This is a genomic window from Paraburkholderia sp. (genome assembly GCF_049581445.1).
Classification (GTDB): Bacteria; Pseudomonadota; Gammaproteobacteria; order Burkholderiales; family Burkholderiaceae; genus Paraburkholderia.
On record NZ_JBAURZ010000083.1, the window covers coordinates 1 to 57,671 of the forward strand.

Annotated in this window: 50 protein-coding genes and 2 pseudogenes; 22 read left to right on the top strand and 30 right to left on the bottom strand. The window is 58.9% G+C overall.

All coding sequences use genetic code 11. The features are described from left to right. Positions 1 to 161: 161 nt before the first annotated feature. The 4 genes from WCA85_RS06800 to WCA85_RS06815 form a co-directional block, all read right to left on the bottom strand. Positions 162 to 1,193 carry a CobW family GTP-binding protein gene (locus WCA85_RS06800; protein WP_424062404.1) on the bottom strand — a complete coding sequence of 344 codons (1,032 nt, stop codon included), beginning with the start codon at positions 1,191 to 1,193 and terminating at the stop codon, positions 162 to 164. Next, positions 1,190 to 1,507, bottom strand: a complete 318-nt coding sequence (locus WCA85_RS06805) for a hypothetical protein (protein ID WP_424062405.1) — start codon at positions 1,505 to 1,507, stop codon at positions 1,190 to 1,192. The genes WCA85_RS06800 and WCA85_RS06805 overlap by 4 nt, the downstream gene beginning before the upstream one ends. 36 nt (positions 1,508 to 1,543) lie before the next feature. Further along, positions 1,544 to 2,587: an NAD(P)-dependent alcohol dehydrogenase gene (locus WCA85_RS06810; RefSeq protein ID WP_424062406.1), complete on the bottom strand. Its 1,044-nt coding sequence runs from the start codon at positions 2,585 to 2,587 to the stop codon at positions 1,544 to 1,546. Between the two features lie 342 nt (positions 2,588 to 2,929). Then, a complete protein-coding gene (locus WCA85_RS06815) occupies positions 2,930 to 3,820 on the bottom strand; it encodes a LysR substrate-binding domain-containing protein (RefSeq protein ID WP_424062407.1) in 891 nt (296 codons plus the stop codon). Between the two features lie 129 nt (positions 3,821 to 3,949). On the opposite strand from WCA85_RS06815, the gene WCA85_RS06820 reads away from it, so the two are divergent. Further along, on the top strand, positions 3,950 to 4,693 hold the full coding sequence (locus tag WCA85_RS06820) for an SDR family oxidoreductase (RefSeq protein ID WP_424062408.1): 744 nt from the start codon (positions 3,950 to 3,952) through the stop codon (positions 4,691 to 4,693). Between the two features lie 88 nt (positions 4,694 to 4,781). On the opposite strand, the gene WCA85_RS06825 is transcribed toward WCA85_RS06820, so the two are convergent. Next, a complete protein-coding gene (locus tag WCA85_RS06825) occupies positions 4,782 to 5,570 on the bottom strand; it encodes an alpha/beta fold hydrolase (protein ID WP_424062409.1) in 789 nt (262 codons plus the stop codon). Positions 5,571 to 5,633: 63 nt separating this feature from the next. After that, entirely contained in the window at positions 5,634 to 6,614 is a 981-nt protein-coding gene (locus tag WCA85_RS06830; protein ID WP_424062410.1) for an amidohydrolase family protein, read from the bottom strand. A gap of 149 nt (positions 6,615 to 6,763) precedes the next feature. Here WCA85_RS06830 and WCA85_RS06835 point away from each other — a divergent pair, with 149 nt between their 5' ends. Then, complete coding sequence (locus WCA85_RS06835) at positions 6,764 to 7,711, top strand: LysR family transcriptional regulator (RefSeq protein ID WP_424062411.1); 948 nt, start codon at positions 6,764 to 6,766, stop codon at positions 7,709 to 7,711. Between the two features lie 408 nt (positions 7,712 to 8,119). Beyond that, positions 8,120 to 9,145, top strand: coding sequence for a porin (locus WCA85_RS06840; RefSeq protein WP_424062412.1), 1,026 nt, complete (start codon positions 8,120 to 8,122; stop codon positions 9,143 to 9,145). A gap of 181 nt (positions 9,146 to 9,326) precedes the next feature. On the opposite strand, the gene WCA85_RS06845 is transcribed toward WCA85_RS06840, so the two are convergent. Continuing rightward, the gene (locus WCA85_RS06845; RefSeq protein WP_424062413.1) at positions 9,327 to 10,814 is read right to left on the bottom strand and encodes a DUF1254 domain-containing protein; all 1,488 of its coding nucleotides are present in this window, start codon (positions 10,812 to 10,814) and stop codon (positions 9,327 to 9,329) included. Between the two features lie 211 nt (positions 10,815 to 11,025). Here WCA85_RS06845 and WCA85_RS06850 point away from each other — a divergent pair, with 211 nt between their 5' ends. Continuing rightward, positions 11,026 to 11,814 (top strand): hypothetical protein, encoded by a 789-nt coding sequence (locus tag WCA85_RS06850; RefSeq protein WP_424062414.1) that lies wholly within the window; start codon positions 11,026 to 11,028, stop codon positions 11,812 to 11,814. A 23-nt stretch (positions 11,815 to 11,837) separates the two neighbouring features. On the opposite strand, the gene WCA85_RS06855 is transcribed toward WCA85_RS06850, so the two are convergent. The 6 genes from WCA85_RS06855 to WCA85_RS06880 form a co-directional block, all read right to left on the bottom strand. Further along, positions 11,838 to 13,760, bottom strand: coding sequence for a hybrid sensor histidine kinase/response regulator (locus WCA85_RS06855; protein ID WP_424062415.1), 1,923 nt, complete (start codon positions 13,758 to 13,760; stop codon positions 11,838 to 11,840). Further along, a complete protein-coding gene (locus WCA85_RS06860; protein ID WP_424062416.1) occupies positions 13,757 to 15,586 on the bottom strand; it encodes an ATP-binding protein in 1,830 nt (609 codons plus the stop codon). The genes WCA85_RS06855 and WCA85_RS06860 overlap by 4 nt, the downstream gene beginning before the upstream one ends. Then, complete coding sequence (locus tag WCA85_RS06865; protein WP_424062417.1) at positions 15,586 to 16,674, bottom strand: ATP-binding protein; 1,089 nt, start codon at positions 16,672 to 16,674, stop codon at positions 15,586 to 15,588. Before WCA85_RS06865 ends, WCA85_RS06860 begins: the two co-directional genes overlap by 1 nt. Continuing rightward, positions 16,659 to 17,045: an anti-sigma regulatory factor gene (locus WCA85_RS06870; protein WP_424062468.1), complete on the bottom strand. Its 387-nt coding sequence runs from the start codon at positions 17,043 to 17,045 to the stop codon at positions 16,659 to 16,661. Before WCA85_RS06870 ends, WCA85_RS06865 begins: the two co-directional genes overlap by 16 nt. A gap of 74 nt (positions 17,046 to 17,119) precedes the next feature. Continuing rightward, the gene (locus WCA85_RS06875) at positions 17,120 to 17,479 is read right to left on the bottom strand and encodes an STAS domain-containing protein (protein WP_424062418.1); all 360 of its coding nucleotides are present in this window, start codon (positions 17,477 to 17,479) and stop codon (positions 17,120 to 17,122) included. 34 nt (positions 17,480 to 17,513) lie between these two features. Further along, positions 17,514 to 18,431 carry an STAS domain-containing protein gene (locus WCA85_RS06880; protein ID WP_424062419.1) on the bottom strand — a complete coding sequence of 306 codons (918 nt, stop codon included), beginning with the start codon at positions 18,429 to 18,431 and terminating at the stop codon, positions 17,514 to 17,516. 787 nt (positions 18,432 to 19,218) lie between these two features. Here WCA85_RS06880 and WCA85_RS06885 point away from each other — a divergent pair. Together WCA85_RS06885 and WCA85_RS06890 are read left to right on the top strand one after the other, a co-directional pair. After that, entirely contained in the window at positions 19,219 to 20,154 is a 936-nt protein-coding gene (locus WCA85_RS06885; protein WP_424062420.1) for a hypothetical protein, read from the top strand. Positions 20,155 to 20,674: 520 nt separating this feature from the next. Then, positions 20,675 to 21,532 (top strand): GNAT family N-acetyltransferase, encoded by an 858-nt coding sequence (locus WCA85_RS06890; protein WP_424062421.1) that lies wholly within the window; start codon positions 20,675 to 20,677, stop codon positions 21,530 to 21,532. A gap of 207 nt (positions 21,533 to 21,739) precedes the next feature. Here WCA85_RS06890 and WCA85_RS06895 read toward each other — a convergent pair whose 3' ends face one another. Continuing rightward, the gene (locus WCA85_RS06895; protein WP_424062422.1) at positions 21,740 to 22,030 is read right to left on the bottom strand and encodes a hypothetical protein; all 291 of its coding nucleotides are present in this window, start codon (positions 22,028 to 22,030) and stop codon (positions 21,740 to 21,742) included. Positions 22,031 to 22,427: 397 nt separating this feature from the next. Here WCA85_RS06895 and WCA85_RS06900 point away from each other — a divergent pair, with 397 nt between their 5' ends. Continuing rightward, positions 22,428 to 22,601, top strand: a complete 174-nt coding sequence (locus WCA85_RS06900) for a hypothetical protein (RefSeq protein ID WP_424062423.1) — start codon at positions 22,428 to 22,430, stop codon at positions 22,599 to 22,601. Positions 22,602 to 23,656: 1,055 nt separating this feature from the next. Then, positions 23,657 to 24,052 (top strand): hypothetical protein, encoded by a 396-nt coding sequence (locus WCA85_RS06905; RefSeq protein ID WP_424062424.1) that lies wholly within the window; start codon positions 23,657 to 23,659, stop codon positions 24,050 to 24,052. A gap of 581 nt (positions 24,053 to 24,633) precedes the next feature. On the opposite strand, the gene WCA85_RS06910 is transcribed toward WCA85_RS06905, so the two are convergent. Further along, on the bottom strand, positions 24,634 to 25,218 hold the full coding sequence (locus WCA85_RS06910; protein WP_424062425.1) for a pyridoxamine 5'-phosphate oxidase family protein: 585 nt from the start codon (positions 25,216 to 25,218) through the stop codon (positions 24,634 to 24,636). Between the two features lie 83 nt (positions 25,219 to 25,301). On the opposite strand from WCA85_RS06910, the pseudogene WCA85_RS06915 reads away from it, so the two are divergent. Further along, positions 25,302 to 25,670, top strand: a pseudogene (locus tag WCA85_RS06915) (AraC family transcriptional regulator); the annotation flags it as partial. A 95-nt stretch (positions 25,671 to 25,765) separates the two neighbouring features. Here the strand turns inward: WCA85_RS06915 and WCA85_RS06920 are convergent. Continuing rightward, on the bottom strand, positions 25,766 to 26,620 hold the full coding sequence (locus WCA85_RS06920) for a class I SAM-dependent methyltransferase (RefSeq protein ID WP_424062426.1): 855 nt from the start codon (positions 26,618 to 26,620) through the stop codon (positions 25,766 to 25,768). Between the two features lie 282 nt (positions 26,621 to 26,902). On the opposite strand from WCA85_RS06920, the gene WCA85_RS06925 reads away from it, so the two are divergent. The 4 genes from WCA85_RS06925 to WCA85_RS06940 all read left to right on the top strand — a co-directional run bounded on the left by WCA85_RS06925 (position 26,903) and on the right by WCA85_RS06940 (position 32,632). After that, a complete protein-coding gene (locus WCA85_RS06925; RefSeq protein ID WP_424062427.1) occupies positions 26,903 to 27,406 on the top strand; it encodes a lipocalin-like domain-containing protein in 504 nt (167 codons plus the stop codon). A gap of 193 nt (positions 27,407 to 27,599) precedes the next feature. After that, a complete protein-coding gene (locus WCA85_RS06930) occupies positions 27,600 to 28,838 on the top strand; it encodes a GNAT family N-acetyltransferase (protein ID WP_424062428.1) in 1,239 nt (412 codons plus the stop codon). 369 nt (positions 28,839 to 29,207) lie between these two features. Further along, a complete protein-coding gene (locus WCA85_RS06935) occupies positions 29,208 to 31,607 on the top strand; it encodes a glucose/quinate/shikimate family membrane-bound PQQ-dependent dehydrogenase (protein WP_424062429.1) in 2,400 nt (799 codons plus the stop codon). Positions 31,608 to 31,612: 5 nt separating this feature from the next. Continuing rightward, entirely contained in the window at positions 31,613 to 32,632 is a 1,020-nt protein-coding gene (locus WCA85_RS06940; RefSeq protein WP_424062430.1) for a porin, read from the top strand. Between the two features lie 37 nt (positions 32,633 to 32,669). On the opposite strand, the gene WCA85_RS06945 is transcribed toward WCA85_RS06940, so the two are convergent. Continuing rightward, the gene (locus tag WCA85_RS06945) at positions 32,670 to 33,701 is read right to left on the bottom strand and encodes an NAD(P)H-quinone oxidoreductase (RefSeq protein ID WP_424062431.1); all 1,032 of its coding nucleotides are present in this window, start codon (positions 33,699 to 33,701) and stop codon (positions 32,670 to 32,672) included. Between the two features lie 162 nt (positions 33,702 to 33,863). Between WCA85_RS06945 and WCA85_RS06950 the strand changes: the two genes are divergently transcribed. Further along, positions 33,864 to 34,748, top strand: coding sequence for a LysR family transcriptional regulator (locus tag WCA85_RS06950; protein ID WP_424062469.1), 885 nt, complete (start codon positions 33,864 to 33,866; stop codon positions 34,746 to 34,748). A gap of 304 nt (positions 34,749 to 35,052) precedes the next feature. Continuing rightward, a complete protein-coding gene (locus tag WCA85_RS06955) occupies positions 35,053 to 37,257 on the top strand; it encodes an OsmC domain/YcaO domain-containing protein (RefSeq protein ID WP_424062432.1) in 2,205 nt (734 codons plus the stop codon). 49 nt (positions 37,258 to 37,306) lie between these two features. On the opposite strand, the gene WCA85_RS06960 is transcribed toward WCA85_RS06955, so the two are convergent. From WCA85_RS06960 to WCA85_RS06980, 5 genes are all read right to left on the bottom strand, one after another. After that, the gene (locus WCA85_RS06960) at positions 37,307 to 37,948 is read right to left on the bottom strand and encodes a DUF1109 domain-containing protein (protein ID WP_424062433.1); all 642 of its coding nucleotides are present in this window, start codon (positions 37,946 to 37,948) and stop codon (positions 37,307 to 37,309) included. Continuing rightward, positions 37,948 to 38,520, bottom strand: a complete 573-nt coding sequence (locus WCA85_RS06965) for a sigma-70 family RNA polymerase sigma factor (protein WP_424062434.1) — start codon at positions 38,518 to 38,520, stop codon at positions 37,948 to 37,950. Before WCA85_RS06965 ends, WCA85_RS06960 begins: the two co-directional genes overlap by 1 nt. Further along, a complete protein-coding gene (locus WCA85_RS06970; protein WP_424062435.1) occupies positions 38,517 to 39,038 on the bottom strand; it encodes an RNA polymerase sigma factor in 522 nt (173 codons plus the stop codon). The genes WCA85_RS06965 and WCA85_RS06970 overlap by 4 nt, the downstream gene beginning before the upstream one ends. Before the next feature lie 9 nt (positions 39,039 to 39,047). Continuing rightward, positions 39,048 to 39,548 carry a DoxX family protein gene (locus WCA85_RS06975; RefSeq protein WP_424062436.1) on the bottom strand — a complete coding sequence of 167 codons (501 nt, stop codon included), beginning with the start codon at positions 39,546 to 39,548 and terminating at the stop codon, positions 39,048 to 39,050. Positions 39,549 to 39,836: 288 nt separating this feature from the next. Continuing rightward, positions 39,837 to 40,292 (bottom strand): universal stress protein, encoded by a 456-nt coding sequence (locus WCA85_RS06980; RefSeq protein WP_424062437.1) that lies wholly within the window; start codon positions 40,290 to 40,292, stop codon positions 39,837 to 39,839. A gap of 146 nt (positions 40,293 to 40,438) precedes the next feature. Here WCA85_RS06980 and WCA85_RS06985 point away from each other — a divergent pair. From WCA85_RS06985 to WCA85_RS07000, 4 genes and pseudogenes are all read left to right on the top strand, one after another. Then, positions 40,439 to 40,564 (top strand): annotated as a pseudogene (locus WCA85_RS06985) (MarR family winged helix-turn-helix transcriptional regulator); the annotation flags it as partial. Positions 40,565 to 40,671: 107 nt separating this feature from the next. Then, on the top strand, positions 40,672 to 42,039 hold the full coding sequence (locus WCA85_RS06990) for a chloride channel protein (RefSeq protein ID WP_424062438.1): 1,368 nt from the start codon (positions 40,672 to 40,674) through the stop codon (positions 42,037 to 42,039). A 121-nt stretch (positions 42,040 to 42,160) separates the two neighbouring features. Next, positions 42,161 to 44,137, top strand: a complete 1,977-nt coding sequence (locus WCA85_RS06995; protein ID WP_424062439.1) for a chloride channel protein — start codon at positions 42,161 to 42,163, stop codon at positions 44,135 to 44,137. After that, positions 44,121 to 44,375, top strand: coding sequence for a hypothetical protein (locus WCA85_RS07000; RefSeq protein ID WP_424062440.1), 255 nt, complete (start codon positions 44,121 to 44,123; stop codon positions 44,373 to 44,375). Before WCA85_RS06995 ends, WCA85_RS07000 begins: the two co-directional genes overlap by 17 nt. Here the strand turns inward: WCA85_RS07000 and WCA85_RS07005 are convergent. After that, the gene (locus WCA85_RS07005) at positions 44,351 to 44,785 is read right to left on the bottom strand and encodes a nuclear transport factor 2 family protein (RefSeq protein WP_424062441.1); all 435 of its coding nucleotides are present in this window, start codon (positions 44,783 to 44,785) and stop codon (positions 44,351 to 44,353) included. The genes WCA85_RS07000 and WCA85_RS07005 overlap by 25 nt on opposite strands. A gap of 55 nt (positions 44,786 to 44,840) precedes the next feature. Beyond that, positions 44,841 to 45,611, bottom strand: coding sequence for an SDR family oxidoreductase (locus WCA85_RS07010; protein ID WP_424062442.1), 771 nt, complete (start codon positions 45,609 to 45,611; stop codon positions 44,841 to 44,843). 174 nt (positions 45,612 to 45,785) lie between these two features. Here WCA85_RS07010 and WCA85_RS07015 point away from each other — a divergent pair, with 174 nt between their 5' ends. Continuing rightward, entirely contained in the window at positions 45,786 to 46,685 is a 900-nt protein-coding gene (locus tag WCA85_RS07015; RefSeq protein WP_424062443.1) for a LysR substrate-binding domain-containing protein, read from the top strand. Between the two features lie 80 nt (positions 46,686 to 46,765). Then, positions 46,766 to 47,665: a hypothetical protein gene (locus WCA85_RS07020; RefSeq protein WP_424062444.1), complete on the top strand. Its 900-nt coding sequence runs from the start codon at positions 46,766 to 46,768 to the stop codon at positions 47,663 to 47,665. A gap of 164 nt (positions 47,666 to 47,829) precedes the next feature. On the opposite strand, the gene WCA85_RS07025 is transcribed toward WCA85_RS07020, so the two are convergent. The 3 genes from WCA85_RS07025 to WCA85_RS07035 form a co-directional block, all read right to left on the bottom strand. After that, the gene (locus tag WCA85_RS07025) at positions 47,830 to 48,786 is read right to left on the bottom strand and encodes a helix-turn-helix domain-containing protein (protein ID WP_424062445.1); all 957 of its coding nucleotides are present in this window, start codon (positions 48,784 to 48,786) and stop codon (positions 47,830 to 47,832) included. A gap of 420 nt (positions 48,787 to 49,206) precedes the next feature. Beyond that, positions 49,207 to 50,196: a helix-turn-helix domain-containing protein gene (locus WCA85_RS07030; protein WP_424062446.1), complete on the bottom strand. Its 990-nt coding sequence runs from the start codon at positions 50,194 to 50,196 to the stop codon at positions 49,207 to 49,209. A gap of 12 nt (positions 50,197 to 50,208) precedes the next feature. Next, positions 50,209 to 52,998, bottom strand: coding sequence for a winged helix-turn-helix domain-containing protein (locus WCA85_RS07035; protein WP_424062447.1), 2,790 nt, complete (start codon positions 52,996 to 52,998; stop codon positions 50,209 to 50,211). Positions 52,999 to 53,731: 733 nt separating this feature from the next. Here WCA85_RS07035 and WCA85_RS07040 point away from each other — a divergent pair. After that, complete coding sequence (locus WCA85_RS07040) at positions 53,732 to 54,631, top strand: LysR family transcriptional regulator (RefSeq protein WP_424062448.1); 900 nt, start codon at positions 53,732 to 53,734, stop codon at positions 54,629 to 54,631. 123 nt (positions 54,632 to 54,754) lie between these two features. On the opposite strand, the gene WCA85_RS07045 is transcribed toward WCA85_RS07040, so the two are convergent. From WCA85_RS07045 to WCA85_RS07055, 3 genes are all read right to left on the bottom strand, one after another. After that, a complete protein-coding gene (locus WCA85_RS07045) occupies positions 54,755 to 55,822 on the bottom strand; it encodes a porin (RefSeq protein ID WP_424062449.1) in 1,068 nt (355 codons plus the stop codon). A gap of 157 nt (positions 55,823 to 55,979) precedes the next feature. Continuing rightward, on the bottom strand, positions 55,980 to 56,771 hold the full coding sequence (locus tag WCA85_RS07050; protein ID WP_424062450.1) for an alpha/beta fold hydrolase: 792 nt from the start codon (positions 56,769 to 56,771) through the stop codon (positions 55,980 to 55,982). A gap of 133 nt (positions 56,772 to 56,904) precedes the next feature. Beyond that, the gene (locus WCA85_RS07055; RefSeq protein ID WP_424062451.1) at positions 56,905 to 57,561 is read right to left on the bottom strand and encodes a c-type cytochrome; all 657 of its coding nucleotides are present in this window, start codon (positions 57,559 to 57,561) and stop codon (positions 56,905 to 56,907) included. Between the last annotated feature and the right edge of the window lie 110 nt (positions 57,562 to 57,671).

Consider the following 57,671-nt stretch of genomic DNA (forward strand, 5'->3'; position numbering starts at 1 on the left):
GAGTCGGGGGCCGCCGTCCCATACACGAGAGGCAAGCGCAAGCGTGCCGTCGCCTAGTGCGAATCCAGCACTTTGCCCCGCCGTGTCCCACGCGACTTCGACGACTGACGCGTCGGTTACCCAACACGCCCCAAGCAGTTCGATCAGAACAGGGGGCGCGTTCACGAGTCGATCTCGCAGTACCTGATGCTCTCCCGCAACTCGCGCCGGTCGAGATTGCGGCCGATAAACACCAGTCGGCTGTCACGGTGTTCACCAGCGAGCCAGGGCCGGTCGAAATCCGTATCCATTGTCATATGCACGCCTTGAAACACGAAGCGGTGCTCCGATCCGGCGAGATCGACGATACCTTTTGCACGTAACAGGTCCTGGCCTTGTTCGACAACCAGTTGCTGCAGCCAGGAGAGGAAGCGCGTCCGTTCAAGCGGACGCTCGACGCGCAGCGACACACTGTCTATCCCGTGCGTATGGCGGCCCTGTTTGACGGGGGCGCCTGCACCATCAGCACGAAGTGGTACGTAGCGGTAGGTCCGCTCGCCGCGTGACGGTTCGCCAGCTTCACCCGCCGATGCGGCAAGCTGCAAGCGCTTGAGATCGAAAGCGCCGCGATCGAGCAGCGCGGCAAGCGGTATTTCGCAGCGGACACTGGTGAGCCATTCCACCGTCGGGTTGATGCGCCGCACGGCGTCCTGAACCGAAGCGAGACCGACCGGATCGACGAGGTCGATCTTGTTGATCAGCACGATATCGGCCTGCGCGAGTTGTTCCGCCGCCTCGCGGCTGTCTGCGAGACGCGCCTGCAAATGCGTAGCATCGGCCACGCAGATTACGCTGTCGAGCCGCGTGCGCTGACGGAGCTCATCATCGATAAAGAAGGTTTGCACGACCGGCGCGGGGTCAGCCAGACCGGACGTTTCAATCAGGATCCCGTCGAAACCATCCTTACGCTTCACCAAAGCGGACACCACGCGAATCAGATCGCCGCGCACCTTGCAGCAGACACAGCCGTTGTTCAATTCGATGACCTCGTCTTGTGCACCGACCACAAGACCACCGTCAATGCCGATCGCGCCGTATTCATTGACGATCACCGCATAGCGCCGGCCATGCTGCTCACGCAGAATGCGATTGAGAAGCGTGGTTTTGCCGGCGCCGAGAAAACCCGTGAGCACCGTAACCGGGATCCGATTCATTGCCAGTCCCCTTGTGTGCCGGGCGCCGCTCGACTGTCCAGGTGGGCCAACTCGTTCGCAAGCCGCTCCCGTTCGGCTTCAATCGCCCGCAACGCGCTTTCGGCCTCGCCGAGGCGCTCGCGCAATTGTTCGATCTGCGCTGTTCCTTCTGGCGAGACCCCGTCGCGCTCCTCGCAAGCCAGTGCGCATGCCAGTTCGATCTCCGCGCCCGCGCGTCTGCTTTCTCCGCGCAAGTGGTGGGAATTGACTTCGGTCATTGCAATGACCAGTCGCATACGCTCGAAAAGCGAGCCTACGTCACGCTCCACAGTCACGGCGATCTCCACGTTAGGGTCCGCCCGTCGAGGCGTCTATGGAATCAGCACCGCCCGGCCTTTGACCTTGCCGTGGTGCAGATCCTTGAGGGCCTGGTTCGCCTCGCTTAGGCGGTACTCCCGCGTCGCCAGATGGACGAGGCCACGGTCGGCGAGCGCCATCAGTTCGACAAGTTCGGGATAGGTGCCGACCAGATTGCCGACGATGGTCTTCTCGCTGGTGATCATGTCGATGGTTGGCAACTCGATCTTTCCGCCATAACCGACGATGTAGTAGAAGCCCGCGTTGCGCGTCATGGCGAGGCCTTTTGCAATCGCGTCGCCTTCGCCGACGAAATCGATTACCGCCTCCGCGCCGTTGCCGCCCGTCAGTTCCAGTACGCGCTCGACTTCGTTACCGTCACCCTTGACCGTGTGATGCGCGCCGCACTCCTTAGCAAGCTGCAGCGCGATATCGGAGCGGTCGACTACGATGATTTCAGCCGCGCAAAGCGCGTTCAGGACCTGAATGCCGATGTGCCCCAGACCACCTGCACCGATCACGACGGCGAATTGACCCGGGAGCAAATGGCGCGACGCCTTTTTTGCAGCGCGGTACGCGGTCAGGCCGGCGTCGGTATACGGTGCGACGTCCTTGGGCGCGAGCGATTTCGGCAACTGGATCAGCGAGCGTTCGCCCGTCAGCAGATATTGCGCGTAGCCGCCGTTGGCGTTGATGCCGGGAAACCGGCTGTCCGTGGCGTGCATATCGTCACCGCGGCGGCAGGCCAGACAATGCCCGCTCGTCACCAGTGGATGGCAGATGACCGGGTCGCCCACCTTGACACTCTCCACACCGCGGCCCACCTCTTCGACCCAGCCGGCGTTTTCATGGCCCATGATGTAGGGCAAGGTCACATCGACCTTGCTGCGCCAGATGCCTTCCACGACGTGCAAATCGGTGCGGCACACACCGGCGCCGCCAATCCGGACGACTACATCAGTGGGCCGCTCAATCTTCGGATCGTCGACATCTTCGTAGCGCACGAATTCTTCGCGAGTCAATGACTCGTCGTACTGATGCAGCACGGCAGCTTTCACTTTTGTCTCCTCCGTTTATGTACGCCTGGTCAATCACTAGGCAATGTCCATGCCAAAGGCGGAGAAAGTGATGAGGGCGTCCACAGTTGGCGTGTGAGCATGAAGAACAAGCGTTATCAACAGCAACGAAAGCGCGGACGTGCGCGCCCGCTGTCGCAAAATCGGACGTTTAATGAGGACGAGCGCTGATAGGGTGTCTGAAAATGGGACGCCTCAAGCTGTTATCCGAGTCTACGAAGGGCCCTGTTGACCGTGCTCTCACTCATCGGTCGCGTGAGTGTCCTGATACCGGAAAACAGATAGCGTCGATGGGACGCGAGCGCTTCTCACCGCGCCCCGTATTCAGCTCACTACTTCGAAGATATCGCGTAGCCACTGCGCGAATACCCTGACCCGCGAAGAAAGCTGACGGTTCTGCGGATACAGTACCGACACGAGCATCGGCGGCGGCGGAAAATCGCCGAGCACGACCTTCAGCGTTCCGGCAGCCAATTCGGCCGCCACCCGGTATTGGGGGACCTGAACCATGCCGAGACCCGCCACGGCGGCGCCCGTGTATAAGTCCGCCCCGGTGACCGATACGATCGACGGAAGCAGTATCTCGATCACCTGACCGTCGACTGTGAATTCCATCGGTAACGCCCTTCCTGAGCCACTGGAGATGTAATTTACCGCGCGATGGGCCTCAAGTGCCTGCAGCGTGGCCGGTTCACCGAATTGCGCGAGATAGGCGGGACTGGCCACGGTGACCTGTGTCATCGAAGCGACGCGCCGCCCGACCATCGACGAGTCCTGCAGTGTCCCGGCTCGCAGCACGCAATCGACTCCCTCGCGCACGAGGTCGACAAGGCGGTCATCCTCGCCGATATGAAGCTCGATGCCGGGATACTGCGCAACGAAATCCGGCAGTGCCGGCACGACAAAGTGCTTCGCCAGCGTCCCCTGCACATTCACGCGCAGTAGTCCCTTTGGAGCGACGTTGCGAAACGAACCCTCTGCCTCCTCCAGATCAGCCACAAGGCGCACACAGCGGCGATAGAACGCCTCGCCGTCATGGGTCAGGCGCACCGTGCGCGTGGTGCGCTCCAGCAGCCGCGTGCCGATTCGCTCCTCCATCCGCTTGACCAGGTTGGTGACGGTGGCCCTTGGAATCTGCAAGTCGTCGGACGCCCGGGTAAAGCTGCCGCGCTCGGCGATGCGGATAAACACCTGCATTTCCTGGAAACGGTCCATAGCAGTCGCGGGCTATTGTTAAAGTGAATGGAATGATTATGCCAGTTTACTCGTATTTATCTTGATCATCGAATGGTTGAATATCTGTTTCACCGACTCACCAATCGAATCACCGACAAGGAGCACATCATGACCATCGCCAAAAACAGCCAGGTTGCCATCGTGACAGGCGCATCTCGCGGAATCGGCGCGGAGGTTGCGCGGCGTCTCGCCAGCGACGGCTTCGCCGTCTGCATCAATTACGCATCGAGCGCGAAGGAGGCCGAGGCACTCGTCGCCGAACTCTCGGCGCAAGGTGCGAAGGCGATTGCAGTCAAGGCCAACGTCGCGGATGCCGGCGAAGTTCGCGCGATGTTCGAGACCACCGAACAGCAACTCGGCAAGATCGATGTGCTGGTGAACAACGCCGGCGTGCTGAAAACGGTGCCGCTCGCCGATACGTCCGACGCGCTGTACGACCAGACCTTCGACATCAACGTACGCGGCACTTTCAACACGCTGCGTGAAGCCGCCGCGCGGATGAATGAAGGCGGCCGCATCGTGAACTTCTCGAGCACGACGCTCGCGCTGAACATGCCGGGCTACGCGATCTACAACGCGACCAAAGGGGCTGTCGAAGCATTCACCCACGTCTTCGCGAAGGAACTGCGTGGTCGCCGCATCACCGTGAACGCTGTTGCGCCGGGCCCGGTCGCGACGGCGCTGTTTCTTGACGGCAAAACGGAAGAGCAGATCAAGACCTTCTCGAACATGCCGCCCCTGCAACGCCTCGGTCAGCCGGAAGACATTGCCGCTGTGGTCTCGTTCCTCGCCAGCACCGACGCCGGCTGGGTCAATGGCCAGATTCTGCGTGCGAACGGTGGCCTGGCCTGAAGCGCAAGCCTGGCGACCGGACAGGCTAACGCCCCTCAAGACCAGGCTCAAAGGGCGTCATGCGTTTTGCGAAACTTTTGCGAAACGCTTACTTCTTCGACGTTGCGGCTTGCTCGATGAGAGTCGCAACGGCATCTGGATGCGACTCATACACCGCGTGGCTGCCCGGCGATTCAACCACTGTGGCGCTAGCCCGCTCCGCCATCGCGCGCTGCGCGTCCGGCGGAATCATCTTGTCGTCCCTGGTGACCAGGTACCAGCTCGGCTTCGTGCGCCAGGCAGGCGAGGTGACTTCACCAGCCAGGGCCTCGACGCCCCAAGGCACCTGGGAATTGGCCAGGAAGCCGGCGCGTTCAGCGTTCACATCGCCAGCAAAAGCCGCGGCGAACTTTGCCTTGTCCAGCGTCAGGAAGCCGTTGACCGGTGGCAGGATTGGGGGGACCGGAGCACCAGCAGGAGGATTGGCTATAAGCTTTTGAACGGATTCGCCTTTGTCCGCGGCGAACGCTGCGATGTACACGAGGCGCGAGACTTTCGGATCGTTGCCGGCCTCCGAGATGACCACGCCCCCGTACGAATGGCCCACCAGAACGACAGGGCCGTCCTGCGCATCCACGACCGCTTTGGTGGCAGCCACGTCAGCTGCGAGTGTCGTCGTGGGGTTCTGGACTATGCTGACATTGAAGCCTTTGGCCTTCAGCAGCTTGTAGACAGCTTCCCAGCCACTACCGTCGACGAAACCGCCGTGCACCAGCACTACGTTGTTGATACGTTCAGCGGCGACAGCAGGACTTGGCGCGATGACGCCGAGAGCCGCCGAGGTGACGCCCAGCACACCAAGAAGCGCGCGCCAGCCGGAGAAAGAATGGGTTTGCATCTGATACCTTGTCTAAAAGGGTTGAGCGAAGTGCATCTCCTTGAGCTTTGCTACAGCCCGCGGTCAATTCAGCCGGAACAACTGTTTCGCGTTGTCGCGGCCAATCTTTTGCCGGTCGTTATCGCCGATCTCCGCGCCATCGAACCAGGCGCTCGCCTCTTCCATCGTCTCGAATGGATAGTCAGTCGAAAACAGCACACGGTCGCCGCCAAGTTCTTCGATCGCGTTACGCATCGCAATCGTGCGGAAATTGCCGCTCGTCGTGACGTGGAAGTGCTGCCGGAAATAGTCGATGAATGGCCGCTTCGCCTTCACGCCCATCGGATTCTTGCCAGTCGCCGAGGCCCAGTGGGACGTACGCCAGATGTTGTTCTGCACGAGTTCGCCGAGATGACCGAGAATCACCTGCAGCGTGGGGTAGGCGTCGAAAAGGCCGCTACCGATGAGGCGCAACGCGTGCACACCCGTCTCCGGCGAGAACGCCCATGCTGGGCCTAACAGCCAGGGATGCCCCTCATAGGCAAGCTGCTGGCTCGGTAATGGATTGCGTGGATGGAGATAGAACGGTACGTCGAGCCGCGCGACTTCGGCCCAGAACGGCCAATACTGAGGCAGGTCGTAATAAGCTGCGTTGTCAGCTGTGCCATTCTGCGAGAAGCCATTGACAAGCGCACCCTTGAAACCGAGTTCGGACACCGTGCGCTCCAGTTCACGAGCGGCGGCCTGCGGGTCTTGCATCGGCAGCGCGGCGAATGCCCCAAAGCGCTCCGGACGGCGCGACACCTGCTCGGCCAGCAGATCGTTCGCGCGTCGCGCGACATCGATTGCCCGCACGGTGTCGACGATCCCCTGCACAGCCGGCGCGTTCAACGACAGGATCGTGTATCCGATTCCGCAGGCGTCCATCCGCTCGATACGCTCTGCCTCAAAGTCGAGCAGTTGCCGGCGCCGCTCCGGCCAGATGTCGGCGGTGAAATAATGTTTAGAATCGCCAATCGTGTCCGGCGATGCGAAGTGCTCCTCGAGAGCAATCTTGTCCTGCATAGGGCCTCCAGATAAGCTGGTGTCAACGTGCGGCGTTCCTTGCGGGTACGCCGTATCGAAACCAGCATAAGAGGGCCACGACTTCCTGTTAAATTCTCGTTTTAAATACGTTCATTCACGACATCAATATCCGCACACCGGCTCAAGCCATGGCACCCGATACTGACCTGCGTAACGTCGACCTGAATCTTCTGCTAGTGTTCGACGTGCTTTACCGCACCAGGAGTACAACGCGTGCGGCACAGTCGCTCCATCTGACACAGCCTTCTGTCAGTAACGCGCTGAAGCGGCTACGCTCGTTGTTCGATGACATCCTGTTCGTGAAGACAGCCGACGGTATGCAGCCCACATCGAGAGCGGACGAAATCGCGGTGCTCGTGGACGAAGGGTTCGCTTCGTTGCGTCTTGCGATACAGCCAGGCCGCGCGTTCGATCCGGCCACCACAACACGCACGTTCCGTCTATACGTCAGCGATCTCGGACAGGCGATCTTCATCCCGCCTCTTGTCGCCCATTTGCATCAGATCGCGCCGGGTGTCCGCATCGTCACGACCGACCCGCCACTCGACGCCGCGCAGCAAATGATGAAGCACGGTCAAATCGATCTCGCGATCGGTATGTTCACGGGACTGCATGCTGACTTTCATCAGCAACGGCTCTTTCCGGAAATGTATGCTGCGCTCGTGCGTAACGATCATCCGACGATAGGCGCGGCCATTTCTATTGAGCAGTTCTTCGCAAGCGAACACGTGATCTACACGCCCACCGCCGGCAGCCACGCCCGTTTCGAAGCAGAACTCAATGCGCTGTCCCCGCGCAACGGCAACGCTCGCCACGTGGCATTGCAACTCGCGCATTCATTCGGGCTGGATCGCATCGTCTCGTCCAGTAACCTTGTCGCCTGTATCCCGAGTCGCCTTGCGCGCGTGCTGGCGGGCCGGCCCGATGTCCGCGCTGTCGCGCTGCCATTTGATATCGCGCCAGCCGATATTGCCCAGTTCTGGCATGAACGGTATCAACGCGACGAAGGTCACCAATGGCTACGCGCACTCGTCTATGAGCTGTTTCACGATCTTCGTCCGAGCGCGGTTCTCTGAGCAAGTTTGAGCAGCGCAGTAGCGATATCCAAGTCATCGCTACACGTAGAAGCGCAGCTTGCCGAAATCCGCAGTCCAGCCACATATCCCCTCGTCTACCCATCGATGAGGTCGAGTCGAGCCTTGCTCTCGATACCCATGCACGCGGTTCGAGCGGCCAGGCCACTCCATGTTCGTAATTAGACCGCGCGGCGTCGGCATCTAAAAAATGCAAACGAATCGAATATTTGTGCAAGGACACTTGATCTCCATGCCGATATTCTTCCTCCGTCAAAGCAATACGCCCGGCACCCGCCCTGTCCATTGAACGTCGACAACGGTGCATCGCGAGCGAACGCCAGACAGCTGAACGGTCGTTTTGTCCGCATGAGCGACCCGTTTGAATAAAAATATCAATATGGAGACGCAATGCTAAAACGACTCATTGTCGCGTTCGGCATGCTCGCGGCATGCATGATTCAAACCGCTTACGCTCAATCTTCGGTTACGCTGTACGGCGTCATTGATAACTCGGTGGAATACGCCGATGGCGGCAAAGGAGCCGTTGTGCGCGCTGAATCCAGCGGCTTTTATGCAACTCGCTGGGGCATGAAAGGCACCGAAGATCTCGGCGGCGACCTGCACGTCAACTTTCAACTCGAAGATGGATTTTCGGCTCAGACAGGCGCTGTCTCGAAGGCTGGCGAAGCATTCAGTCGAATGGCCTGGATCGGCATGTCAGGCGGGTTCGGTGAATTCCGGGTAGGTCTGCAAAACACGATCCAGTACGTCTTCATGAACCCCGAGCTGGATCCGATCGGCGTGATGAGCATGGCCTCGCCGATGAACAACTTCAACAGCCTGACCATCCGCGAAAGCAATGCGATCTCGTATTTTGCGCCGACGATCGGCGGCGTGACGGCACAGTTCATGGTTGCAATGCGCGATTCCACGACGACTCCAGACAATGGCCTGGGCTTCTACAATGCAGCGCTGCGCTACGTCAACGGACCCTTCCGTGCGGCAGCCGGCTACGAGCAGGCTGACGATGCGGTAGGCACCGCGACCCTAAAGGTGCTTAACGTGGGTACATCCTTGGGGGTCGGTAAGGCACGCTTCTACCTCGCGTACCACATCGAAACGCTATCCAATGGCAGTATCAGTCGAGCGGTCGCGGAAGCCTCCGGCTCGTACATGGTCACGCCACTTGATGAAGTCGTGCTGTTGTACGGTTACGAGCATGACCGGACAAGTCTGGGCAACAATGCGCAGCAAATCGGTCTGAATTTCCAGCACCACCTGTCCAGTCGCACCTTCCTCTATTTGTCGGCCGGTTTTATCCAGAACCGCAACACGGGCGAGTTCACGCTGAACGGCACCTCCTATGGCGGTATCGCAGTTGCGCCAGGGTCGAATACGCATGGCGTCATCATCGGCATGGTTCACAAGTTCTGACGGGCGCAAGCCAGCTTCGATGTGCAAAAGAAATTCCGCCAAACGTGAACGATCTGAGAGTCTGTGCGGAATAACCGAAAGTGGCCGAGCCCGGTCCGACAATCACCAGCTCAGGTCGACCCAAACTGGTCCTCCAGGTTGGGGCAAACTCACCGACCGTCTCGAAGAGATAAACGGTCGGCTAATTCAGCTTCTCAAAATCCCCAGGCTTCCATGATTGGTCCATGAATGCTTTTTCGGGAGCATAGAGCCTGAGGATTACAAAGAAGCCTTTGTCGGGCAGTGTCTTCAACCAGTTTTTACCTTCACCCGGCGACGTAGGTCCCACATAGATGTCCGTGGTTCCATCCGGGTTGGTAACAGGTTTATCCATCGAACTCAACGATGGGAAAGGTTGTCCATTGTCGAGGCCTGAACCGGTAATCGGATCATAAAGCGTCAGCGACCAGAAGTTGGCCGCAGGAATGTTCTTGGGCAAAGTCAGCTTGTAGCTGTTGCCGCCGAACAGGAAATCTCCTTTCGAATCGCGGAACGCGTTGGGGTACTTTGACCCGGCATTTTCCATTGTGACAGCCATGCCGGGGCTCGTCGCATAAGCGTAAATGAAGTACCCGGTTCGAAAATCTACCTGATTTGCCGTCTTGCCCGAAAATGTCGGGCTGCCCCCAGGGAAAGGGTTTAGCCATTGTCGATCGGGATAATATTTCACGCCGGTGTAGGTCAGCGTGTGACCAAAGCGAAATGCTGTCTTCGCTCCCATGTCGAGGAGCTTGCGCATTTTTTCGTCCGGCTTGAACTCCTTTCCCTTTTCGATGCCCAGGGATGCGGCCATTCCTCGCATTTCCATGTCCGCTGGCTCAACCGTTTCATACTGGATGAACCGGTTGAGCATATCGAACGCCGTTCCATCTTCGGGGTAGAGCATGTTGGCTGGCTTCGCAGAGGCGTTTGGAAACTCCATCGGCTTCGCGCTGCTCTTCTTGCCAAGCGGATAAATCTGCGTCTGCTCCATGACCTTCACCGGGCCGTCGAGTTGCTTCGGGTCCTTGAAGAAGCCGCGCCAGAATACAAACACGCCGTAGGTTCGCGAACGAAAGGTCATGTACCCTTTGGGAACATTTCCTTTGTAGTCTGGCGGAAGCACAAGATACTTGCCCCCTTTGCCCTTGTCGGGGCCAGGCAGTCCAACATCGCCGCACCAGGTTTTGCCGTCGATCCTGGCTTCTGAACAAATCGGCCGCTGCCAGAAGTCATCAAGAATGCCCTGTAGTCCTGGCGGAACCTCTATGACAATCGGTCCATCCTTTTTGAGGTCAAGGTAACCAAGCGCATAGATGACATCCGAATTCGGCGTCGTGATGAGCGTCCTGGCGTTCAGACGGTCCTTGAAAATTGGCAGAACGTTATAGCCGGCGCCGAATGTTTTTTCCGACCCCTCTTTCATGCCATACATGCTCAGCGCTGGAAGTGCCCACAGATAAACCTGCGCTGCACGCTGAAGTACTTGCTGATCCTGAAGAGCGGAGACAACATCATCCGCCAGGAAGCTTCTGTCGAACGGTGCGTTTGCAAGCGCCTCAGGCGTTTTTGCTTCGGTACCGGACTGAGCCGACGCGGACAGATTCGCTGCGAGTAAGGCCAGAGTGATGGCCGCCGACTGAATTTTCATGCTCTCTGTCCTCTTATCGTACCGCCTCTTTTCGCACAGTCGCCGCAGTGGAACCATAGGTAGTTGGGGCAATGGGTTTGCCCCAAAGGGCAATATAAGAAAAAGCAGGCGCTCAGCCTGCGCCATTCTCGTGCATCCGCAACCTCCCCCTCTCTTAAGCCTTAGTTAAGCGCTCGTTCAATATCATCATCGCTCAATGCAGGAGCACGAGATGAAACAGCACACGTTGAGTATTGCCAGGCAAGCTGCGAGCAAAGTCCCCGAAATTACGCTGGGATTCTGGGTGATCAAAGTCGCTGCCACCACGCTGGGAGAAACCGGCGGCGACTGGGTGTCGATGTCGCTGAACCTCGGCTACCTGATCGGTTCGGCCATCTTCCTCGTCTTGTTCGTTGGCCTGGTTTCTGCGCAGATGAAGGTAAGGGAGTTTCATCGCTACCTGTACTGGGCGACCATTGTCGCCACGACGACGCTCGGCACGACGATGGCGGACTTCGCGGATCGATCGCTGGGCGTTGGCTATCCCGGCGGCACCGCCATCATCGTGACATTGTTGATTGCCAGTCTGGCGATATGGTATCGATCGGAGGGAACGGTCTCGGTCGAAAGCATCGTCACAAGCAAGGCGGAATGGTTTTACTGGATTACGATCCTGTTCTCGCAGACACTCGGAACGGCGCTCGGCGACTGGGTGGCAGGTGAGGACCGTGGCGGTCTCGGTATCGGATACGAATATGGAGCAATGCTTTTCGGAGCGGGCCTGGTCGTCGTGATGGGCCTGTATCTCTGGACGCGCGTTTCTCGCACGGCGCTCTTCTGGGCTGCGTTTATTTTGACGCGCCCGCTAGGCGCGACGTTGGGTGACCTCCTCGATAAACCCGTGGCGGCGGGCGGACTCGACATTAGCCGGCTCTATGCGTCAGGAATCTTGCTGGCCTTCATCGTAGTTTGTATTGCCCTCATGCCACAGCGCTCAACAAGGCGAAACCCAGCGATTTAATCCCGGGAATGCGCCTCCCATAATCAGTGCTCCTCCCTCGGGAAACGGCTCGCGACGACGCGCTGGATCTCGTCCGCAGAAACTGGTTTGACCAGATGAAAGTCAAACCCTGCTTCCTGAGAACGCTGACGGTCGGCCGCCTGACCGTACCCGGTGACGGCAATCAGCAGTGCGTTGGCGGTGCTAGCCTCCTTGCGCATCTCCCGCGCCAGCTGGAGGCCGTCCATTCCGGGCAAACCCAGATCGAGCAGGACAATCTCCGGATTGAAATCCGCTGCGATTTCCAACGCATGTCGCGCCTCGTGCGCCACCTTAACGTCAAATCCGTCAGATTCGAGTACCATCGCCAGTAGCATCGCTGCGTCGACACTGTCGTCGACCAGCAGCAGGCGCAAAGCGGGGCTAGCGTCCCCCGGCGCGGCAGCCGTTACACTCGAAGCAGGTTGTTCGGGCTGATGAGCCTCGCGGCACAGCGGCAAGCGCACAACGATCTCGCTGCCTTGCCCCACCCCACTTGAAAATGCATGGATATGTCCACCGTGCAATTCAACCAGAGTACGTGCCAGCGGCAGGCCAATCCCGAGTCCCCCCTCGGAGCGCTCGAGTGAAGTCTGCGATTGCACGAAGAGATCGAAGATACTCGGAATCGTTTCGGCACTCATCCCGACACCGTTGTCGCGGATGGTAATCTGCACGTCGTCATGCGCCTTGCGCACGTCGATCAGGATCTGGCCGCCCTGCGGCGTGTATTTCACCGCATTCGAAAGTACATTGCCGAGGACCTGTGCAATGCGTACGCCGTCTCCGGTGACGTAGAGCGACTCATCGGGCATCTCGGTCGTGAGTGTATGAGCCTTTTGGGTTAGTGCAGGTGCGACCGTTTCGATCGCTGCTTCGATGGCCGCAACCAGACTCACGCTCTCCTGCCGCAGTGTTATCTTGCCCTGCGTGATACGTGCAACATCAAGCAGGTCATCGACAAGCCGACTCAGATGCCTCACCTGGCGTCCGATTACCGCGCGCATCGTTTCAAAATCTTGCGGCGAAGGTGTGCGATCCGGATCAATCAGTTCAATCGCACTGCGAATCGGGGCAAGCGGATTGCGCAGTTCATGCGCAAGCATGGCAAGGAACTCGTCCTTACGACGATCGGCCTCACGCAATACCAGTTCGTTAGCCTTGCGCTCAGAGATGTCGTTGACGACACCTGCCAGCCGATAGATCCGGTCAACCGCATCGCGGACCGGGAAGGCACGCTCGGCAACCCAACTCGTCTTCCCATCGGACCGCACGATCCGATACTCGATCTCGTACGGCGTACCCTCGGCGAGCGCCCGATATGCGGCCTCCACCGCGGCCTGGTTGTCGGCGTGAATGCGACCCGCCCAGTGACCCAATCCGGGAACGGGAAACATCGCCTCATCTCCCCAGAGGCGATGATAAGCAGGACTGACATAAAGCAACTGATTAGTCGATGGGTCAAGCATCCAGAAAACATCGTCGATGTTTTCCGCCATCTGCCGGAAGCGCTCTTCGCTTTCGCGCAACGCGCCTTCCGCCCGGCGCACGCGCAGCAGCGCGCGTACGTGAGCAATCAGTTCGGCAGGTTCGATCGGTTCAATCAGATAGCTATCTGCACCTTCATCAAGCCCCCTGATCTTGTCAATACTCTGCACGGCCGCCGCGGAAGTCTGCAGCACGAGAATGGCCGAGGTCTCTGGAGACGCCTTTATCTGCCGGCAAACCTCAAATCCGTTGATGTCAGGTAGTTTCACATCGAGGAGAATCAGATCGGGCAACGAGACTCGTGCACGCTCAAGCGCTTCGGTGCCATTCGCGGCCTCGATCACTTCAAAGCCGGCTCGCGCCAAAATTTTAGTTTTCGCGTACCGGGCTCCGTCGTTGTCGTCGACGTTAAGTATCAGATTGGCGGTCGCTTCTTTCATGGCAGATTCTTGTCCGTGGGTCGTTCAGGGACGCTCAGAATCGCGTCCAGCGAAGTGAGCAGTTCGTCACCCGAGAGCGGTTTCGTAAAAAATGCGTCTGCACCGACCGACTGGGCCCGCACACGCTGATCGGTATCGCTCAGAACAATAACGGGCACGCGTCGTCGGGACGACACGTTGCGTAACAGGGCACCGCCTTCAACTAGATTCCGGGCATGCTCCTCGTGACGAAGCTCTGCCAGCCAGGCCCAGCCGTCTTCACGCCCCGCTTGCATGTCAAGTACCACGGCGCATGCGGGCGCAACCGCCAGTATCCACTTTGCCTCCCGTAAGGTGGCCGCGGCGGTGGGCCGAAACCGGGAGTTGTGCAGCGAAGCCTCGTAGCGAATCCGGTCATCGAGGGAAGTCGACACAAGAAGCACCATGTCGAGTTCGACATCGCGAGCGGGTGACGTGGCAGGCGCCTGATCGGTCGTTTTCGGCACGTATGCCTGGATGGTCGCGGTGAAAGTCGAGCCTTTGCCCAGTTCGCTTTCGAGGCCAACCGTTCCGCCTAACAACTTGCACAGCTTGCTGCACAGCGGCAGGCCAAGTCCCGTCCCTTTCACAAAGGTCTGCAGCCGGTTCTCCACCTGTTCGAATTCTTCGAAGACAGTGTGCTGATATTCGGGCGCGATACCGATCCCGGTGTCAGAGACCGAGAAGGTCAGCAACTGTCGCGCAGCGTCGTACCTGGCGCAAACGCGAACTTCGCCCTGCTCAGTAAACTTTAATGCATTGGATACAAAATTGCGCAGAATCTGCGCGACCTTGCCTTCGTCGGTATAAACCGGCGGGATTTCATCGCATGGCTCGAATATCAGGTCAACGTCAGCAGCGGGAAGCAACGGCCGTAGCATGCCGCGTAACGCTGAGAAGAGCTTGGCGACCTCAAACTCGGTTGGCCGCACTTCGACCTTGCCCGCTTCGATCTTCGCAAGATCAAGCAGGTCATCAACCGTTTCGGACAGGTCCTCAGCCGCCTTGCGAATGAAGCGGACCTGTTTGGCCTGCTCCTCAGTCAATTCGCCATCCGTACGATCCATCAGCAGTTTCGACAGCGCGCGAATGGAATACAGCGGCGACCGGAATTCGTGGCTCATGTTCGACAAGAAGCGCGACTTGGCATCGTCGGCGCGGCGTAGATGATCTGCGCGCTCGTCGAGTTCGGCGTACAACGCGACCACGCCCCGATTGGTGTCTTCCAGTTCGCGCGTGAGCCTGGTCAGCTCTTCCTGACGCTCCTGCAACTCGTCGAGCGCCGTAGCGAGTTCACGGTTTTGCCGTTGCATCTCATCGAACGTGCCGCCCGGACTCAAGGCGGCGGCCCCCTGAGTCAGGACTACGGACGTTTCAGCCGCAACCAGCGGAGTATGTGCCGGAAGGTATTTTGTCAGTGTCACCACGGCGTCGCCTGCTGCATCCTCAATCAGGCAAGCGTCCATCAGACGTTGCGCCGCGAGTACGCCGAGCGGACCCGGCAGGTCGTCGGTGAAGGAGCGTTCGGCACCCGGCGCCCGTTCTATCAACCGGGCAACAGGAATCGCAGGAGCCACGAAGCGAATCAGCAGGCTTTGTGGTTGCGTCGCCTTATCCACGAGAAACTCAGCACGGCCGTGGCGGGTGGCGAGGAACACCACGCGCGCGACTTCGAGTACCGCCGTCGCGATGCGAACCTGATCATGCCGGGTGAATGCGAATGCTTCGCCAAGTTCCCGGGCATGCCGGCGCGCGGTGACCACCGAAAGCTCGCCGTCCAGTGGCAGGACTTGCAGGGATTCGGCCATCACAAGTTCTCCTTGGAGCGCATGCGTGCGACGAACACGGTCACGTCATCGCGGCCGCGTGCGAAGTCCCGATAGAGCACCGCTGCGATCAGAGCAGGATGACGGTGCGCCAGGCCCGGATACCGGCTTAGATCCCAGCGGGTTGCGAGACCATCGGAATGGAGAATCAGCAATCCGTCCGGGGGCCAGCCGACCTGAAACTCCTGAGCCTTGCGCATCTGGTGACCGACAATGCCCGCGTGCGAAACCAGATGGCGATGACCGCCTGGCGCCCAGACGCTTGCCGCAATATTGCCGACCCCGCAAAAGCGGGCATTGCCGATCACTTCGTCCGTAAGATCGACCGCCGGGATACTCGCGGCGCCGAGCGCCGCACCGCGCGTCGGGCGCAGCGCCTCATGCGATGCCTCAATAATTTCGACCACGCCTGGCGCGTCGAGCCGCGCGAATGTTTCCGTTGCGGCAAGCGCAGCAGTATTGGCAAGTGGGCCGTGTCCAAGGCCGTCAGCGACCAGCACAACGAATTCGCTGCCCGCGTAGCCGCAGGTCCAAAGGTCGCCACATAGCGTCTCGCCTTCCAGCGGCAAGTTGATCGCCCCGTACACCACCGGAGCCGGGTGTGACGGAACTGCCGTGCTGGCATCGCTCCAGATCACGATGCGCAACACGGTACCCAGACCTGGCGCGCTCCAGATGTCGAGTTCGTCGCTGAGCCGTTGAATCGCACCCATGCCGTTGCCTGGACTGCCGGCCGTCGTATAGCCGTCGGCGAAACACGCATGGAGATCGAGGATGCCCGGACCGCTGTCTATTGCGAGCAGTTCAATGCCGTAAACTTCGGGCGACGCCGAGCCGCCCCCCTCTGCGCGAGCGATCGGCCGCACCAGCAATTCGCCGCGCTGCGCGTGTTTGAGCTGGTTGGTCCCGCACTCGGTCACGACGATCGCCAGCCTACCCAGCATCGTGTCGTCGAAGCCGACGCCATGCGCCAGTTCGCCGATGCTGCGGCGCGCAAACGACACCGAGCTGGGATCGCCTATTTCAAAGCGTCGCTGGGTCGCGCTCAACCCATTCAGAACGGCTTCCATTTCGTCACCGAAATATGAGTACCTTCGCCTGGCGCAGAGCGGATCTCAAACTCGTCGCATAGCCGCTTTGCACCGCCCAGGCCCAGGCCTAAACCATTGCCACTGGTATATCCGTCGGTCAGCGCCCTGGAAATATCTGCGATGCCGGGTCCGTTATCGACGAACTCGAGCCTCAGGCCAGTACGACCGTTACGACGCACGGTATAAAAGTGTACGTCGCCGCCTCCGCCATAGATGACAGTGTTGCGAGCGAGTTCGCTGGCTGCAGTCACGAATTTCGTCTGATCGATCAGTGAAAGACCCAAGCTCACCGCCCTTTCGCGCACGAAACGCCGCAGCCGCACGACCTGTTCGTCCGAGCGGATCGACATGATCTCGTCAGGCGGCTGCCCGTCGGGACCTTGTGGACCGGCTGTCTTATCGTTGCTCATCATGGAGGACGCGCTCAAAGCGGTGCCGTACCGGTCAGCAACGCCATACCTTTTTCCACGTTCAGCGCAGTGCGTACGCCAGGGAGCGCCAGTCCAAGTTCCACCAGCGTGATGGCAACCGACGGCTGCATGCCGACGACAACCGTCTCCGCGTCAAGCACGCGCGCCATCGCCGCCGTGTCGCCGATCATCCGGCCGATGAACGAGTCGACTACATCAAGTGATGAGATATCGATCAGCACGCCTTTAGCGCGGTCTTTGACAATGCGGCTCGTCAGATCGTCCTGCAAAGTCATCGCAAGACGGTCGTGCATGTCAACCTGAATGGTGACAAGCAGCAGCTTGCCCATCCGGAGAATCGGAATGCGTTCCATGGTCGGGGTCCGTTTGAATCCGCATTAACCGACGTCAGTCGCCGGCGAACTGGTTGCCCCGCAACGAGCCGGGAGCACCGGGCGCTTCGGCTGGCATGATGGCGCCCGCGACAGACTTTCCGGTGCGATTCAACGCGACGATGAACGCGTCCGCGATCGTCGCCTTGGTGATGACGTTCTGCAGATTCACGCCCAGGTGAACAATGGTTTGAGCAATCTGCGGACGTATCCCGCTGATAATGCAATCCGCGCCCATCAGGCGCGCGGCGGCCACTGTCTTGAGCAGATGCTGCGCGACGAGGGTGTCGACTGTGGGCACACCGGTGATGTCGATAATCGCGATTGCCGCGCCCGTTTCGACGATCTTCTGCAGCAAACTCTCCATCACAACCTGGGTGCGCGCCGAATCCAGCGTACCAATCAGCGGCAAAGCCAGTATGCCGTCCCACAACTGAACCACAGGCGTGGACAACTCGAGCAGTTCCTGTTGCTGACGCACGATGACCTGCTCACGGCTCGTCTGGAAGACTTCCGTGGTGTAAAGACCCATCGCATCGAATAGCGTGCTGATCGTCCAGCTCAGTTCCGCGAGAAGCGCTGGATTGGCGACCAGTTCGCCGCGCAGGCGCGCAAAGAGCGGTTCTTTCAGGGAGAACACGAACATCGCGGTTTCGACTGGCGTAAAGCCTTGCCGAGCCCTCGCGCTCGACACTTCCGCGAGGAAGCTACGCACTTCGTCCCACGTTGGTGTCTTGAACGCCACTCGATCAGATGACTCGAGCGCCGCGCAGACCAGCTCTACGAATTGCGCGAACTGGTTACGCAACTGCACTTCGGCGACTCCGCCGCGGCGCGAGGCGATCGCGTACTGCTGGGTTACCCATTCGCCGAGCAACTCGCTTTGTCGTTCCTTGAACAGTTGGGCCAGACGCGTTCCGCCAAGCGTTTCCATACGAAGTCCCCAATCAGTGTGGTCATCAGAAGGTGCAGGTTGCCCTTCCTGTAGTCTCGCGCCCGCTCGAGCGAGCTATAGGATGGGCGGCATTGGACTTTAGCATGGGCTATACGGCAATCACAACGGGCTCCGGCAGTTGCCGGTGGCAAGGACAACTAAAGCGCAATTTGACTCAAGAAAGCCCTCCGCTGCATGAGTCGAATTTACTCCAGGGCGGATCGGTATGCGGCGAGATGAGTAACTATTGCCTGTGAATCCGCGCGATCTTAGCAGGGGCCCGGAGGCGGCGCTGCCTTCATCCATCGGCGCAGGCACCTGCCGCCCAGGATTGGCCAACTGCGCTGCGATCGCGTACGGCCGTCCGGGTGCCATGGTCGTAAGCATGCCGGTCGCGACGAGTTGCTGTCGGCAGTCGTGGCATTGTCAGCCGCCGCGAATTGCGGCTGGCTTTCGTTGTTGACGGGCTGAAAGTCATCGTGATGCGCAACGACATGCTGGCGGAAGTCGTATTCGAGCAGCGAGAGCTGGGCAATCCACCGAATGGCTGCGAGCTCGGGGCATCGATTTCGCCCAGATAGCCACCGCTTGCGGTGCGGCGGGCTCGCGCCTGATGGCCGTCGGCCACATCATTTGACAAACACCCCCTGGTAAATACCCCCTGGCCTTCCCGTGACCCAAACCGGGTTTCGAGCGGCACAGAAAATGCGACCACGACAGACGTTCATGCCGCACGGCATCGCGGTGATTCCGAACGAGTCGGCATACAAGGTCATGGAGGCAGTCAATGAACTACGCAAAAGATCCGGCGGACTATCCGCTCGCCGCGAAAGACCCTGCGCTGTTTGTCCATCAGCACGAGGGGGCAGTGTCATGGGGGGCGGTGTTCGCGGGCGGCGTCGGTGCAGCGGCATTTGCGCTGATCCTTCTGACATTGGGTACGGGTCTCGGCCTGACGTCCATCTCCCCATGGTCGACGGGTGCATCGAATGCAAAAGCCTTAGGCTTTGCCGCCGTGGTGTGGGTTTGCGTCACCTCGATTCTCACGTCAGGATTAGGCGGCTATCTCGCGGGCCGGTTGCGCCGCCGCTGGCTGGCAGTCGACGCCGATGAAATCCACTTCCGCGACACCGCGCACGGTTTTCTGAGTTGGGCCGTGGCGACGCTTTTCACGGCGGCGATACTGACATCGGTTGTATCAGGCGTGGTGCGGACCGGCGCGCAAACCGCCGCGACAACTGCCGCAGCGAGTGGATCCGTCACGATGGAGGCGATGCAACGCGGCAATCCAGCAGCCGGGATGAACACCTGGCCGCTCGGCTACTTTGTCGACTCGCTTTTCCGGATGCCGGCCGGCTCCCCACCGCCCGCAACTGCGGCTACGACGGGCAGCAACGAAACACCCCGCGCGGAGACGGCGCGCATCTTTCTGAATAGCGCAGCGACGGGGGATCCGTTGTCGCCGGAAGATACTGCCTATTTAAGCCAACTCGTTGCACAGCGCACAGGACTTGCGCCGGATGCTGCGCAAGCACGCGTGACGACCACCTATACGCGCCTGTTGCAAAAAATCTCGGCGATGAATACCGCTGCTAAAAGTGCCGCCGATGAGGCGCGCAAGATCACCATTGGTGTTTCGTTGTGGTTGTTTATCTCGCTTTTGATGGGCGCTTTTTCAGCAAGCCTGATGGCAACGTATGGTGGGCGTGTACGCCAGCTCTAATTGGAATTTCAATTCATCCGCCGAAGGAGGTCTTATGCGTTCGATTCTTCTGTATATGCTCGGGGTGCCAATCCCCATCATCATTCTGATCGCGCTGTTCTGGCATTAGGCGCCGGCTCCTGCTACGGGTCCGATCCACCTATAGAACCGCAATGCTGGTTTCATCAACCGAGGTATTTTTTGGTGCGGGCATCACCGCGCTTACCTGTGGAGCAGACAATGGACACGACGGGCGAAGACGGGACGGAACAGAGCGGGATTAGGACTTCGGACTTCGACTGCTGTAACCCTCAATGAGTGGGGACTTTCGCCGTTCATACTCGCCCCACTGCGACGACCCCTTACGAAGTCTGAAGGACACTTGAATGTCTATGTGGAAGCATTGGGCAACGGCGGCTCCGGGCCGAACTGAGGCATGGCACCCAGTGCCGCGCGACATTCCCCCGAGCCCCCAGGCATGGGCAGCACGGACGACGTAGTTTGCGTCCCATTTGGTCAAGAAGTCGTGCATGGAGACGCCATGGGCAGAATCTCAGATGGCGAACGTGAATACATCGTTCGGCCCATGAAGGCAGAAGAAGTCGCGCTGGCGATCGAGTGGGCAGAACAGGAAGGCTGGAATCCCGGTCGCCATGACGCGCCCTGCTTTCAGGCCGCCGATCCGAGCGGATTTTTTGTTGGCGAGTTGCACGGCGAGCCCGTCGGCTCGATCTCCGCTGTGGCCTATGACGAGCATTTCGGCTTTGTCGGCCTATATATTGTCAGACCGGATTTTCGCGGCAAAGGACTGGGGCTTCGAATCTGGCGACACGCAATGGCCTACCTGGGCGAACGCAACATCGGCCTTGACGGAGTCATCGCGCAGCAGGCGAATTATAGAAAATCCGGGTTTCAACTTGCACACCGGAATATCCGCTTTCAAGGCGTTGCACACGGCGCAGGGAACACGCCACTATCTAATCTCTCGGACGTGCCATTCAATCAATTGGCCACATACGACCGGCTACTATTCCCCGCACCCCGCTCAAGCTTCCTGACAGCGTGGATTGCCCAGCCCGATGTTGTCGCGCTGGCCGCGATACGTGATGGCCGCATTTGTGGATATGCCGTACTGCGCAAGTGCCGCCACGGCCGCAAGATCGGCCCGCTCTTTGCCGACAACGAGCGGACCGCTGAGGGACTATTCAGCGCACTGCTTTCCAGGTGCCCGGATGAGATGGTCTCGATCGATGTGCCGCAAAATAATGCTGCGGCCATCGCCCTGGCTGAACGATACGGAATGGCCAGCACCTTTGAAACGGCAAGGATGTATACGGGAGAGCCCCCGCCGATTCCGATTGCGCGAGTGTTCGGGATCACGTCATTCGAACTCGGATGAGGTTATCCTGGCTGCCGTCCGGGCGACGGTCCAGCAATAGTGCAATCCAGCCGCGTCGCTTCGCACTCCCGGTGACGTCGAAGTCCACGAGTCCTCGGTTCGTGCACCTGACGTCCAGCCCGGTTAGACCCACTTCGGTCCTTCGCTTTTCCGCGAAGCGGTCATTGAGTGCGTTTGTTTGCGCCTGGTTATCAGCCTTAATCGCTGTTATTGGCCAGCCGGCGACGCTGTGGACGGGGTCGCCAGCGTGTTGTGACTCCCGGGAATGTTGGTGAGGGACGTCGCGCTACTGTTCGTGCCATTCGGCGCGCCCGAGTTCGACGACATGGCGGCCGCGCCGCTGTCCGAGTTGGTGACGCCAGGCGTGCCGTAGCCGCTCGTTGCAGCGGCCGGCGACACGGTGGTCGGGGTCGCCAGCGTATTGTTCTGTGCATAAGCGCCGCCCGACAGCGTGAGTGCAGCGACGGCCCCGATTAATGTGCTGGTTACCTTGCTCATGATTCGTATCTCCTTGATTAAAATAGCATTTCTACGCAAACGATCCATTCGCACTTCTCCATAGCGGTCGTTGTACAGCGCACCAACACCGCCGGATCGAGCCCGTAGCAAGCGCTACCAGTTTAGTAAAGCGGTCGCTGATAATTAAGCGCCTTGTTCACAATGGTGAATTTCGAATTCCGGAATTACCCGTAATGGGTCCTGGTCCCCAATCTGAGGCCGGCGTGGTTCGGCATTGCGCAGTGCTTCCTCGCCAACCTCTGTCTAGAGGTGGTCGACAGAAATAGTTTGTATCAGGGCTAAATTCCGCTCGATTTCTTCCGATGACCGGGTATATCGCGGTCATCCGAACCGCGAGTGACAGCGCCAAAAGCGTTTTAACCGGGCAGAGGAATTTATGGATGTAAGTCAGATGGCGGCACAGTGGAGCGACCTGCAGTCGCAAGCGGCGGACGCAGAACTATTTCAGCGCGATGCGGAAAAAGCCGGAATGCTTCGCGCGGAAGCAATCGGCATCGAAAAACAACTTAAGGCTGCCGGTTACGATTTGCACTCGCTTGTGGCGCTGTGAGCATTTTGCGAGCGAGCGCATGCATCGTCGGCTCGCAAGAATTTCCGCACGTTTATCCATCGATTACAAACGATCTGAGTCTCCGTGTTGAGGGCCCGTTTGTGACCGCCAGGTGCCTCATGCAATCGGCATATGAAGTCGGAACCTCGCAAGCCTGCGATAGGCAGCACGCGACCCAAGCCGACGTTGGCCTCGGCACCTTATATTCGGCGGCTTCCAAGGTACGCCGGATATTCGTTCCCTCCAGTTGCTCGGCGGGTCTTCGGCCTTTGTCGACATTGGGGCGGTCTGGGTTCTGCGCCGGCAATGTAGCGGATCGCTGACGGTGGCGGCAGCAAGCAGCCCGACGGCAGCTTCAAAGATTTGACACCTAGGCTGCATGGGTCAATTTGCAAACGGTTCTTCGCCTCACCGCTGCCACATGAGGAAGACCGTATCGAAACCTCCGCCATCGAAGCCAGGCGCGATCACCGGATAGCCTGATTAAAGGTGAACCGCTTTTCCGATCCAGGTCTGCGCATTTCGGACACGAGAGCCAGATTTGCACCCTCAAGATCGTCCTGCAAATCGCCGTTAACACTACAGGGAGGTAAGTGGTGCTTGGCCAGTTGACGCAGTTTGTGCAGCACTAGCGAGCGATTCAAGGACGGCCGAATTGCTTTACTCGGTCCCCGGCGCGGCAACGTCAGGTCGTTGTCCGGGCGTTTCTCGCTCACGCGAGCAGCGCCGCCCCCTGAGTTTCGCAAAGACGCAGTGTAAGGCTTTCTCGCTAAGGCGAGGGAGTCGAGCCAGCACAGCCCACATAGGATCGCCCAAAGGCCACGGTTGATCGGATGCGGGCGCGATGACGTCAAGAACGCTTTTTTATTCTGGAGTCGGCCTGCGGCGACGACTGCTTACCGAAATCGCGGTCGATTGCCGTGGAGCGATCTCAGCCGCGTTGCAACGCACATAAGCCACACGCTCAGCCCTCTGCGTTACGGACGGAGTATGGACTCGCCTGCTTGAGGTTCTTTGGCCCGCATGCCGCGCGGCGGTATTTTCTGGAGATATTTGTGCTTTTCCCGTTGTTTCGTCAGGCTATGATTTTGTCACTCGCCACAATGGCTTTTTCCGCTTGCTCGGTATTCGATCCGGCCAACCCGGCAAATGCCGACCCGAAAATCAGCTTTGAGCGCACCCAGAAAGTGGCGCAAGACAACAACATCAAGTGCCTGTGGGCGTGGGGAGCAGACCCGAAGACGGGCAGTTACCATTGCGAGCCCATGGGGAAGGCCGGCCACGATGACACCCGACCGAGCTTCGCCGAAATCGGGCTACGCGTGGTCGATGGCGGCCTGAAACTGCCGCAGGGCGCCGGGATCCCGCTGCGGGTAGTAACGATCGATGGGACGATTAAGCTAACGCCACAGTCTATCGATACGCAAACTCTCTATACACAAGTGCGGTAGTCCCTCATTCGCGCTGCGCTATTGTCGAAAGCGCACTGTCCCTGCGATGGAGGGCCTCCCCGACAAATCATTAACGAAGGCAGTCACCCTTAGACTCTTTGCAGATTTCCACAAATCGCGAATCTGGCAACAGAAAGGCGTCCACGAACTTCAGACCTTAGGTGCGGTCTCTTTTCGACGTTCTCAGCGACGCGGTCTTCAAACCCCCTTCCGTGGACCCACGCGTCAATGATCGCAATGGCCGAAGACGAGTCCATAGCTGAAGGTGCGCTATGGCCGTTCCACTCTGATACCTGCCGTAGGAATCTCGACGACCGGGCCGTCGGCAACGGGTCGGGAGTGTGAATTCGCCGACGCTGGAAGCTGCCATCCCGCTGCTCGTCGCCGCTACCGTCAGCTATCCGGTGCATGGCTGACGTAGAACCAGCCCGTTCCAACGTCAGCAAAGGCCGACGACAGGACGCACATCGTAGGTGGTCCAACGTCCGTTGACGGAGAGTGAAGCAGTCGCACGACTGTCCAAATGGCGGTCACGCCGAATGACTCTCCCTGGACGGCCACATCGACACGGATGCAGACCGTTAAGGAACGAGTACTTGCTCCGACCAACCATGGGGTGTCAGGCTGTATGCCCTTCGATCGTGCAAACGGTTTTCAATTGACCCGAGCCAAATCTCCATTTGTGTGGGCGCAAGGAGAAGCGTCGCGACTGTCTCAGGGCATTCGCTCAGGTCGCCAGACGCACGCGCCAGGGCGTCGACTTCGGCAAGCAGTACTTGCCTCGATTCGATCGGCGAACTCTGCGACCGCCCACGCGCGTGGTATGTATCGGCGAGTCGACTAGCTTTGGGTCTTGCGCGCCAACTGGCGATAGTCACTTCGTCGTGTTGAATACGCGCGCGGCCCCGCAGTCGACATTGGACCATAAGGGATGGCCAGAAGCACAAGACCTCCCATTTATCGGCAGCGAGCTGCGCAACCTTCGGACTTGTGGAACTGATCGACGCTATAAGGCCGCTGCTGGTTACCTCCCGCACTGTGATGATTCGCGAGACCGGTATTCCGCTGGTGTCCACCGTGACAAGGGTGACGAAAGTCGCGCATGGGTCATTTGCGTGCCGAGCTCGTTCGAACAGGTCAATTAACTGGTGCAATGGGTTAGTCATATGGGTCGAGGAAAATGCGCCCAGCAACCTACAGTTGGGGCGCCGCGTAGGACATGAAATGCTGTTCGTTGCTCGAGCGATCTGTCGCCGATGCCGCGTTGGTGGCGCAGCTCAGGTTCGAACCGACGCGCCAGCTGCTCGGCGCGCAATGCTCGGGCACGCTGATACTCGCGAGACTAGGTCTACTGGATGGCGTTCCGGCCTGCACAGACCAGACCACCAAACCCTGGGTCGAAGAAGCCGGCGTCCCGGTGCTCAACCAGCTGTTCGTGGCCAGGCAAAACGTTGCGACTGCAGGCGGGTGCCTGTCAGAGCAATATCTGGCGGCCTGGTTCATCGCGCGGCTGGCGGGCGTCGAGTCTGCACGCGCCGCGATTCACCATGTCGCTCCGGTGGGGGAAAAGGAGACCTATGTCACGCGAGCATTGGCGAACATCTCGCCGTTTCTCTGAAGGGAAACGATCAGCTACCTACTACTGGGCACATTGGCTCATCGAACCGATTAGACAATAAGCCGGAATGTCACACATACCACTGCGTTGCACAGCTATTCGACGACGGCACTGAACCGGTCTTTGGTCGTAATGCGTCGGTTGCGGGTTGTGAACGCATCGGGCCGCGCTCCGCGCACGCTTTGCCAGATGACGACACCGTCTTCCACCTGTGGCCCAAAGCCAAGTTCATGCGGATCGTACGGAAACATCGTGGCAAACCAGCGTCGTAAATAGGTTGAATCGTCGAACACCCGGCCGCATACCGGAATGTCGTAGACGATGAAAAGATGCTGGATTGCGCCGCTCGCGAGGCCCGCTTCCAGATTGCGCAACAGCGTCGTCATCAGATCGGGGCCGAATGGATTGAACATGAACACCACTAACTTGCCCGACAGCGTAGCTAGGTTAGCGACATTGGCGTTGACTGCGCGGATCGGCGGACGCGCCGGAAAACGCCGCGCGATCGCGGCAGCGTTCGCATTCGCGGTCTCCACCAGGTCCGAACTGATGTCGTAGCCTAGTACCTCGGCAAACGGATACTCGGACGCGACGATTAACGGCCGGCCTTTACCACAGCCGATGTCGACAAACGTATAGCCGCCGATATCGCCCAGCGTGTCGAGCGCGCGACGGATGATAGTCGGCTGCGAGCCCATGTAAGGGTTCAGCTCGTGCACCAGCCGCTCATCGCGCTGCAGGACTAACGCGTCAACAAGGCCGCTGGTATCGGTGCCATATTGCAGGTCGATCGGATGGCGCCGCAGGCAGCCCGAGTAAACTGCGCGCAACACTGGAAGGTGAATGCAAATACGGCGCATCCTCGGTGTAAGCATTGCGCGCTGCGCGCGGTCAGGCAGCATCGCGATGGCGTTTAGAAATGGCTGTTTAAGCGTATTTCGAAGGGTCATCGTTGGGCGCCGGGAGGAGCGTTCGGGAAAACGTCTGGTCGTCCCGGCATGCTCGCGCCCTGAGACACGAAGCAGCCGCCATAGGTCGGTCGTTTTACGACAAGAGCGCGTCGAGATCGATTGCTGGCGACATTGTCGAATGTCATGTTCATTGGAAGTCATGGCCGAGGAAGCTATCCTAGAAGCGTATCTTCTGATGGCCCAGGGTGAACCATGCGGAAAAATGTGCGCAGAGGTGTTTCGCCTTGGCAGTATCGTGCCTGGCGCGTGTTGGAGAACGCCATGAAGCCCATGCTCCATACTTTGCCCACCGCCGCGCTGATGGTCCTTGCATTGTCTCTTGCCGCGCCAAAGACCTTTGCCCAGGCGACTTCCGACCTCGTAGGTTCGTGGTCTTTGGTCTCGTTGACCGTCACCAAAAGCGGTAACGAAGTCGAGGCGCTGGGTCCGCATCCGCACGGCCAACTCATCTTCGGCAGCGACGGTCGCTACGTTCTGGTCGGACTTCGCGCAGATCTCCCCAAGTTCGTGTCAGAGAATCGCTTGACGGGTACCGCCGAAGAGAACCAACGCATCGTCCAAGGCCACGTCGCGCATTTCGGCACCTATTCAGTCGATCCAGCCGAACAAGTGATTGTTTTCCACATTCAGAACAGTACCTTTCCGAACTGGAACGGCGATGTTCAACGGCGCCCATTTACCCTCGAAGGCGACCGGCTGACCTACATCACGCCGGGTAGCTTCGGATATGGGGCATCGAAGGTTGTGTGGCAACGGATGAAGTAAGCACCATCCGTCCGCCCATTCGACGGTTTCCCCATTCGCCCTTATCCGACTAGGATCAGTGCTGGCGCGCCGGCCGGATTGGAATATCGTTTGCAAACTGGCAAGCTGGTTCGCAAAATGACGAGTGCCAATCGGCAAGGGGAGAGACTATGGCGCCAAATCGCCTGACTTCGGCATTTGAGTCGAGGCCACTATGTTGACCGGATCACTTTCCGTCACAGGCCGTGCGCCGGACTCGTCCCCGGTTCGGCACGAAGTCAGGCTCATCGCAGACCTGGACGCGTTCAGGGCGCTCCGCCAGGAATGGGAGAACCTCGCAGCCGCGGCGGACAGCTATTCGTTCTCTCTGACCTATCCTTACTGCGAGCTGGCCGCCGAACTTGCGCTCGCAAAAGGTGCGGACGTTGCTGTGGCCGTGGTGTACGAACATCGTGAATTGCGTGCCCTGTGGCCGATCACGATTTCCCGCCATGGTCTGCTGCGAATCGCCAGGCCTCTGGGTTGCGGAAGCGACGAGGAATACAGCGCCCCGCTCGTGCATGCGCTAGCAAGCAGCACGGTTATCACCGAAGTGCTTCACGCTGCGACGGGTGTTCGCGCAGACATCCTCGAGATCCGTTTCGTGAGAAGCGAAAGCGCATTGCAAGAAGCGATCGTGCCATTCAAGCAGTCCTGGCTGCTGCCCTTCGTTCCGAAGCGACTGCATTACCTTCCGGGTTACTCAATAAGCCTGCGCGAATTTGAGCGATGGGACGATTTTTCCGCCACATTGTCGAAATCGCTTCGCGCAGAATTGAGAAGCCATCTCAGACGGTTGAGTGCGAAGGGCCACGCGGAATTCGGATGGTGCAGGACCGCTGACGATGCAGAGGCCGTACTGACCTGGCTATTCACGACGAAGCGGCGCTGGGCGATATCTCGAGGATTGAATACAAAGTTCCTGACGAACGAACAGGTACTGGAATTTTTCGTCGCGCTGGCGCGACGGACCGATCTGTCGACGACTCCACTTATCACGTACGTGAAACTTGACGGCAGACCCGTCGCAGCGTCGGTGAATCTTGTCAGCCCACGTTCCTTCGAGGGATTCATCCTGACCTATGACGAGGCACTCAGAGACTGTTCGCCTGGCAGTCTTCTACAGGAATTCTGCGTGAAGTGGTCGCACGCAAACGGACGCGATTTCGACTTCCGTCCGCTTTACTCCGCCTACAAGGCGCGTTGGGCAAATCGCGAAACGCTGCATGACACGCACACACTTTTTCTCACTGCACGCGGCCGGCTGGAGGAGTTTGCGTTGCTAGCGGATTACACAACCCGCGCGCTGAGCAGAGTCAGGAAGGTCATCGCCAACAGAATCAGCTCGGCAACAGCATTCGTCAGCGGATCACGGCGCCGGGCAGCAACGCGGGGCCCACGCACCAACAGTTAAAGGGTCTCGCAAGGACGAGTGGAACAACATTTAAATTGCGAGGCGTCTTTATCAAACCAGTTAACTTCCACATGGAAGTTAATTGATTATGGAATGACTTCGTGGCCAATTCATCATGTGCACTTCCCTATCGTAGATAAGATAGGGAGACTAAGCATCCCTGCTTGCTCCGCTCAATTCCTCGGTGGGTATTCAAGCCGGCAGCGCCTGCGATGCACGGGCTGACAATGCATAAAAGACGCTCGCGTCAGCTTCCGACGGTAATATGTCCTGGCAGGCGATTTCCCCGACGTAGCGGCACTCTTTTTGCGTCTCACTGCGGTTGCTTTCGACAATCCTGTCGCCATAGAAAACCAAGAGGTCTCCATTATGCAACGTGCATCACTGGGCCTGGCTCTTCTCCTGAGTGTTCTCTTCGCGGCGCTTGCCGGCTTGTATCTGCTGATCGGCGGCGCATGGCTCACGGCGATCGGCGGGTCGCCGTACTATGTCATCGCCGGACTCGTCATGCTGGTGACGGCCGTGCTCCTTTACCGGCGCAAAGCGATCGCCCTTGGACTCTATGCGCTCTTGCTGCTATGCACCATCGTATGGGCCGTGTGGGAAGCCGGCTTCGACTTCTGGGCCCTGACTCCACGACTTGATGTATTCGTCGTCTTCGGCATCTGGCTGCTGCTACCGTTTGTCTACCGCGCCCTCGATGCCCCAGGAAAACACGTGGCGCCGGCGTTGGGCGGAATACTGATTCTCAGCGGACTTGTGCTCGTGTACGCGTCCTTCAACGATCCGCAGCAAATCAACGGAACCTTGAGCGCCAGCGCGGCAACGTCGGCGACCCCGGATGCGGCCGGAGCGGCTGCTGATTGGCCTGCCTACGGCCGCACCCAGCATGGCACGCGCTATTCGCCGCTCAAGCAGATCACGGAGGGCAACGTCAAGAACCTGCAGGTTGCGTGGGTGTACCAGACCGGCGATACGAAGCGCGCGACCGACCCGGTTGAGACCACCAATGAGGTCACGCCCATCAAGGTGGGCAACTTGCTTTACCTGTGTTCGCCGCACCAGATACTGTTCGCGCTGGATGCCGCGACCGGCAAGCTGGCGTGGAAATTCGACCCCGGCCTGGTAACGGATCCAAGCTTCCAGCACGTCACGTGTCGCGGTGTCTCTTACTACGACTCGACGGCTGCAAGCGCGGCGGGTAATGGTCAAACCACGGCCTCAACCGGCGCACCCGCCCTCTGTGCGCGCCGCGTGATTCTGCCGGTCAACAACGGCCACCTGTTCGCACTGGATGCACAATCGGGTCAACGCTGCCCAGAGTTCGGCAATAATGGCGACCTCGATCTGCAGCATGGCCAACCGGTGACCACCGCCGGTCAATATGAACCCACATCCCCGCCGGTGATCACTGACAAGGTCATCGTCGTTGCGGGTGCGGTGACGGACAACTATTCAACCCGCGAGCCTTCCGGTGTGATCCGCGGCTTCGATGTCAATACCGGCAAGCTGCTTTGGGCATTTGATCCGGGCAACAAGGACCCGAATTTCATCCCCGCCGATGGGCAACATTACACGCTGAATTCACCGAATTCGTGGGCACCCGCGGTCTACGATGCCAAACTCGATATCGTCTACCTGCCGATGGGCGTAACCACGCCGGATATCTGGGGTGGCAACCGCACGCCCGAAGAGGAGCGCTACGCAAGCGGGTTGCTCGCGCTGCACGCTTCGACCGGCAAGCTGGCCTGGTTCTACCAGACGGTGCATCATGATCTTTGGGACATGGACATGCCGGCCCAGCCTACGCTGGCCGACATCACCGACAAATCGGGCAACGTCGTGCCGGTGATTTACGCACCCGCGAAGACAGGCAACATCTTTGTACTCGATCGCCGCACTGGCGCCCTGGTTGTCCCGGCGCCGGAACAGCCGGTCCCGCAAGGAGCGGCAACGGGCGATCACGTTTCGCCCACGCAGCCGTTCTCCGAATTGACGTATCGGCCAAGCAAAAAACTGACGGGTGCCGATATGTGGGGCGCCACGATGTTCGATCAGATGGTCTGCCGCGTGATGTTCCATCGCCTGACCTACGACGGGACGTTCACACCGCCGTCGGAGAGAGGCACGCTGGTGTTCCCGGGCAACCTTGGGATGTTCGAGTGGGGCGGGATAGCAGTCGACACGGATCGTCAGATCGCGATTACCAATCCGATTGCGCTGCCCTTCGTATCGCGGCTGATCCCGCGCGGTCCTGGCAATCCGATCGAACCGCCCGCCGGCGCCGCAGGTGGCACCGGCACTGAAGCCGGTATTCAGCCACAGTATGGCGTGCCCTTCGGCGTGACGCTGAACCCGTTTCTGTCGCCGCTTGGCTTGCCGTGCAAGCAGCCAGCCTGGGGTTACGTCTCGGCGATCGATCTGAAGACCAACCAGATTGTCTGGAAGAAGCGTATCGGCACCGTGCGCGACAGTTCACCGCTCCCCCTTCCATTCAAGATGGGAATGCCGATGCTTGGCGGCCCGATGACGACCGCGGGCGATGTGTTCTTTATCGGCGCCACCGCGGACAACTATATCCGCGCCTTCAGCACCAACACGGGTGAGCAATTGTGGCAGGCCCGTTTGCCGGCGGGCGGTCAGGCCACGCCAATGAGCTACGAAGTCAACGGCAAGCAATACGTGGTGATTGCTGCCGGAGGGCATGGTTCGTTTGGGACGAAACTGGGCGACTACATCATTGCTTATGCGTTGCCTGAAGGGAGCTAGGCTACGTGCGTAAGCGAGCGGTCTGCTCGGTTTACGTTTTGCTGGCACTGGGCGCGAGCGCCCGGTGCGCCCACGCGCAAAGTTCAGTGACGCTGTATGGCCTGATCGATACCAGCATCGAAATCACCAACCCGGGTTCTTCGTGGACACCAAGGGTGGACTCGGGCGCCTATCGCGGATCGCGGCTTGGCTTACGCGGCCAAGAGCAGATCGATTCGGATACGCGCATCCTGTTCGACCTTGAGAACGGTTTCAACTCGACCAACGGTGCGTTTGCGTCGGCCGGCACCCTGTTCAACCGCCAGGCGTGGATCGGCGTCGGTGCGCCTTGGGGTGAACTGCGGCTCGGCCGCCAGTACTCGCCAATCTACATTCCATTCAAGGGAGGACTCGATGCGTTCGGCGCTGGCACGATCGCGTCTGGACTCAACAATCTGTCAAAGATCACCCCGTACACGAACAATGGCCTCGCGTATCTGTCGCCCGAGCTGCACGGATTCACGACGACCTTGTTGATCGCATTGCCCCAAAGCGGCAACGGCAACGGTTTATCCGGCAACTTTGAGACCTTCGCTTACCGCAACGGGCCGTTCCACATTTCATACGCCCACCAGCAGACCACGGGAGCCACAGGGCTGCGCGCGAATCTCGGCGGCGTGTCGTACGATATTGGCAAAACGACCGCGTTCGTGTCGTTCTTCAATGGCGACGGTGGATCGCCGCGCTATCACGACGAGGGTGTGTCGGTGTCGGCGCGCTATGCGGTCTCGGCAAGCTTGCGCGCCTCGCTGGGATACACGTATATGCGAGACCAATCGGGCGGCGACAACAATGCCGACCAGTTCAGCGCTGCATGCGAATATGATCTCTCGGCGTCGCTCATGCTGTACGCAAGCGTCGGCATGCTGCGCAATCATGGTGACGCCGAATTCACGCTGCGCGGTGTCGACCAGACGGGACTCGCGCCCGCCTATCCCGGTGCGCCTGTGCGAGGCGTCCAGTTTGGAGTGATCGACCGGTTTTAGAATCCGTAGCGGTGATGCTTTGCCGGTAATCCCGGCTTCAGCCAATGAGATCGGCACCTGTCGTAAGGATGATCTTTCCGAAGTGCGTGCCGGAATCGATCAACTCGTGCGCGCCGCGAGCGTCCGCAAGCGCAAACGTCTGGTAGACAACCGGCTTGATCGCGCCGCTCTCGAAGTGCGGCCAGACCTGCCGCTCCAGTTCATTGATGATGGTCGCCTTGTCCGCAGATGTGCGCGATCGCAGTGTCGAGCCCATATGCGTCAGGCGTTTCGTCAACATCGGCACCATGTTGAGATCCTTCGCCGGCCCCTTGATCACGCCCACCTGGAGAATCCGTCCATCCATGGCCGCGGCGTCATAGTTTCTGGCCACGTAGTCGCCGGCAATGATGTCGAGGATCGCGTCGACGCCTCTTCCGTCGGTAAACCGCTTCGTTTCAGCGACGAAATCATGCTCGTGGTAAATGATCGCGAGGTCGGCGCCTAGCGCCAGGCTGGCTTCCCGATGCGCCTGCGAGCCAACTGTCGTAATGATTTTCGCAGCGCCGAATGCCTTCGCCAGCATGGTCGCCGTGGTGCCAATACCTGACGCGCCGCCATGGATCAACACCGTTTCGCCGGCAACGAGCCTGCCGCGCTGGAACAGGTTCAGCCATACCGTCATAAACGTTTCGGGCATGGCCCCGGCTTCCACCAAGGTCAGACCTTTGGGGATATGCATTGTGTTGCAGGCGTGCGCGACAGCATATTCTGCGTAGCCACCGCCTGGAATCAATGCACACACCAGTTCGCCGATCTGGAATTGGGACACGTCGGAACCCACGGCAACCACTTGACCCGCTACTTCCAGCCCTGGAATGTCCGAAGCGCCGGGGGGCGGATCATACAGCCCTTTGCGCTGGAACACGTCTGGACCGTTCACGGCAGCTGCGTGGATGCGGATCAGAACCTGATCGGCGGCGGGCATCGGCACCGGGCGCGTGGTCGGCACCAGGACCTCAGGACCGCCGGGTTGTTTGATCTCAATGGCCGTCATGGACGACGGCACACGATACGTTGAAGCAGACATGGATACCACTCCTTCTATACATGACATGAAGCTCGATTGATCCGGGCGGATCATTTAACGAGTGCCTTCAGAACTGCGTTCAGTATAGGTATCGACATTGATGAATATGTGCAGCAATATTCGATAGGTGAGATGCAAATTTGCATCAGGAAGGGAGACGCGATGAACTGGGATGACGCGCGAGTGTTTCTCGCGGTGGAGCGCGAAAAGACGCTTCGGGGAGCGGCCAGGACGCTCAATCTCGATCAGGCGACGGTTGGCAGGCGGATTGCGGCACTAGAGCACGCCCTACGTGCAACACTCTTTCTGCGAACCTCTGAGGGTTACGCGTTGACCGCCGCAGGCGAGGCCGCGTTGAAATCAGCGGAGAAAATGGAGCACTCCGCACACGAACTCGTCAGACGAACTCAGGGTACGGATACGCGGCTCGCGGGGGACGTAAGAGTCACCAGCACCGACTCGATCGCGCTCGAATTCCTGCTTCCCGCCATCGAACGCCTGCATGCTGTGCATCCCGAAGTGCGCGTCCTGCTGGACACGTCAACGCGTATGCTGAATCTGGCAAAACGTGAAGCGGATATCGCGGTCCGCTCAGTCAGGCCGGATAATCCCGATCTTGTTGCGCGGCGCCTGGCTCGCTGGCCCATGGCGCTCTTTGCATCGAATGCTTATCTGGAGCAGCATGGCAAGCCCGCTGCTGGCTCCGGATTCGAGGGCCACGATCTTGTCGTCTATCAGGGAAACTGGACCGGCAGCCGATCACCGACTCTTGCTGGCGAACCGATACACGCGGGGCGCATCGTATCGACCTTCAATTCCAGCCTCATGCTGCGTACTGCGGTAAAAGCCGGCATCGGCATCGGTGAGCTTCCGATACATCTGGCTGAACACGACGGCCTCGTGCAAATATGGCCGGAACCCGCACGTGGGGCAGTCTACGAAATCTGGCTCGTCACGCATCAAGACCTTCGGCATACGGCGCGTATCGCAGCAATGATTGACGGCGTCGTCTCCGCGTTCGAAGATCACACAACCCACACCAAATAGGCACGCGGCTTTGCTACGGCCGGGCGGCCGATTTATGCAGCATGTCAGCCGTTCAACGCGACATCCCGACCGTCGCCTTAATGGCCGATCACTGCCTCATGCCAATGGCAAACACACCCTGAACTCCGTAAGTTCCGGGCAATGAGTTCGTGCTCCCGGGGCAAAGCGATGCTAGCGGAGCTAGCGAACAGCATCAGCCCTTCCATGGACACCGCTAGCAACATTAGCGATCTGCAACAGCAACTGCACCTGGTGACGGATAATAGCGGCTACATCATCTCGAGCACCATTTTTGGATTCTCCCATGGAAATTAAAGTCAACTTTCTCGAAAAGCTACGTCTTGAAGCCAAATTCGATGACTTCACGGTAGTGGCCGACCAGCCTATCCGTTATAAAGGCGACGGCTCGGCGCCTGGTCCCTTCGATTACTTTCTGGCTTCATCGGCCTTGTGCGCAGCTTACTTCGTGAAGTTGTACTGCGTAAATCGCAATATTCCCACGGAAAATATCCGCCTGTCGCAGAACAATATTGTTGATCCGGAAAACCGGTACAAACAGATTTTCAAGATTCAGGTTGAGTTGCCGCCCGATATCTCGGAAGCAGACCGCCGAGGTATTTTGCGCTTTATTGACCGTTGTACGGTGAAAAAAGTGGTGCAAGCCGGACCCGATTTTGTCATTGAAGAGGTAGAAAACCTGGATGCCGATGCTCAGTCATTGCTGACATTGAAGCCGGCTTCTGACGCCAGCACCTATATTGTGGGCAAGGATCTGCCGTTGGAGCAAACCATCGCCAATATGTCGGCCATTCTGGCGGACTTGGGCATGAAGATTGAAATTGCTTCGTGGCGCAATATCGTTCCAAATGTGTGGTCACTGCATATCCGCGATGCGCACTCGCCGATGTGTTTTACCAATGGCAAGGGGGCGACCAAAGAAAGCGCGTTGGCGTCGGCGTTGGGCGAGTTTATCGAACGCCTGAACTGCAATCATTTCTATGGTGGTTCGTATTGGGGCGAAGACATCGCCAATGCGGAGTTTGTACATTACCCGAACGAGCGCTGGTTTAAGCCTGGCCGCAAGGACGCGCTGCCGCCTGAAATTCTGGATGCATACTGCCTGGAAATTTATAATCCCGATGGCGAGTTGCATGGCTCGCATCTATACGACACCAACTCCGGCAATGTGCAGCGTGGTATCTGTTCGCTGCCGTTTGTGCGGCAGTCGGACGGCGAAGTGGTGTACTTCCCGTCCAACCTGATCGAGAACCTTTTCGTCAGCAATGGCATGAGTGCCGGTAATACGCTGGCCGAAGCCCAGGTGCAGTGTCTGTCCGAAATTTTCGAGCGGGCGGTAAAGCGTGAAATCATCGAGGGTGAAATCGCGCTGCCTGATGTGCCGCAGGAAGTGCTGGCGAAATACCCTGGCATTCTGGCCGGGATTCGGGGGTTGGAAGAACAGGGTTTTCCTGTGCTGGTAAAGGATGCGTCGCTGGGTGGGACTTATCCGTTGATGTGCGTCACATTGATGAACCCGAAGACAGGCGGCGTCTTTGCCTCGTTCGGCGCTCACCCGAGCTTTGAGGTGGCGCTGGAACGCAGTCTTACGGAATTGCTACAGGGGCGCAGTTTTGAAGGTCTGAACGATTTACCTCAGCCCACCTTTGTCAGTAATGCCGTGACTGAGTCAAATAACTTTGTTGAGCACTTCATTGATTCCAGCGGTGTGGTGTCATGGCGCTTTTTCAGCGCCAAAGCAAATTACGAGTTCGTTGAGTGGGATTTCTCTGGCCAGGGTGAAAACTCCAATGCCGAAGAAGCGGCAACGTTGTTCGGAATTCTCGAAGACATGGGTAAAGAAGTGTACATGGCGGTGTATGACCAGTTGGGTGCCGTAGCCTGCCGGATTCTAGTGCCGGGTTATTCTGAAGTTTACCCGGTAGAGGATTTGATCTGGGATAACACAAACAAGGCGCTGCTGTTCCGCGCCGATATTTTGAACTTGCATCGCCTGGACGACGCCGCCCTCGCAGCAATGCTTGATCGGTTGGAAAACAGTGAACTGGATGAGTACTCCGATATCGCCACATTGATCGGCATCGAATTTGACGAGAATACAGATTGGGGGCAGCTAACGGTTATCGAGTTGAAGCTGCTTATTAATCTCGCCTTGCAGCAATTTGAAGCGGCGCAAGAGCTGGTGGGAGCCTTCCTGCAGTACAACGACAACACGGTCGAGCGCGGATTGTTTTACCAGGCCTTGAACGTGGTGCTGGAGGTGCTGCTTGATGACGACCTTGGTCTGGACGACTACGAAGTCAACTTCCGTCGGATGTTTGGCAACGCCCGGATGGATGCGGTAATGGGGTCAGTGGACGGCAGTGTGCGCTTCCACGGGTTAACGCCAACGAACATGAAACTGGAGGGCCTCGACAGGCACCACCGCCTGATCGACAGTTACAAAAAATTGCATAAGGCGCGGGCCAATGCGATGGCTCCAGCGAAATAGTTTGGACCGCCCACAGTGACGTTCGAATACGCTGCCTCGCCCCCTGACCTCACCACCGAAGAAGGATCGGCCCAAGCAGCGCTCCGGCGGCCGTCGGAATCGAAATACCGATCAGATACCACGTCGCCCAGAACGGCACACTCATTTCCGGGCATCGCAGGCAGTAGGCAAGCGCGCCAATCGTGCCCGCGATAAGTCCAGCTACGGCACCCGTGAGCCGAAGCCTCGTCGGCGCGAGGGCGCGCGCTGCCCACAGTTGGGCCACGAAAGCGGGCAATGAGATCAAAGCGATGTTGAAAGAACACGAGCGCCACGTGCGACCCATTAGCAGGTGTTCGCGCGTGCCCTGCGGCGCAAGCCAGAGCAGCAGCAACGCGGCAAGCCACACAAGTGCCACCGGTGTCGCGAGTCCGGCCCACCAACCACCGACGGCCCTGCCAGGTCGCCCCAGGCGCCCGGCCGCCGCAAGCGCTGCAACTGCGAGACATGCAGGCCATGCGAGCTTCGCCCAGAACAGCGGAGCATGCAGAAGCGTGGCGATATCATGCCGCACTCCGTAACCGAGAATCGCGATTGCGAGTGCACCCACTGCGCCGAATGCGACCGCGCCACCGAAGCGCTTTGCAACGACATTTCGTTCGACAGGCGCAACGCCTGTCGCGAGCATCGAAATCAGATCATCTGTTTTCATCAGGATATCCCCCGAATCTTCATTGCTAAAGCTCTAAGCCCGCGATGCACGCCTACTTTCACGGCCGATTCGGATAAGCCGGTCAGGCGCGACGTTTCCGCGACGGAAAGGCCTTGCAGCTTGACGTGTACGATCGGCAAACGTTGACGGTCTGGCAACTGGTCGAGCAGCTTATGCACGTCGCGTCTTGCGTCTGCGGGTTCAGTGTCCGATGCAGCGAAGATTTCGATTTCGTCGTCTAGCGGGTCCTGCAACGCCTCGCGACGCGATCGTGCACGTAGGTAATCCGTCAGCTTGTACCGCGCAATCGCGTTGATCCACGCGGTCAAAGGTTCGTCCGGACGCCACGTGTGACGTCCGTTATGCACGGCCAGCAGGATCTCCTGCACGACGTCTTCAATGTCGTGCGGCAGATAGTGGAGCCGTTTGCGCAGCAACGCCCGCAGATGACCCGTCAGATCCTGCAGAAACGCGCGATAGGACGCGGCGTCTCCTTCCAGCGACTGGATCAGTAAGGTCCTGAGACGTTCCTCTATCGGACGCAATGGTCCGGTCTGCGTCTCGCGCGTCACGTCGACGTGATCCCGAGCTTTGTTGCCGGCCGCACGTGGGCGGTCAACTCTCGCAGCCGCTCGCGCCCGCGTGAGAGTCGTGACATGACCGTTCCAACCGGTATGCCGAGCACCAGCGCGACTTCCTCGTAACTCATGCCTTCAAGGCCGACCATCAGCACCACTTCCCGCTGCTGTTTCGAAAGCATTTGCAAGGCACAATCGAGGTCATGCGCTTCGACACGCGGAATCTGGTCGCCGCTCCCTGCGTACCCTGCGGGGGCGATCTCGCCTTCGTCAGGGGCCTTGGGCTGCATCTGCCGCGACGACTTTCTCAGACCATTCGAGAACACGCAATGCATAGTCGTCATCAACCATCGGCGCGGATTCGCGTCTCGTCGAAAGTGCGTCGCGTCGCGCAGACTTCGCTCCAGTGTGTCCTGCACCAGATTGTCGGCGCAGCCTGGGTCGCCCACCAGAGCACGCGCATAGCGGCGAAGACCAGGCACCTGCTCCGCAATGTCGTCCTCAACCGCCATCGCCCCTCCCTATTTCCGACCGTCGCGGTTAATCCAGGCATCGACGGAGAGCGGTCCCGATCCCCCCAAAATCAGCGCAACAAGACAGGCAAGATATAGCAAATCGGTCTCGTAGCCCGGCGGACCGAACTGCGGACCTGTTGACGTGACGGCCATCAGCTTGATCGAGGAGAACCCGTAAGGAAGATGCACGGTCAGCGTCGCGACCATCAATACCGCGATCATTGGCAGACTAACGAGCGGTATGAATGCGCCGGCGATGACCGCGAGACCGCCGACCACTTCGATGACGATAGTCGCCCACGCCATGAAGTGCGGTGCCGGCACACCGAGCGCATGCAAGATTCCGGCAAATACATCCGGATGCTTGACGATCTTTGCGTAGCCGTGCGCGATGAACCCATAACCGACGATCAGCCGTAATGGCAACGGTGCCCATCGCGCGAGGGCCCAGCGGTCCGTCAGCCAGGCGGGATTGGTAAGCCGAAGCAGGCGGTAAACACTATCCATGCGCAAGAGTCTCCTGATGAACGTTCACAAAGAATAGCGGGGAAGGCAGACGAAATATGCGTCCCGCTCTCTTTGTATTTCGTTCGGAATGGATGCGCGGTTACAGCGGAAGGAAATATTTTCGGACTTGGCACTCGCTTGCGAGCGGCGTTGCCGAGCTTGCCGACGACATCTATGGGCGTGCAGCTTCGGCGATGCGTGCATCTTGCGATGGCCTGACATCCAGCGTGGTTTTCACTTGCTGGAATGGCCACAGTAATTGGCTACTACCTCACCACGGTAACGTGGTTAGCCCTTCTCCTGGTTTGCGATCAATATCGCACAGGGCGCCTTTTCGATGATTTTTCCGCAGGTTGACGGGTTGGCCCAGCGCCGTAGCCGTGACAAATGGTGATGTCCCATCACGATGACCTCCGCATTCAGCAGCCGGGCTTGTTCAATGACGACGTCGGCCGGATTTCCCGCGCAGAAATGCTCTTCCACGGCGAGATTGCGGTTTGCAAGCTGTGCGGTGGCCGCAGCGAGGACCGAATGTGCGAAAGATGTCTCCGCGTGTGCGTACGGATAAGTCAGACCATCAGGTGCGACACCGTTTTCGCAGCCGGGAGGCAACGCATAGGATGGATCGACAACACATAGAAAGTGCACGGTTGCCGTACCTGGCGCCGCCACGCGGCGGGCCAGTTCGATAACGTGAACACTCTGGGGTGAGCCATCCAGCGGAACGAGGAGGAGATTGAACATGGTTAGAAATGCCCTTCGAAGATCGGATTGACATGCAGGCCGTCCGATTAGTCCAGTTTAGGCGCTCAGAAGCGAGAATGTTGACTACGGTCAAGATACCCGGCAAGCAGGACCTGGAGGCGATGTCCGAGTTTCGTTAGCAGCTGGATCGTCGCCAGGTCCAGGTGCACCTTACTGCAAAGGGCGAGCCCTGCCTGCTAAAGCTCGCGGGACTGCATAAGTCTGACATGGAGTCATTCGGCTGGGCATTCGGCAGCGCAGGCAGGCAGTAGGCTTTCCCCTTTTACACAGCATCCGCGAGCTGGGCACCTCGTCTGCCTCGATTCAAATATGTCACACTGTGCCACGTCGCTTATACTTGGATATTTGCGGCGGCAGAATGCGTATTCCGGCATTTATCGATAGACGCGCAGTCCAGCACGGTCGGCGGCTGTGGTTGCATTATGGCGTGTTCTGGCTGGGCGCCATCGTGACGGGCCTCGTCGCGGTGTTCTACGCAAAACTGATCGACTTCGGCTACGGCGCCTTCCTGCACTATGCAGCGCGGTACTGGTGGCTGCCGCTTCTGGTGACCCCGGCCATCGGGGCACTGGGCGTCTGGCTCACCCGACGCTACTTTCCCGGCTCAGAAGGCAGCGGCATCCCTCAGGTCATCGCCACGCTCCATGACAGCGGCGAGCTTGCGCCCCGCCTGCTGAGCATCAGGATCCTCATCGGCAAGATTGTGGTGTCGTTCCTCTCGATACTCGGCGGATTCACGATTGGCCGCGAGGGGCCGACCATCCACGTGGGCGCGGCGCTCATGTTCAACTTGCGACGCTTCTACCCCCGGCGATTCCGGTCCATCCGGGGCCTTGAGCTGGAGCGCCGACTGGCCCTCGCCGGCGCAGCGGCGGGTCTGTCAGCGGCGTTCAATGCACCACTCGCCGGTGTCGTGTTCGCGATCGAAGAATTGACCCGCAGCTTCGAGCAGCGCACGAGCGGCGTGCTGATTACCGCCATCATTTTCGCGGGCGTGGTTTCGCTGGGATTGCAGGGTAACTATACGTATTTCGGAACGATCGATGTGGGCAGCGGCTTTCCCGATCTGCTGGCGGCGGCGGTGGTGCTGATCGGAGTCGTGTCGGGTATCGCCGGTGGCGTCTTCTGCTGGTTGCTACTCAACACCGCCCGCTGGATGCCCTCGTCGGTGAGCGCCTGGCGCAGCAGGCGCCCGGTCGCATTTGGTGCCGCGTGCGGTCTGATCATCGCCGTGATCGGCGTGGCTTCGGGTGGACATACGTTCGGTAGCGGCTATGCCGAAGCGCGGGCGATGCTGGAAGGGCGCGCGCAGTTGAGCGCTGCCTACCCGGTGCTCAAGATGGCCTCGATGGTTGGGTCGTATCTACCAGGCGCGCCGGGTGGCCTGTTTGCGCCTTCGCTTGCCATTGGAGCCGGCATTGGCAACGCATTGCACCTGCTGTTTGGCCAGATGCAGTTGCCGATGCTGATCGCCCTCGGTATGGTGGGGTATCTGGCGGCAGTGACGCAAAGCCCGATCACCGCATTCGTGATCGTGATTGAAATGATCAACGGGCACGCACTAGTCATCTCGCTGATGGCCACCGCGCTGATAGCCAGCCAGGTGTCGAAACTGTTCGCGCCTGCGCTCTATGAGGCATTGTCGGAGCGCTACAACACGCCTCATGCAAAGCCGGATAGCGGGTCCTCTCCCTCCGCCGGGGAGCGCGAGCCGTCTGGAGCGTGATCGATGCAGGGTGCGCTTGCCTGTATCGCGGCAAAGCGTGGCCATCACGAAGGAAGCAGGAGCGGCAGGCAGGTGTAACGTAGATAAACCGACCATGTAGTCCTTCTGTGGACGACAAGCCATGACGGGCGAACCTCACCGGCCTGACAAGGCCGCAGGTAGCGATGCACACCACGTGAAAGTCGCGCCGGTACAGCCGCGCGCGCTTCCCCCCGTTGACGACGATTCGGTCCTGCCGGTCGCCCTGTACTGGCTATGTTTCCTCGCGTTCGTGGTCGGGATCGTGACAGGCTTGGGTGCAGTCGTATTCCGCGGACTGATCGGGCTGGTGCACAACGCGTTCTTCCTCGGGCACCTTTCATTTGCCTATGACGCCAGCCGCTTCACGCCCGCTTCGCGATGGGGTGTGTTTGTTGTGCTCGTGCCTGTCGTGGGCGGACTCGCGGTCACCTGGATCGTGAGCACGTTTGCCCCAGAAGCGAAGGGACACGGCGTGCCGGAGGTGATGGACGCGATCTACTACAAGCGCGGCGCCATCCGCCCGGTCGTGGCCGTGGTGAAATCGATCGCATCGGCACTGGCGATCGGCTCCGGCGCCGCCGTTGGGCGCGAGGGACCCATCATCCAGATCGGCTCGGCGCTCGGCTCGACGCTCGGACAACTGGTAACCATGACGGCCGGCCAGCGTATCACGCTAGTCGCCGCGGGTGCCGGTGCCGGCATTGCCGCGACCTTCAATACGCCAATCGGCGGCGTGCTGTTCGCCACCGAACTGATGATGCCGGAAATCAGCGTCAACACCTTCTTGCCGGTGGCGATCGCGACGGGCACCGCGACCTTTCTGGGGCGGTTGTTCTTCGGTGCCGCGCCCGCTTTCTTTGTCCCCGCGCAGTTGGGTGCGATTCCAAATCAGCCGGGCAGTGCCCTGACGCTGATTCTCTACGCCGTACTCGGCGCCGTGACAGGCGCGGCCGCCGCACTCCTGATCCGTTCGCTGCACTGGGCCGAAGACGGATTCGACCGCATACCGGAACGTTACGCGCGTCACGCCTTCGGGATGCTTATCGTCGGCGTGACGATGTATCTGCTATGGCGCTATGCGGGCCACTATTACGTCGAAGGCGTGGGTTACGCGACCATTCAGGCCACGCTGTACGGACAACTGCAGGGTGGCGCCTTTCTGCTATTGCTGGCGCTTTGCAAGACGCTGGCGACATCGGTCAGTCTGGGTTCGGGTTCGTCGGGCGGCGTGTTTTCCCCGTCGCTGTTTATCGGTGCGACTCTCGGCGCCTCATTTGCGTCCGTGGTTGCCATGGCATTTCCGGGGGCGCCGGTCAGCGCGCCTGCCTTTGCGATGGTGGGTATGGGTGCGATGGTCGGCGGCGGTACAGGTGCCGCAATGACCGCGGTTGCGATGGTCTTCGAGATGACGCGGGACTACGACATCGTGCTGCCGATGATTATCGCCGTGGCCTTCAGCCTGGGCGCACGCCGGCTACTATCGCCCGAAAGTATCTACACGCTCAAGCTCGTGCGGCGCGGACACCCGATTCCCAACGCCCTGCACGCGAACATGTTCCTTGTACAGAGCGCGGCCCAGGTCATGGAGACCGACGTCTTCGTGCTCGACGAGCGCGTACCATTTCGCGACGTGCTTGCCCGTGCAGAAGGCGCGGCTTTCCGGCATGTCGTGATCACGAAGGCGAATGAGATTTATGGAGTCCTGCGGATCAATACCGGGCTGCGCCGCGCCGTGAGCCAGAGCGCGCCCGATATCACGCTCGGGGTGCTCGCGCAGCGCAATTTCATCGTCGTTGGGCCAAACGACGTTGCGTTCGGGGTCATTACGAGTCTCTGGAAACAGCACGCGATGATGGCGGTTGTGGTCGGGAAGCAGGAAGGCCGTGGCCCCGTTCGCGTGCTCGGCGTGATCGCCAAGGAGCACATTGCGGATGCTGTTGCGAGCAGCATCAGGATATTTCCGGGGCAAGCCGAAACGCGGCCCCATCGAGACGCCGTGCGGTCGTTTGACAGAAAAGGAAAAAAGAAAATGGACGATGGCGACGGCAAAGGAGCGGGCAATGAAACGGACACATGACCTGGACGGCCTTCGCAGACGTATCGGCAAGGCACTTCACCTGGACTATCTGAAACAGGTATCGGACGGAATGGGAATCGGAAAACCGGAACCCACTCCTGAATGGGCGATCGTTTACCGGACGGCAGACGGTTTCTGCTGCATCTATCGTGACCAAACCGTCGAACTGCACGAGATGCTCGATGTCCAGATCTGGGCTGAAGAGATGGATGTTCAGACCTGGTTCATCGGCCTTTGATCGAAGTGCCGCGCTGCGGCCGATGTGGCGAAGCTGTCTTCGAGCATCAGGAAGCTCGCAATCTTTTCGTCGGAGAACGTCAGGACGATTGCGAACTCGCTGTCAATGAGCTTCCGCGTCGCATTGATGCGGGTTTGCAGATGTCCAAGAATCACTGCTCGCTGATCGCTTGCGAGAACATCCTTGATCTCGAGGCTCACGCGCTCAATCATGGTTTGCGTGTCACGGATGAAATCCGAGAGTGCCGCGCGTCCCGACTTGCGACCGACCCAGGGAAGCGCGCCCGCGTCGCCAGGAATGTTCCAGTCCAGATCCAGCGTGCACAACGCAGCCATTTCTTCGGCGGGTGCGCCCGAGCCGATTTTTTCAAGGAACTGATGGGCAAGGCGAAGGTTGTCTTGCGGATTCACTATGTTCTCCTGTTTGTGTGGCGGCCTTCTTTGCCAGGCACGCGACATATAAAAGTCAGACTTGCGAGCGGCCGCCGTCGACGAACAGTTCTATACCTGTGATGTAACTCGCATCGTCTGAAGCGAGGAAGGACACTGCCTTGGCGATCTCGTCGGCTGTGCCCACTCTCCCAAGAGGGGTCGTTTCGGCGACTTCTTTGCTATATGCATCGATCTGCTCGTCCGTCATCTTGAGTTCGGACTTGTAGGCTGGTGTCACCACTACGCCGGGCGCAACTACGTTCACGCGAATGTCCCGGCCTTTGAGATCGGATGCCCAGGTTCGCGCAAACGAACGCAGCGCTGCCTTGGTTGCGGCATAGACTCCAAACGCAGGTACGCCTTGTATCGCCGCGATAGATCCGGTTATCACGATGGCACTCAATGGCAATGCGGCCTGCACGGTGAGCAACATGCCTTTCATGTTGATGCCGACGTATTTGTCGAATTGCGCTTCGCTGATATTGCCGAGCGGCGCGAATTCGCCGCCGCCTGCGTTGGCGAACAGGACGTCGATTTTCCCATGCGCCGCCGACAGGGTTTCGATTAGCCGCTTCAGATCCGCTTCCAACGAAACATCGCCACGGATCGCACGGGCGCCGTGCCCTATCTCATCTACCGCGGCGTCCAGTTCCGGCTGGCGTCGTCCGGTAATGAATACCGTTGCGCCCTCTCGAGCAAGGCGTTTTGCGGCGGCAAGGCCTAACCCGCTGCTGCCACCCGTAACAAGCGCAACCTTGCCTGCGTGTCTGGTGGCGTGGATATTTGCGTAGATAGAGGTTGTCATCTGTGGCTCCTTGAAGAGCGTGGTTGATTCATGGCTCCAAGCGTAAATAAATTCCCAAAGGAGATAAATACGCCTTCGATGGATTCTTTATGCATATCTGTGGATAATGAGCACCTGATCCTTCAAACGGTTCAGATTTAGTTCATGACCGACGTGACATCACCGAGGTAACCGATGGACCACTTGCAGGCCATTCGCATCTTTGCGCGCGTCGTCGAGACTGGCGGTTTTGGCCGGGCAGCGCTCTCGCTGAAAATGCCGAATACTACGGTGAGCAAATGGGTGAAATCGCTCGAAGAGCATCTGGGCGTCAAACTGCTGGAGCGGAGCACACGGAGCGTCAGCATCACGACCGATGGCGCCGCGTACTACGAACGCACGCGTCACCTGCTCGACGAACTCGATGACATCGAAGCCACGCTTGGCCGCGACCAGGCGAGCCCACGAGGTGCGTTGAGGGTTGACGCCGGCGGGTCGACCGCCAGCGGCATCATCATTCCCGCATTGCCGGCCTTTTGTGCGCGATACCCCGAGATTCAGGTGCAACTGAGCGTCACTGACCGCACTGCTGATCTCATCGCGGAGAACATCGACTGCGCGATTCGAAGTACAGCCAATGACCTTGCGCTCGTATCGCGTCCGATCGGCTCACTTTCATGGACCACGTGCGCAAGTCCCGCCTATCTTGCGAAACATGGCACGCCTAAACACCCTCGTGAGATTACCGATAATCACATGCCTGTCGTCGGGTACTTTTCTGCAAGCACCGGGCTCACGCAGCCGCTTCAATTCCGTCGAGGCGCCGAGACGATTACACTGGATCGTCCACGTCACGATGTGCTCGTCAGTGAAAGCAATGCGCATCTCGCGACCGCGCTCAGCGGCCTGGGACTCGTTCACACGCTGGATTTCATGGTGCGTCCGTCGATCAGGCAGAAGAAGCTTGTGCCGGTGCTCGTGGATTGGCGACCCACACCGCTTGACGTCTACGTCGCCTATCCGCCAAGCCGCCGCTACAGCACCAAGGTGAGGGTGTTTGTCGATTGGGTCACAACCTTGTTCGCCTCGATCTGAGCGAACGGCTCAGCCGCATGTGATTGAGGCTCTGCTATATTCGTACGAGACTTGCCCAACCCCGGCGGGAGCGCGCTGTCATGAACATCCAGCGGATCATGCGTATCATCAAACGGCTCGCACTCGTCGCGGTCGCACTGTCAGGCCTTTGGTCCGGTGCGCCAACATGGGCCGACGACAATGCCGCCGCGCTTCAGCAAAAGTACGACGCACTCGGGCCGCAGCTCAAATCAAATGTGTTTCATCGCCCGATCCATCTGGACTCGGAAGAAACGAAGAACACGTTACAGGGCGACATCTACGCCGTCGTTGATTATCCGTTCGCGACCGTCAACAGCGCATTCAACGACCCGCAGCAAGGCCCCGCAAACTGGTGCGAAGTGCTGATCCTGCATCTGAACACGAAGTACTGTCATGCCACTTCAGGCAGCAACGGTGCGGTGATCAGCATGAACGTCGGCAGGAAGACGGAACAGGAACTGAGTGACACATCCCGCGTGCAGTTCAATTACCGTTCAGTTGCGACAAGTCCCGACTACTTCCAGGTCGATCTGAGCGCGGCAGAGGGACCGCTCAGCACGAAGGACTATCGCATCGTGCTGGAGGCCGTCGACATCGGTAAAGGCCATACCTTCCTGCACCTCACGTATTCGTATGGATTCGGCATGGCGGGACGGATCGCGATGAAGACCTATCTTGCGACCATAGGCAGCGCGAAAGTGGGCTTTACGCAGACGTCGAGCGGCGATTACATTGGCGGGGTGCGCGGCCTCGTCGAGCGCAATACGATGCGCTATTACCTCGCCATCGACGCCTATCTGGGGTCCCTTGCCATCCCTGCCGACAAACGCGTCGACCAACGCTTTGAGACATGGTTCGACGCAACAGAGCAGTACCCGCGGCAATTGCATGAACTGGACCGGCAAGAGTATCTGCAGATGAAAAAGCACGAGTACCAGCGCCAGCAAGTGGCGCAATAAAAGACATGCAGGCGTGAGCCCGCCTACGCCGCGCTGCAACCGGGATATACGCCGTCACGTCTATCACGTTCCAGAAGAATCCAGCGTTCGCGCCCGCGCAGTCGAACGCATGGCTGGTGCAGGAGAATATTTACCTATCCTTCTAGCCAAACGTAACGAACACCCTAACCATTCCGCTTCGTTGCACGGTAGTCCCGCGGCGAGATGCCATATGCCGTCTTGAAAGCACGGCTGAAATGGGCACCGTCAAAGAAACCCCATGAGTACGCGACTTCGGTCACTGTTCTGTGGTCAAGGCGCGGATCGGCAAGATCCCGCGCACAGCGAACGAGACGCTGTTCAAGCACGTATTGGCGATAACTCAAACCACCTTCCGCTAGCAGGTCGCTCACATATCGCGTTGATATGCCCAGCGCCGCTGCAACGAAACTCATCGAGAGAGTCGGATCTGCGAGATGTTCGTCGATAAACATCTTTCCACGTTGAAATTGTGCGCTGCGATGCACAGTGCTGTGCGTGCGGACCTGGTCCATTCTCTCCCAAAGCGCCATGGCGACCAGGTCCATCGCGACCGAGCTGGCGTGCTCTGCAGCAGCCCCCGAAAGATCGTCCCAAACCTTCGATAAGCTAAGGATGTAGTCCGTCGTCAATCTTGCATAAGGTGTCTCGTTCCCCAAGGCTGTCGCCGTGACCCTGTCGAGCCGTCCAACCTTCGAGACGATCGGCTTTCGAGGAAGATGCAACCATATAAACCTCAGGTCTTCTGTAATGACTTCCTGGTAGGGCCTGGCGGGATCCAGCATATAAAACTGGCCCGGCCGTACAGTCGCTTTATTTTTGTCCTGGCTGATCGAAATCGATCCGGATAGCGGCACGATCAGCTTCAAGGCGGCATCCTCGGAGCGGGCAATGTGTTGCTGCGTGCGGTCAACCTTGAGCGGTGTCATTAACGATTCGCCGGCCCACGTATCGCCCAGTGTGCGTCCATTCCACAAGAAACGAAAACTGTCTGGAGAGTCGCATTCAAGTCCGACCGGGACATACAATTCCTCGGCCATATCGCGCCAATACTTGAAGCGGCTGCTAGCGGGAATCTCGTCCAGATTCATATCTGTGCGCATGGCCCCTCCTCGTCTGTTCCTTCAACCGGCGGCTATCGTTAACAAGCCTGGCTCACAGCGCGATATTCCACAGGGAACATGTTGTAGTCCGCAAAGAACCTTGCAGAATTGACTCGTGAGGGGCATGCCATACATGCGTCCTATCTTCGCTGTACTGTACGTCCGAAAGCGCGGGTCAGCTAGTGGCTGTGCGCAGCGATTGAGCAGAAGCGCCAACGCGTGAGACGCTGCCTGCTCGGCCGGTGCGTCCCAATTAGTATCCCATATGTTGGACAGTCTGTGCAGGTAGTCTATTGCAGGACGCGTATGCGGTTCGGTCAGGCTGTGTGCGACTGCCGTAATTGTTTTGGTACCAGGGCCGCATGCTCTGCCAGGGGTCGGCCAAGTTCGTCACAGACACGCGAAAGGCCAGGAATCCAGCTAGGAAACTGACGTCCATGTTGACGGCACGTCCGTGCCTCCTGTCGCGCGATACTCACGAGGCGCCACGCCAAAAGTATCTTCGAACGCCCGGCTGAACCTGGCGTCATCGCGAAAGCCCCACGACATCGCAATGTCAGACACCGACCGAGAAGCGAGTCCAGGTGACAACAGATCGCGAGCGCATCTCCCCAATCGTTGCTCCATCACATAGCGGGCAAATTGGACACCCGATTGCCCGAACAACTCGCGCACAGTGCCCGGCGAAACGCCAAGCACCGTGGCCAGTTCTTCGAGTCCAAGCGCTGGGTCCTTGAGATGCTCTGCGACGTATGTTTTGGCACGCTCGAATTGTGCAGACCTGAGGTCTGTGCGACGTGTATCGGAACTGTCAATCCGCTCACATATAGCAACCGCGAGCATATTCGTTATGTGACTCGCCACGTGTTCCGCATTTGGCCCCTCGATGTTGTCCCATACGTGCGAAAGACTCAGCAGGTAGTCGGTTGTCACACGCGCGCACGGATGCTCTTGCCCGAAGCCGGTCGCAGTGGCTTTTTCCAGGTTGCTCACCGTAGGATTGAATGATTCTCGCGACAACTGTAGCCAAATGAAGGTAAGGTCTTCGACAATCTCCTCCTCGTAGGGACGCGACGGATCGACAAGGAAAAATTGCCCGGGTCGGACCAGTGCTTCCTGCTTGTTCTGACGAATGCCGACCGCTCCCGACAAAGGAAGGACCACCTTGATCGCGTCGGAATCGGAGCGCGAAATATGTGCACGTGTCCTGCCGACCTTCAACTGCGTTAGCATCGAAGTCCCCATCCAGATGCCGCCGAGACTTCGACTGTTGTGCCAAAAGCGGAATGTGTCTGGCGTGTCAGATTCGACGCTCACGGGCACATAAAACTCCGCCGCCATATCACGCCAATAGCTGAAACGCTTCCGAGCAGAAATGTGTTCAAGATCGAAGCTCGACGCCATACTCATTCTCCCTCGTGATTACAGCCGTTCCGCATCGGCGTTATGCGCAACACCAAATCCAAGTTCGGGTACGCGCGCGAACGCCCAGTCCCCGCGCCTTTTTTCTTCGTACCAATGCTGCACCGACACCGCAGCCCGAACCTCCAGGCTTTTCGCATTTTGGTGGCGTGCATTTTCGAGCGCGGCCAATAGCCAGTTCCCGGCAGCCGCCGTAACGCCCATCGACAGAAGGGCAAGCCCCTTCATGCGGCAGACTTCTGGGTAGAACCAACGGTCGCCAGTCGAGTCGCCGTGGGCCAAGGCTTCATCAATCACCGCGTTCGCCTCTTCACTCTCCCCCAAATCCAGTAGTGCCTGCCCCAATCTGCACAAAAGAAACGTCAAAGGCGAAAGGAAACCCGTTAACTTCAGGCGCGCAATCGAAGAGGCAAGTGCCCTTGGCCGGTCGTGGTCTCCCATATCGAAACCAATGCACTGCTCGTAACATGATCCACAGGCGATCCAAGGCTCAAACGACATCCGGCTAGATATTTCGTTAAGCTTAGCGATCGCCTGCTGCGCGGTCTCGACCTCGTCCATCAGAATCGCAATCGGGATAACGGCTTCAGCTAGCACGTGGCAGATAATCAGCTTGTTCCCACTGGGGATCGCGTCGTCGAATGCCTGCAGTGCGCCTTGCAATGCGTTCTGCTCATCGCCCTGCAACCACAACACTCTCGCCAGCGTCGCACGGGCAACAAGGCGTTGGTCCATCTGAAACCCGGCCGCATTCCATCGAAGCATAGAGTGACCAAGGGTCCGCAGCATCGCTTCGTGACGACCGCGTGCTTTTTCATGCTCGCCCAAATGATGAAGCGCTATCCCTTCGACGCCCAGGCCGAGCAAACCATGCGCAGTAGAATCGGAAACACTTCTCGTGAGGTCGCGGAACCGGTCAACAACCCTTAGCGCGTCTTCTGCTTCGCCAGCGTCGCGGTGCATACCCCACATCCCCAATAACGCCTGTGCCTCGTACTCGGTATTACCTGAGCGCAACGCGTCCGAATACAACTTCGCCCAGGCACGGCGCGTTTGAATGGTGGGTCCACGCGAATACAGCAAACTCGCAGCGAATACCGTGCGTAGCTTCAGCACCAGATCAGCTGTGACTTCTGATTGCGCATCTAGATTTCTACTGGCGTTCAGTGCCAGTTCAGCATAGCTACAGCACTCGGTCATGAGACAGAGCCCGAAAAAACAAGGGATCGTCACCGACGCCAAGGCAACGCCGATTGCGACGTCGCCCGCCGCAGAGAACGACCAATTCAAAGCTGCACGTACGTTATCGACCTCATTCGCGAGTGATCCCAAAGGGCTGTCAGTGGCTTGCCCCTTCAACTTACACCGGCCTGCATCAATGACTTCAGCCAGATACTCCGCATGGGCGCGCGCCACGGTTCTTCGTTCGCCATTTTCGGCCAGCTTCTGCAATGCGTATTCGCGCGTAACCTCTAACAGGTCGTAACGCCGATCCTGCCCATTAGGCCGTGCCGCCACCATTGATTTGGTAACGAGCCCACAAAGCGCGTCCAGCGTTTCAGCCGCGGACAGACCACAATTCTTCGTCACGCCGCAGGCCGCGTCCAAGGTAAATGCACCAGCAAAAATTCCTAACCGCCGGAACAGCAACCTCTCCTGAGCGTTTAGAAGCCGGTAGCTCCATTCCAGGGTCGCTCTAATCGTCTGATGGCGAGGCAATGCCGTCCGGCACCCGCCTGTCAGGAGCCGTAGTCGGTCCCCCAGACAGGAGCTGACAGTGACCACCCCCAGGCGTGCGGCGCGCGCGGCAGCCAGCTCGATGGCCAGTGGAATTCCATCAATCGCACGACATACCGCCCCTATCAGATCAACGCTACGGTCATCTACCAGGAACGCCGGTTCCAAAGCTGTGATCCGCTCTATAAACAGGCGCACAGCACTCGCTGACGATGCGCTGGCCGTGTTGCTGCCTGGCGCTGGAACATCAAGCGGCCCAACGTTGTAAAGGGTTTCGCCGGGAATCTGGAACGGTTCCCGACTCGTCGCCAGCACCGCGCACCCGGCATTTCGGAAGCTCAGTGCGAGTCTGGCAGCGGCGTCGACGATGTGTTCGCAGCTATCGAACACAACGAGCAGCCGCCTGCCACGCACCGCGCCAACAATCGCGTCAATGGAAAGCGGCCCACCCGTGACAGGAAACGGAAGCGCCGATGCGACGGCGTCCAGCACGAATCGTTCTTCGCCAACCGACGAAAACGACACCCACGCAACCCCGTCCGCATAGGACGACCATGCTTGCCGGGCCACCTCACGCGCGAGTCGCGTCTTTCCTATGCCGCCCGCTCCGACCAGTGTTAGCGACTCCGAGCGCCCCAAAGCGGTGAGCACCTCGACCACGGCCGACTCTCGCCCGATGAGCAGCCCGCTTGCATCGGCTGACCTGTCCCACTGTTGCACGTCCGCGCATTCGACCGGCCCCCGGCCTTCGAGGCACGAATCCAGTGGACCGTTGAGCAGCCTGTAACCCCTGCCGGGGACCGTGAGGATCAGGTTCCGGTCGCGACCAAGGAGCTTTCTCAGCGTTGTAATATGCACCTGCAGATTGTTCTCTTCCACAATCGTGGAAGGCCATACCGCCCGCATAATTTCGCTTTTCAGAACCACGCTTCCGTTCGCATTGCTTAGCAATTCAAGGATATCAAATGCACGCGAACTCACTCTCACAACTACGCCGCGTTGGCTTATTTGCCGTCGCCCGAAATCCACTTGCAATTCACCGATACGAATCATGACGAGCGCCCTCCCTCTGGATGGCAGGCGATTACGTCGCGTTGCCCGGTCAGTCAGTGCGACCGGGCTGGCGGTTCCGGTTCCCCCGTCGTTGACGCGAAGGCCCGTCATTCCACGTTGAAACAGCAATTCCTATGCGGAAGTTCTTCGATTCAAACGGGAACCGTCATCCTGATATTAGACTTTCGACCCAGTGACGGCTTGTATCGGTCGGCAGCAAAGTTGACTTTAATGGAACCACCCATCCTCGATCGTCTGACGAGGGGTCGCCAGGTGTTTACAAAGTGTAGGCATTGCCAATCCTGCGAGACGTCGCAGCACTCAATTACGGGCTCCGTCGATCAGTTGCTGACGCGTTGATTGATCGAACATCTGAGAACGCCGCGCCGTTCTGTACAAAAAATCCGAATATCGACTTCAATTAATTTCACCGATAAGCACTGCTTTTTCAAGTACGCTTCTACCGTGCGACCAACGAGGGCCGTGCAAGCCAATTCGCAAACTGCCGGATTCCACCACGTCTGCGATCGTAGTGAAGTTGTTTCCCAAATGGGCACGCCGCCTTGAGCCGAGGATACGGCATTGGCAGGTGCTCCGAGATGTTCCGTTCGGCGCATAGCCGCGGAGTTGGGCATAAAGAATAAAGCTACAGCAGCCGCCTGTCGGCGTGGACGCTGTCGTGCCTTTGATCAGTCAAATCCAACCATGCCTCCATCCGATTCGATTAGTTTCTGTGAATTTATCCTTTGAAGCCTTGCAGGTCCTGGACGCCATCGACCGGACCGGCACCTTTACCGCTGCGGCGGACCTGCTACACAAAGTCCCATCGTCCCTGACTTATGTGGTTCAGAAGCTCGAATTCGACCTCGGCGTCACGCTGTTCGATCGCAACGGCCGCCGTGCCACGCTAACGCGCACTGGGCGTGTGGTCGTCGAGGAGGGACGGCGCCTTCTCCAGGCCGCGCACGACCTCGAGCGGAAAGCAAAACGTATCCAGCAAGGATGGGAAGCTGAGTTTCGCATCGCCATTGACGTGACCATTCCTTTCGAATTGATCTGGACGCACGTCTTCGACTTTTACAAACTGGATCTCAAGACTCACCTGCATCTCTCGACAGAGGTACTCAGCGGCTCGTGGGACGCATTGATGACACGCCGCGCCGACCTCGTCGTCGGCGCTGCCGGCGATCCGCCGCCCATTCCGAATCTGGTGGCAAAGCCGATCGGCTCGGCGCGTCAGGTGTTCGTGGTTTCGCCAGACCACCCTCTCGCCACGGTTGAGGAGCCGTTGACGATGGATATCGTCGCGCGTTATCGGGCGGTCACCATTGGCGATACGTCGCGCAAACTCGAGCCACGCGCAATTGGCTTTGCCGCCAATCAGGAGATCCTGACGGTTCCGACGCTCGAAGCCAAACTCGCCGCGCAAATCAAAGGTTTGGCCGCTGGTACGATTCCGGAATGCCTTGCGGCTGCGTCGCTCGATCGTGGCGAGTTGGTGAAGAAGGAAGTGCACGGCATGCGCAGGCTCACACCGTTATATCTTGCCTGGCGCGACGACGAAGCGGGTGAGGCGCTGAAATGGTGGGTCGCGCAATTGGACCGGCCAAACCTGATCGACAATGCGGCGTAACAGGCCATGAGCACATGCGGCGAACGGCCATCCGGACAAGCGGTTCCTTGATGCAAAAAAATACATAAAGGATTCCTGTCTATCTATGCCTGGATGGCGTTCTTCCGCAATTTCCGCACCCCGTCAAAAGAAGTGAATCACACCCGTAACGACTGAACGCTGGTTGATGCCAGCGCTAGCAGGTGAAGTGCTGGAGATACCCAACGTGCCTTGCGCGTTATTTCTCGACAACCCGGCCTCCGTGTACAGGTCCGTGGACTTCGAGAGCAGGTAATGAACCCCTAGCTTGAAAAAGCAGCCGTTGCGCTCGATGTTGACCCGATCGGACAGGTAGGTATAGTCCGATACCAGTCTAAGCGATGGAGTAATGTCGTATCGACCGCCGACCGAATAGTAGTCCTGGTTGCTCCCCGTAGCCGGGTCCTTAAAGTTCTGGAAGTTCAGACTGCCTTTGAACATGCTGCCCGTATAAGCCAGGAAAACGGTGTAAGCCCGCGCCACCGTACCATCGGTCAGCCCGGTCGGGTCATTGCCGTCGATATAACCGGCATTCAGAGACACCGGCCCCAACGTGTAGTAGACCGCGGCCGATACCTCCCTTTGGTTCTGGAAATCACCCGCGGTCCCTCCGAAGCTGTTCAATACGCTGGCGCTGAGGCCATAGATCGTCGGCGTCTGATATTTAACCGAGTTGTTGGCCCAGGTATATTGAAACCCGTTAAAGCCGGTGCGGGTCTGAAAGACCGTGTTTGCCACTGAGCCGAAATTCTCAAAACCGCTCGCATCCGTCCGATAGAGTACTTCGATAAACGGGGTGTAGTGCCGCCCAAACGACAAGATACCGAGGTCGTCCTTTCTCAATCCTGCCCACGCACCACGATCGAACAGAAAACTGCCTTGCGAAGTGGGCTGGCCTGAATTGGTCATTTTCCCGTTGCCCGACAGAAAACCGGACTCAAGTTTGAACAGTGCCGCCGTTCCTCCCCCAAGGTCCTCCGTCCCCGAGAAGATCAGGCGACTGACGACCAGGTTCGCCTGCCCATACGCCCACTGGTTTTTGTCAGTTGCACCCACGCCGTTCGTGAAACTGAGGCCGCCGTCGATAATCCCGCTCAACGTGACGCTCGATTGCGCGTAAGCGTTACCCATCACGAGAGAAACGGCGAAAACGGTGATGATTTTCTTGTACATCTCTAGTCTCCATTTTTACTAAAAACGGCTTCGCGAACATACCATCCGTAGTACTGATTATTTATATCTGAGTCACAGCATGTTCCGAACGCACAGACAATCACGCAGCCTTCAATTCACGAAGGTCGGGCCAGTCTCGCGCGCCGAGAAACGTTTGCTACCGTGCGTAGCGCATCAGGAATTCCCGCAGCGCCGGATTGACTATCTCAGCGTGGGTCAAGTTCGGGGTATGACCGGCGTTGTCCACGAGGACGAAGCCTTTGCAGTTTGGCAACGCGGCAGCGAGCGATTCACCATAAACCGGCATGATCGCGGCATCGTCGGCACCGTGAAAGACAATCGATGGGTGCGTGATTTCCCGCAACCGTCGCGTGATGTCATCGCGCGAGGTCACCGCGTCGACTGGGTGGTCGAAATGTTCGGTGCGAATCTGCAGCCACTTTCTGATCCACGCTGGCGAGGCGTCAAAGTGAGCACCGAACAGGAACGCCGCCAGGTCCTGTGCTACATGAGTCGCGCCATCTTTGGCCCACTGAGCCTTGAGATTTTCGAAAGATTGCTTAACTCCTTCGGCGTCGGGATCGCTGCGTGTCGATATCAATGCTAGCGCCCGAAAGCGATCAGGTTCCAGGAGGGCCGCGCGCATCGAAATGAAGCCCCCTTGTGACATTCCCACAAGCGAGGCCGAAGCGATCTCCAGATGGTCGAGCAGCGCGATGAGATCTCTCGCAGAATCCCAGTAGCTAAACGACTTGTCGGTCGGCCCAGTCGCGCCGAACCCCCGTTGGTCCCAGACGACGCACCGGAACGCCTGGTTGAGTTCGGCGACGTTGGGCTGGAACATCTCTCCATCCATCAGAAAGCCGTGGCTGAACACCACGACAGGCGCTCCGTGCCGACCCGATTCTTCATAGGCGAAGCGAATCCCTTCGCGCTCAAAATACTGCATGCGTCGCCTCCTCGCGTAATCGTGTGGTTTCCGCGTGACCGTCACGTTTGCTCATCGCGTCACTCAATATACGACCGGCACCCGAAGGACACCTGACCGAAAGGAGCGCCGGCTTGCCGGATCGTCCGGAATTTCACTGCTTCAGCGCTGCCACATATGCGGAAACTGCAGCGATCTCGTCATCGCTCAATAGTGGAACGATCAGGCTCATCAGTTTTCCCTTGCCGCCGCGCGTACCGCTCTTCCATGCGTGGAGCTGAGTTTCGACATACTCTTCGTGCTGGCCCGTGATACGGGGAAAGTCAGGCTCTATTCCGCCACCCGCCGCACGGTGACAGGAAATGCAGGCCGGTGCGCCGTTTGTGCCGCCGTGCGTGTAGACAAGCTCGCCGGCATCGACGAGTGAAGCATGGGTAGCAGAACCCTGCGCAGGTGCTTTCGCCGCATAGTAGGCAGCGAGTGCCTTCATCTCGTCCGGTGAGAGGTCTTGCACCATTCCCTGCATGACGGCGCTATGTCGCAACGGCGGCACGCCAGGACCGCCCTTGAATTGAGTCAGCTGCTTGTACAGATACTCCGGATATTGGCCAGCCAGCCGCGGATAGGTGCCAACCGTGCTGTTTCCATCAACGCCGTGGCACGCCGCGCAGCGTTGTGTAGTCAGCTCTCCGACACGTGCTTGCAGATCGTCGGCACGTGCGCTCAGCGTCGCGCCCAGCAGAAATCCTGCGACCACGATTACCCACGCTACCGGGCGGGCCACACCTCTTTCGAACGCGTTTCTACCCATTGACGTGTCTCCTTACATTTGGTTAAGTAAAGCCTATTCGATCAGCAGGTTCGCGCGCTTGTCGCAGAATCGCGCTGCTTACCGATAAGTCTTTTTTTGTAGTACCAAGG

Bases quoted from the DNA above. Each gene is read 5' to 3' on its own strand.
- WCA85_RS06800 (WP_424062404.1), bottom strand. From the start codon at position 1,193: ATGAATCGGATCCCGGTTACGGTGCTCACGGGTTTTCTCGGCGCCGGC.
- WCA85_RS06815 (WP_424062407.1), bottom strand. From the start codon at position 3,820: ATGGACCGTTTCCAGGAAATGCAGGTGTTTATCCGCATCGCCGAGCGC.
- WCA85_RS06820 (WP_424062408.1), top strand. From the start codon at position 3,950: ATGACCATCGCCAAAAACAGCCAGGTTGCCATCGTGACAGGCGCATCT.
- WCA85_RS06825 (WP_424062409.1), bottom strand. From the start codon at position 5,570: ATGCAAACCCATTCTTTCTCCGGCTGGCGCGCGCTTCTTGGTGTGCTG.
- WCA85_RS06830 (WP_424062410.1), bottom strand. From the start codon at position 6,614: ATGCAGGACAAGATTGCTCTCGAGGAGCACTTCGCATCGCCGGACACG.
- WCA85_RS06835 (WP_424062411.1), top strand. From the start codon at position 6,764: ATGGCACCCGATACTGACCTGCGTAACGTCGACCTGAATCTTCTGCTA.
- WCA85_RS06840 (WP_424062412.1), top strand. From the start codon at position 8,120: ATGCTAAAACGACTCATTGTCGCGTTCGGCATGCTCGCGGCATGCATG.
- WCA85_RS06845 (WP_424062413.1), bottom strand. From the start codon at position 10,814: ATGAAAATTCAGTCGGCGGCCATCACTCTGGCCTTACTCGCAGCGAAT.
- WCA85_RS06850 (WP_424062414.1), top strand. From the start codon at position 11,026: ATGAAACAGCACACGTTGAGTATTGCCAGGCAAGCTGCGAGCAAAGTC.
- WCA85_RS06855 (WP_424062415.1), bottom strand. From the start codon at position 13,760: ATGAAAGAAGCGACCGCCAATCTGATACTTAACGTCGACGACAACGAC.
- WCA85_RS06860 (WP_424062416.1), bottom strand. From the start codon at position 15,586: ATGGCCGAATCCCTGCAAGTCCTGCCACTGGACGGCGAGCTTTCGGTG.
- WCA85_RS06865 (WP_424062417.1), bottom strand. From the start codon at position 16,674: ATGGAAGCCGTTCTGAATGGGTTGAGCGCGACCCAGCGACGCTTTGAA.
- WCA85_RS06870 (WP_424062468.1), bottom strand. From the start codon at position 17,045: ATGTCGATCCGCTCGGACGAACAGGTCGTGCGGCTGCGGCGTTTCGTG.
- WCA85_RS06875 (WP_424062418.1), bottom strand. From the start codon at position 17,479: ATGGAACGCATTCCGATTCTCCGGATGGGCAAGCTGCTGCTTGTCACC.
- WCA85_RS06880 (WP_424062419.1), bottom strand. From the start codon at position 18,431: ATGGAAACGCTTGGCGGAACGCGTCTGGCCCAACTGTTCAAGGAACGA.
- WCA85_RS06885 (WP_424062420.1), top strand. From the start codon at position 19,219: ATGAACTACGCAAAAGATCCGGCGGACTATCCGCTCGCCGCGAAAGAC.
- WCA85_RS06890 (WP_424062421.1), top strand. From the start codon at position 20,675: ATGGGCAGAATCTCAGATGGCGAACGTGAATACATCGTTCGGCCCATG.
- WCA85_RS06895 (WP_424062422.1), bottom strand. From the start codon at position 22,030: ATGAGCAAGGTAACCAGCACATTAATCGGGGCCGTCGCTGCACTCACG.
- WCA85_RS06900 (WP_424062423.1), top strand. From the start codon at position 22,428: ATGGATGTAAGTCAGATGGCGGCACAGTGGAGCGACCTGCAGTCGCAA.
- WCA85_RS06910 (WP_424062425.1), bottom strand. From the start codon at position 25,218: ATGACTAACCCATTGCACCAGTTAATTGACCTGTTCGAACGAGCTCGG.
- WCA85_RS06920 (WP_424062426.1), bottom strand. From the start codon at position 26,620: ATGACCCTTCGAAATACGCTTAAACAGCCATTTCTAAACGCCATCGCG.
- WCA85_RS06925 (WP_424062427.1), top strand. From the start codon at position 26,903: ATGAAGCCCATGCTCCATACTTTGCCCACCGCCGCGCTGATGGTCCTT.
- WCA85_RS06930 (WP_424062428.1), top strand. From the start codon at position 27,600: ATGTTGACCGGATCACTTTCCGTCACAGGCCGTGCGCCGGACTCGTCC.
- WCA85_RS06935 (WP_424062429.1), top strand. From the start codon at position 29,208: ATGCAACGTGCATCACTGGGCCTGGCTCTTCTCCTGAGTGTTCTCTTC.
- WCA85_RS06945 (WP_424062431.1), bottom strand. From the start codon at position 33,701: ATGTCTGCTTCAACGTATCGTGTGCCGTCGTCCATGACGGCCATTGAG.
- WCA85_RS06950 (WP_424062469.1), top strand. From the start codon at position 33,864: ATGAACTGGGATGACGCGCGAGTGTTTCTCGCGGTGGAGCGCGAAAAG.
- WCA85_RS06955 (WP_424062432.1), top strand. From the start codon at position 35,053: ATGGAAATTAAAGTCAACTTTCTCGAAAAGCTACGTCTTGAAGCCAAA.
- WCA85_RS06960 (WP_424062433.1), bottom strand. From the start codon at position 37,948: ATGAAAACAGATGATCTGATTTCGATGCTCGCGACAGGCGTTGCGCCT.
- WCA85_RS06970 (WP_424062435.1), bottom strand. From the start codon at position 39,038: ATGGCGGTTGAGGACGACATTGCGGAGCAGGTGCCTGGTCTTCGCCGC.
- WCA85_RS06975 (WP_424062436.1), bottom strand. From the start codon at position 39,548: ATGGATAGTGTTTACCGCCTGCTTCGGCTTACCAATCCCGCCTGGCTG.
- WCA85_RS06980 (WP_424062437.1), bottom strand. From the start codon at position 40,292: ATGTTCAATCTCCTCCTCGTTCCGCTGGATGGCTCACCCCAGAGTGTT.
- WCA85_RS06990 (WP_424062438.1), top strand. From the start codon at position 40,672: ATGCGTATTCCGGCATTTATCGATAGACGCGCAGTCCAGCACGGTCGG.
- WCA85_RS06995 (WP_424062439.1), top strand. From the start codon at position 42,161: ATGACGGGCGAACCTCACCGGCCTGACAAGGCCGCAGGTAGCGATGCA.
- WCA85_RS07000 (WP_424062440.1), top strand. From the start codon at position 44,121: ATGAAACGGACACATGACCTGGACGGCCTTCGCAGACGTATCGGCAAG.
- WCA85_RS07010 (WP_424062442.1), bottom strand. From the start codon at position 45,611: ATGACAACCTCTATCTACGCAAATATCCACGCCACCAGACACGCAGGC.
- WCA85_RS07015 (WP_424062443.1), top strand. From the start codon at position 45,786: ATGGACCACTTGCAGGCCATTCGCATCTTTGCGCGCGTCGTCGAGACT.
- WCA85_RS07020 (WP_424062444.1), top strand. From the start codon at position 46,766: ATGAACATCCAGCGGATCATGCGTATCATCAAACGGCTCGCACTCGTC.
- WCA85_RS07025 (WP_424062445.1), bottom strand. From the start codon at position 48,786: ATGCGCACAGATATGAATCTGGACGAGATTCCCGCTAGCAGCCGCTTC.
- WCA85_RS07030 (WP_424062446.1), bottom strand. From the start codon at position 50,196: ATGAGTATGGCGTCGAGCTTCGATCTTGAACACATTTCTGCTCGGAAG.
- WCA85_RS07035 (WP_424062447.1), bottom strand. From the start codon at position 52,998: ATGATTCGTATCGGTGAATTGCAAGTGGATTTCGGGCGACGGCAAATA.
- WCA85_RS07045 (WP_424062449.1), bottom strand. From the start codon at position 55,822: ATGTACAAGAAAATCATCACCGTTTTCGCCGTTTCTCTCGTGATGGGT.
- WCA85_RS07050 (WP_424062450.1), bottom strand. From the start codon at position 56,771: ATGCAGTATTTTGAGCGCGAAGGGATTCGCTTCGCCTATGAAGAATCG.
- WCA85_RS07055 (WP_424062451.1), bottom strand. From the start codon at position 57,561: ATGGGTAGAAACGCGTTCGAAAGAGGTGTGGCCCGCCCGGTAGCGTGG.